The organism is Streptosporangium sp. NPDC020145 (genome assembly GCF_040631275.1).
In the GTDB taxonomy this organism is placed as follows: Bacteria; Actinomycetota; Actinomycetes; order Streptosporangiales; family Streptosporangiaceae; genus Streptosporangium.
This window is the reverse complement of record NZ_JBEXZT010000023.1, coordinates 1-55,409: the sequence shown is the minus strand read 5'-3', so window position 1 is coordinate 55,409 and position 55,409 is coordinate 1. Positions and strand designations below refer to the sequence as shown.

Here is a 55,409-nt window from a genome sequence, read left to right as displayed (position 1 = left end):
GCGCAGGTCGACTTGTCAGGACGATCCGCACACCCCAACTCCGTGAAGCGGGATGAGAAGCCTCACTGAAACCAGTTTCCTCGACCGGTTCGAAAAGCCGGATAAAAAAGACACCCGACGACGCCATCCATCGCGCAAAGAGGGTATTGTCTTGGTTTTCCCATGATTACGGCCGGTGTCACAGCGGGATAAAAGCCTGGGAACACTGTGGAGGAGGCGGCCGTGGCGCGACACGAATTTCGTGTGGTGCTCGATTTCGAGCTCGACGAGAGCGTGATCGGCAGGATCGACCAAGCCGTGCAGAAAGCGGTGGCCATCGAACTCGCGAGCGTCGACCTCAGCGACAGGGCATGGATCAACAACCCCATCCTGGCCGCGCGGGCAGGGGGCGACGGCGGGAGGACACGGGGAATCTGGGCGGTCGAGATCTCCGGCGAGCAGATCGCGGCCACCGGGCTCAGGAAGCCGGACTTCGGGAGCTGACGTGGTGGGCGTCCACGGGGAGAAGGCGGCGGAGATCCTCTGCCCGAGCGCCCGGTGCGAGAGGGACGCGATCCTGCTGGGGGTCTTCGACGCCACCGGTCGACTCGGATACATACGTCCGGCTCTCAGGATCGATGACGAATTCGTGGCCGACGCCACCAAAGGGCGGGTTCCCGAGGAGCGTTTCCGATTCGCCCAGCCCTGCGTCGAGGACGGCTGCAGGAACTGGACCGGCGAGCGGTGCTCCGTGATCGACGACGCCCTGGAACTCGGGACCGCCACCGAATCCCTGCCGGCCTGTTCGATCCGGAGAGCATGCCGCTGGTTCACGCAGGCCGGGCCAAGCGCCTGTGCGGTGTGCCCCCTGATCGCAAGAAACGTGAGAACGGCCGATCCGGTCACTGATTGACACGAAAGGAGATCGCGTCATGCCGGATGCGAATGAAGAAAAAGTATCGGAGGGTCGGTCGACGATTTCCGTCGAGGGCCGCAAAATCCTCGGAGAAAGCATCCTGAACGGAATCATCGCACCGGGTGAGGTAATCGCGGGCTCCCTCGACTACAACCAGCACGGCGGTAATTACTCGCAGCGTGGCGGAGGCAACTACACCCAGGGCGGCGGCGGGAATTACGACCAGGCCCCGCTGCAGAAGTAGGTCCGCGCGGTGGTGGACAGGGTGGTCCGGCCGGCATGGAGCCCGGCGGAGCCGGGCTCCATTGAGGCGCTCCAGGTCGTCTACAAGGTGGCCGAACGGTGCAACATCAACTGCACGTACTGCTACTACTTCAACATGGGCGAGGAGACGGCGTTCGACAGGCCTTCACTCGCCTCCGCCGACGTCACGGAGGCGCTGGCCCACTGGATCGCCCAAGGCTGTGAAGAGCTGCGCATTCCGTGCGCGAAGATCGCCTTCCACGGCGGCGAACCGACCCTCATCGGGGTCAGAAGGTTCGCTGAGGCGTGCCGGCTCCTCCGGGAGGTCATCGAACCGGTCGCGACCGTCCTGCTGAGCATCCAGACGAACGGCACGCTGCTCGATGACCAGTGGATCGCGGCCTTCGCCGAGCACGGCGTCGCCGTGGGCGTCAGCATCGACGGGCCGCGGACGGTCAACGACCGCTTCCGCCTTGACCGGCATGGTCGTTCGAGCTTCAGCCGGACGGAGGACGCGATCCGGCGACTCGTCGAGGCCCATGGGCCCGGGAGTCCGCTGCCGTCGACCGTCAGCGTCATGCACAGCGGGAACGACTACCGCGAGGTCTACCGCTACCTGCGGGCACTGGGCGTGCGGAACATGACCTTCCTGCTTCCCGACAGGAACGCCGATGACGTCGAGTTCGTCTCCTCGGGTGCGGCGAAGCAGTACGGTTCGTGCCTCTCGGATCTCTTCCACGAATGGTTCAGCGAAGACAACACGGACGTGCACATCCGCTTCGTCGACCAGTTGCTCGACCACTTCCGGCCGGACGTGGCCCCCGGCCAGGCGTTCTGTCGGCCGCGCAAGGAGAACCAGGTCGTCATCGCACGCAGCGACGGCACCGTCGCGATCGACGACACGTTCATCCCGGCACTGGGCTGGTACACCGGGACGCCGGTGTACTCCACCGCAGAAACCAGCCTGCGCGAATTTCTCGCCGAACCGGTATTCCTGGAGGTCGAGGAGACCTTCAACACCTTGCCCGAAGGATGTGCCGGGTGCCGGTGGCGTCATGTCTGCCGCGGTGGCGACCTGGAGAACCGCTTCTCGAAGCGGAACGGGTTCGACAATCCGTCGGTGTACTGCGACGCCTACAAGGTGATGTACCAGTACGTGTGCGACGAGCTGGTGCGCAACGGCTATCCCGGTGAACTGATCACGGCGAAGTTTGGGAACGCATGACCGTCGAATTCACGCTGGCCCGGTTGCTCCAGCCGCTCACGGTGGAGACCTTCCTGCAGAAGGTGTGGGGCATCACGCACTACCACGTCGAACGCGACCGCGAAGACTACTTCGGCAGCCTGTTCGGCCCGGCAGCCGTCGAGGACGTCCTGGAGATCGTCCGGCCGGAACCGTCGACTGTGACGGTCGTGCGGGAGAACGACCGCAGGAGCCCCGACTCCTACAGGTTCGCCGACGGCACCATTGACCTCGTCCGGATCCGCAACGACTTCGCAGACGGCCACACGATCGTCATCAACGGCGTCGAGCGTCACGTGCCCACCGTCGCCTCACTGGCCCACAGTCTTGAGGTCGAGCTGAACTTCGAGACACAGGTCAACGCCTACATCACGCCGCCCGGATCGCGAGGCTTCCTCCCTCATTACGACGACCACGACGTGCTGGTCCTCCAGGTCCAGGGATCCAAAACCTGGCACGTCCACGACGACGCCGACGTGCCGCCGCACAAGATGCGACGCCGGGAGAAGGTCGTCGTGTCCGACCTCCCGGCACCGGCCGTCCTGCGGCTGAACGCGGGGGACGCGCTGTACCTCCCGCGCGGCCGCGTCCACGCCGCCACAGCCAACGCCGAGCCGTCCATCCACCTGACCGTCGGGATCCACGCACCGACCGTGCTGAAGCTCGTCACCGAGGCACTTGAGGCGCTGAGTTACCGGGACGACCGCGTCCTCGCCCAGTTGCCACCGCGGCACGTTGACGACGTGGGCGTCCGTGCGAGCCTCGACGACCTCCTGCGCGACGTGGCCAGGGCCATCGAGGACCCGGCCGTCATGGCCGAAGGTTTCGGGGCTCTGGGGGACGCCCTGGTTCGGCGTGGCCGATGCCGGCCCGTCGGGCAGTTGGTCCCCAACGCCGTCGAGGCTCCCCGGATCGACGGACGGACCCGTGTGGTCAGGTATCAGCCGCTCTACTCACGTGTACTGATGATGACGGACGGCGTCGCGCTACAGTTCGCGCAGTCGCTGGTGAGCGCCGACGCGGACCATCGGGCCGCGATGCTGTTCCTGTCGAGGAGCACCGAGCCGTTCGAGGTGCGCGATCTGCCGGAGCTGTCCGAGGCGAAGCAGATCGAGTTGGCCCGCACGCTCGTCGTGGACGGGTTCCTCGTGCGGCTGTGACCGTCAGGTCTCGCGGGCGCGGCGGGTGTTCTCCCGGCACAGCCGGTGGACCTGCCACTGTTTGCGACGGCCTCCCCCGATCGTCTCCACCGCTGATTTCCGCACTCAGACCTCTCTCGGTCCGGCATACGCGGATTCGCGTACGGCGAAGCCTCCGGTGGGCGGATGCCCGGCCGACGGCCCCGGAGGAAGACTCGGCGCATGCCGACCCTCCTCATCCGAGCCTTCCGTGTGCCGGAACTCAGGAAGAAGATCCTGTTCACGCTGGCGATCATCGCGCTGTTCCGGTTCGGGCAGATCCTCCCGGCGCCGGGGGTGGACGTGGACGCGGTGCGCTCCTGCCTGAGCGGTGCCCGGGGCGGGATCCTGGACGCGGTGCAGCTGTTCAGCGGCGGGGCGATGCTGAAGCTGTCGGTCTTCGCGCTGGGAATCATGCCGTCGATCGTCGCCGCGATCGTGATCCAGCTGCTCACGGTGACGGTTCCCCGGCTGCAGGCGCTCAAGAAGGAGGGGCAGCAGGGGCAGACGAAGATCACCCAGTACACCCGGTACCTGACGATCGCGCTCGCCGTACTGGACGCCTCGACCGTCGTCTCACTGGCCCGTACGGGCCGGATCTTCCCCACCTGCGGGCGGCAGCTCCTGCGGGACCAGGGGATGCTGACGACGATGGTGATCGTGGTCACGCTGGTCGCGGGGGCGTCCATGATCATGTGGCTGGGCGAGCTGGTCACCGAACGGGGGATCGGGAACGGCATGTCCATCCTGATCTTCACGCAGGTGGTCGCCGTCTTCCCGTCCTACCTGTCGAACATCTTCGTGCTCAACCCGTTCGCGCTGGTCACGATGCTGGCCGCCGGGATCGTCCTGGTCGCCGCCGTGGTGTTCGTCGAGCAGGCGCAGCGGCGCGTCCCGGTCCAGTACGCCAAGCGGGCGGTCGGCCGCAGGATGTACGGCGGGACCTCGACCTACCTGCCGCTCAAGGTCAACCAGGCCGGGATCACCCCCGTCATCTTCACCTCGTCGCTGCTGTTCCTGCCACAGCTGGTGGCGCAGTTCACCGGCGGCACGGGGCCCGTCGCTGCCTGGATCGAGCGCTATCTCACCTCCGGCGACCACCCCGTCTACGTGACGGCCTACCTGCTGCTGACCGTGGCCTTCACCTACTTCTACGTCTCGGTCACCTTCGACCCGGTCGAGGTGGCCGACAACATGAAGCGTTACTCCGGGTTCGTGCCCGGCATCCGTCCCGGACGGCCGACCGCGGACTATCTGGCGTTCGTGCTGTCGCGGCTGACCGCGCCCGGCGCCGCCTACCTGGCCGTGCTGTCGCTGATCCCGATCGTCGCGTTCGTACTGCTGCGCGACCCGGGGACCCAGCAGAACTTCCCGTTCGGCGGGACGACCCTGCTCATCATGGTCGGTGTCGGCCTTGAGACGGTCAAACAGATCGAGGCGCAGCTCGAACAGCGCGCCTACCGGGGCTTCCTCAAGGACCTCAGGGGGACGCCAGTCCGGACCTGACCGCGAATACGACGAGCTGCGCGCGGTCCCTGGCGCGCAGCTTGACCATGGCGCGGCTGACGTGGGTGCGGACGGTCTCCGGGCTGATGACCAGTTCGGCGGCGATCTCGTCGTTCGACCGGCCGGTGGCGACCCAGGCGACCATCTCACGTTCCCTCGGGGTGAGGGTGTCGATCCCCTCGACCGGGGCGGCGTCGTGCCTGCCGAACAGGCCGATGACCTTCCTGGTGACCGAGGGGGACAGCAGGGCCTCCCCCGAGGCGACGACCCTGATGGCGCGGGTCAGCTCCTCGGGCGCGCTGTCCTTGAGGACGAACCCGCTGGCACCCGCCTGGAGCGCGGCGAAGACGTAGGTGTCGACCTCGAAGGTCGTGACGACGACCACCCTGGTCGCGGCCAGCCCGGGGTCGGCGGCGATGGCCCGCAGCGTTTCGAGGCCGTCCATGCCCGGCATCCGGATGTCCAGCAGGAGCACGTCGGGACGCGTCTCACCGAGCAGCCGCAGCGCCCCGGCGCCGTCGGCGGCCTCCCCGGCGAACTCCAGGTCGGGTTCGCGCTCGATGAGCGCCCGCAGCCCCATCCGTACGACGGCCTGGTCGTCGGCGAGCGCCACCCGGATCGGCGCCGTGCCCGCGCGCTCGTTCATACGACCCTGGGCGGGAGGCCGGTCACGGACGGGAGATCGCCCTCGGGCGAAAGGCCGACTCCAGATGGAAGACCGGCTTCGGACGAAAGACCGGTCGCGGACAGAAGATCGGCTTCGGACGGGAAGTCGGCTCTGGAGGTGTTCGCCTTCACCGGGAAGTCGGTCTTGGCGGAAGCCGTCCCCGGCGGGAAGTGGGCCGTGACGTGGAAGCCGCCGTCCTCCCGGGGGCCGGCCTCGAACGAGCCACCGGCCCGGACCACCCTGGCCCGCATCCCGGTCAGCCCGCGTCCCTCGACGGGCGTGCCCGCCGTACCGGCCGGTGTGCCCGCCGTACCGGAACCCCGGTCGAGGACCTCGACGCGCAGGCCGTCCCGGTCGTGCGCGATCCTGACGGCGGCCTGGGTGGGACCGGCGTGGCGCAGCACGTTGGTCAGCGACTCACGCACCACCCGGTAGACCACGTCCTCAAGCTGCGGCGGGACGTACGGCCTGGCGGGCTCGACCGTGACGGCGAGCCCCGCGGCCCGCACCCCGGCGAACAACTCCGACAGGTCGTGACCGGAGGGCCCCGACTCGACGAGGTCGAGTGCGGAGCGGAGCTGGCCGAGCGCCCGTGTGCTGGTCGCGCGGATCGCCTCAAGCGACTCGCGGACCTGGTCGGGGTGTTCGTCGAACATCAGCAGGGCGAGCCCGGCCTGCATGGCGATGGTCGCCAGGCCGTGCCCCGCCGCGTCGTGCACCTCTCCGGCGATGCGTGCCCGCTCCCCGGCGATCAGCCGGGCCAGGTCTCCCTCGGCCCCGGGCTTCCCGGCCCCCGGCTCCTCGGCCTCCCCGACGCAGGGTTCCTCGGCGCTGGGCGGGACCGGTGGCGGTGGTTTGACCAGCGTCGGCGGAGGCGCGGCGGGCGCGGCGGCGAGGGTCCACGCCGTCCCTGCGGCTGCGGGCCGTACGGCGGGGGCGGCGGGGGCGTCCATGTCCTGGACGCCAGTGGTCAGGCCCCTGGCCTGGGTCAGGCCGCTGGACGGCCACGGAATGGCCAGCCAGCCGACCCACGCCAGTGTGAGGATGACCGGCAGGTCACGCAGCCGCCCCAGCCGGGACAGCGCCGCCGCGGCGGCCACGAAAGAGCCACGTGGACGGTGTTCCTGAGGCGTGTGCTCGGTCACCGTCCCCCCTCGGGTCTCCCCCAGCACAGGGCATATCCCTCTGATCCTAACCATTACCGGCCCGGGGTGTGGGGTTCAAAGTGTGGCCGTGACGACGGTCAGGACGCCGCTCAGCACCGAGACGGCCAGGCACCACAGGGCGAGCTGGATCAACCGGTACTTCGTGGAGACGATATGGCTGATCGTGTGGATCTGGTCGGTGAGCCGTCCCAGCTCGTCGGGGGACGGCCCTTCGAGCGAGGCGCGCAGAGCCTCGGGACCGGGGTGCGCGACCACGTCCCCGAAGTAGGCGTTGACGAACGGGCGGCGCAACCCGATCCGTCTCGGATACAGGGCCATCAACAGCATCGTGACCGACAGGAAGGCCGCCCCCGCCGCGGTCCAGCGCAACCACGGCCAGGAGGCCCCCCACGACCCGTTCACGACGCCGTTCACCATGTCGCCGACCACACCGCTGACCGCGATACCGATGGCCCCAAGCAGAATCGACGCCTTGGTGTCGGCCCTGTTCACCTCCTCGCGGGTCTCGGCCAGGATCGCCGTCGCCCGCATCCGCGCGTCCGGTGCCTCGCTCCGTACCCGAGCCGACCGAACCGCCCGAGCCACCGGCCCGGTCCGCGGCCTGGCCTCCGCTCCCGTCCGCCGCGAACGCCTACCCCTCACGTTCCCCCTCCCCCATCCGGCCGGTCGAATCCGTCCGGTCCGCCGATGCCGTACGGCCCGCCGGTGTCCCGCTCCACTGGGCCGTCAACCGGCCGCGTACCTCGGCGAACTCCCGCTCCAGTTCCCCCGGCTCGTACCTGCGCAGGACCTCCTGCACCTCCCGCAACGCGCCGTACTCCGGGACGGGGCCGGCCACCCCGGAGAGCTCGTCCCCGATCCACTCCGGCAACGGTGGCTCCCCCTCGGTCCCGCCGGAACCCCGGTCGGCCCTCCTGGAACCGGGGACGAACACCGGGGGCAGTTCCCCGGCCTTGCCGTGGAACCCCCGGGCGTAGGTGATGAACCGGTAGGCCTCGCCGTACCGTTCGATGACCCCGGCCACGAGGTCGTCGCGCATGGCCCGCAGGTCGCTCCAGGCCGTGACGTGCAGGCGCAGCCTCCCGCCCGCGCGCCGTACCAGAGTCCGCTCCGACCTGCGGGCCCGCGCCAGGCGGCGCCGTACCTCGGACTCCCGGGTGACGTAGGGGTCATGGGCGGCGACCTTCACCGCGATCGCGCAGAGCGACAGCGTCACGACCAGGACTGCCACGAAGTCCGCCGGGAGGGGCAACCTGCCTCCCGCGTTCACGTCCACCACCCGGAACAGCGCCCACAGGGTGGCGACCACGAGCAGCAGCGCGGGCAGGACCAGGCGCAACACCCACAGACCGAGGTTCGCGAACAACCGTGCCGCCCCGCCCCTGCTCTCCCGGCGTTCCTCGTGGGCACGTCTGGCCTGGTAGACGGCCTTGCCGAGGGTGGTCCCCGCGATGACCATGCCGAGTGTCAGCACGACACCGGGAAGCAGGGTGATCACCTGCTCCAGGAGGGAGACCGCCCGGTTGCCGACGAGCCGCTGGAAGACCCCCTGGAAGTACCAGGTGTCGAAGGCTCCGGCCGCGACGATCGCCGGCCACGCGACCACCCGAAGCCACATCGGGGGCCGGACCTTCCTGTCCGCCATGACGTCGTCGAGCCGTTCCCGTTCCCTTACGGCCCGCGTCAGCGCGCCCTCGTCGGCGAACGCCCTCAGCTCGCCCAGGGCGACCGTGGCCTCCCCGTGGGTCTTGATGAGCCTGCGCCGCCCCAGCGCCATGGGGTCGAGGTGCCGGTGCAGATGCCGTACGGCACGGCCCTTGGCGGTCAGCAGCGCGTGCATCTCCACGCTGTCGAGCTGGTCGGGCTCCCGCTCGGGGGTGACGGCGAGGTAGCGGTCGAAGTTGCGCTGCCAGCAGTCGCAGCCGTGGTGGCACAGATGTACCTCACGGGTGTCCAGCGGGGGAGGCGCCGTCTTCTCCGACACGACACGGCCCTGGATGACCGTCTCGTCCCCGGAATGGGAGTGAGCGCCGTTCGTGTAAGCGTCGTCCATGTCAGCCACGCACCCTGTAGACGATCTCGACGCGCCGGTTGCACGCCTTGGTGTCCCCCGCGCTCGGAGAGGGGCAGTTCCCCGCGACCTCTCCCCGCCCCTCGGTGCGGACGCCGCGCAGTCCCGCCTGTCGCAGGACGTCGCCGACGGCCCGCGCCCTGCGCCGGGAGAGGTCCTCGTTGTAGGTGGTGCCGCCCCGGTCGTCGGCGTATCCCGCCACCCTGACCGACTCGGGCGCCTGCCCGGCCAGTTCGTCGGCGAACCGTGTGAGCAGTTCCCGCCCACTCGCGTGGAGCACCGCGGACCCGGTCGGGAAGAGCAGGTCCTCCGGGAGGACCTTCTTCACGAACGGGTCGGGGGCCCGTTCCGTGGAGGAGAAGGCGATGACCGGGTCGGCGACGCTCACGGGAACGCCCGGGGTCCCCTGGGCGGGGTCCGTGGGGCGACCGTCGGCGATCCGGCACGGGTGGGCGCCCGTCGCGGCGCACAGCCCGCTCCACAGGCTGGTCAGCCACTTCCTGTGGCTCTGCCGTGGCTGCGGCCTGTCCGCTCCCGGGTGGCCGAGCCATGGCATCTCCACCCGCCATCCCCGCAGGTCCGGCACGGCCCGCTGCCCCTGGCAGGCCCGGACGATCCTGCCGACGATGGTGAGGTCCCGCATGGCGGTCCGTTCCAGGGAGGCGCACCCCTGTGTCGACAGGCCGTCGGTGGCCACCACGAGCCGGTGTTCGGCGTCCGGCGCGGTCGCCGGGGCGCGGTCGACGTCGAGCGCCCCGAGGACGGCGCTGCCCGGTTCGCGGGGCGGGGACGCCGCGGCGCGGCCGACGGCGTCCCTGAGGCAGTCGCCCACGTTGAGCGCGTAGGAGGAGCGGTAGCCGTCCGCCGTGGCGGTGAGGTGGGGCAGCAGGAGGTCGCCGACGACCCATTCGACCGACCCCTCCCCGTCGAACGCGCCGATCCTGATCCTCGCCGGGGTGGGGAGGCGTGTGTTCGGGAACGTGACGGCGTCGCCGACGGCCGTGCCCTCGCCGCCGAAGACGGCCCGGTACCAGTCCCACGCCCTGCCCTGCCCGTCACGGGCCGAGGCGCTGCGGTCCACGAGGAGAACGAGGTCCAGCCGGGCCTGGGCGGCGTCGGCGGCCTGTTCGCCGAGCCACCGGCACGCCTGGCCTGACGTTCCCCCGCCCGGCGCCTGGGCCGTCTGGCCGAGCAGGCCGCCGACCGAGCATCCCGTGACGGCCGTCATCGCCGTGACCGCGAGCAGGTGACGCGCCTTCATCGCTCCTCCAGCCAGGGCAGGTCGGAGGCGGGGGGCGGGACGGGCACGCCGAGCCGTTCCAGGGCGATCCGCAGCACGCCGTCGCTGGCCGCGACGAGGTCGAACACGTCCACGCTCTGCTGGGCGGCGACGACCTGTTTGACGACGTCCAGGAAGCTCTGCGCGTCCTGCCTGCGCTCCTCGACCATCGTCGTCATGACCCCGGCGACCTCCCTCGGGCTCTCGGCGAGCCGTACGGCGAAGCGCGCGGTCCAGTCCTCCATGCCCTCCGTGAGGAAGCCCCGCCAGGCGTCGCGGGCCTGTGTCATGTTGGCCATGATCATCGCATCGATCTCCGCCTTCGCCTGGATCTCCAGGAGCACCCGGCCGAGCTGTTTGCGCAGTTCACGAACCTCCTCGGTGAGGCCGACCTTGGCCTTGACGGTCGCGGTGATCGTCACGTCGTCGCACTGGTGCGGCGGGCGGGCGAACTCGACCGTGAGGGCCTCGTTGACCGCCTCCTCCGCCTCACCGGGCAGGTACGGTTCGAACCGTCGGGCGACGCGCCGGATGACCTCCTCCGCGCGCTCGTGGATCTTCGGCCGTTCGGCGGCGATGTCGGCCTTGAGCCCCGTCGTGGTGCGGCCGTCACCCGAGGTCACACACCAGGCGACCGTGACGACGACCTGGAAGGAGAAGGCGTCCCCACGGGCGGGGACGGTGAGCTCCAGCGGGGCGTCCCGTTCGTGCAGGCCCTGCTCGTCGTAGATGGAGTGCGGCGCGGGCGGGGGCTGGAAGAACCGGCGCACCGAGCCGATCGGACCGTCCTCCCCGTCCTTCCAGGGGTGGGCGATGCCGGCGGCCGCGCGGCGGGGGAGCCTTCCGAGGAGCCGGTACACGAATCTCATGAGCCTTCCGTCCTTTTCATGTGGTGGTCCAGGCGGTGGTAGAGGGGGATGTCGACGATCCGCCGCAGGTACCAGTGGCGCAGGTGGAAGCGGAGCGGCCCGCGCAGGTGGTGGTGTCCGGCCGCCTCGAAGACGGCCTCGACGACCGGCCGCACTCCGGGCGTCGTGCCCCAGTTGGCGACCCAATCGGCGAAGACATCCCAGGCGGCGCGGATCGGACTACCCGTGACGCCCGTCGGCCTCCGGGCGAACAGCCCGCATCTGAGGGCGTTTCCCCACAGGGTGACGAGGTGTTCCCGCGCCCAGCCGTGTTCCTCGCCGGTGAACTCCGTGAGCAGCAGCCTGCAGGTGTCGTTCTCCACTCCTGAGGCCAGCCGGGTCAGGGCGAGCGCGGCCGTACGGCGCAGCCCTGGATGGCCGCCGACGGCCCACTCCGCCAGCTCGGAGAGGATCTTGGACGCTGTCCCGGGGCCGTAGATCTCCATGAGTGTCCGCGAGACGGCGTCCTGGGTCGTGGGGCGCGAGGAGCGCAGCGCGATCTGCCTGAGGGCGGGCAGCGCCCGGTCGATCTGTTCGACGCCGACGCCGAGGCCGTACGCCCTGGCGACGATGGCCTGCTTCGCCGCGCTTCCCGCGGCCCACTCGCGCAGCCGGTCGAGCAGCCGGGGCACGACGTGCGGGGACAGCAGTGCCGCCTCGATGGCCCAGGCCGCGAGCCAGTGGTCGCGGGTCCTGCCGGAGACGCTCCAGCGGCGCAGGAACTCACCGTCGATGACGTCGAAGTCGTAGGTGGCGAGCCTGCCGATGGCGTGGGCGGCCTTGATGCGGACCGCCTGGTCGGGATGTTCGCACAGCCGTCCCAGCCAGGCGAGCAGGGCCTCCCTGATCGTCGGGTGTTCCTGCCAGGCGACTTCGAGCACGACGGAGGCCATGGAGGAACGGCTCAGCCGGATCCGGCTGCCCTGGCCGTGCTCGTCCGGCACCTGGGACGCCTGGGCGTAGCTCACCCACTCCGACAGCGCGTCCCACGACTCGGGATCGACGAGCACGTGGTCGGGGTCGGCGAGGATCTCGGTGAGCCGGAGTGCCGCCCGCGTGATCGTCACCGAGGGCAGTTCGTTCAGCACGGCCACTCCGAGCAGGAAGCAACGCCGCCGTACGTCGTGCTCGGGGGAGAGCAGGGCGCAGACCTGGGCGCGCAGCCTGCGCGGTTGCCCCGCGAGCGCGTTGTCGAGCCCGCCGCCCCCGCGCAGGGCCTCCGCGACGTCCTTGGCGAGCTGTACGGCGTCGGCGAGGGCGCAGCCCTCCTTCAGGTGCTCCTGGACGCCGTCGTGAGCGGTGACGTCCACCGGGGCGGCGCCGTCCAGCTCCCAGGACAGCCACCGTTCGAAGACCTGGCCGGGGGGTGGGGCGTCGTGGTCCACGGCCGACACGACGCCGGGGAACCCCTGGTCGACGAGGACCACGATCCTGGCGTTCCGCACGGCGGCGACGGCGGCGAGGTGCTGGAAGAGACCGTCCGCCGACGCGCGTGTCCACGCCCTGCCCGTGACGTCGAGAACGTAGCCGCCCTTCTCGTCGAGTTCCTCCCCCGTCAGGTCCAGCGGGTTGACGGAGTCGCGCACCCATCCGACGGGCGTCCCCTCCGTACGGCGGAACCCGAGCAACGCCATCCAGCCGGTGTCCCTGCGACCGCTGCCCCGCCCGCCCCGCAGCGCGACGACCGGCTCGTCACGCAACAGTTCGGCGAGACGCCCGCACGAGACGGTCCTGACGTGTACCCGGTTGAGGAGTTCCCGCTGGCTCGGCGCGAGGTGGACGACGCCCCCGCGCCCCTCCTCCCCCTTGCCGCCGAAGAAGATCCGGTCGGCGTGGTAGATGTTTCCCGACCTGACCCGGTAGGCGCTCCCGGCGATCGCGTCGCGCCCGGCGCGCGGAGCCTCGCCGTAGAGGTCACGCAGGTTGGCCTCGCGCAGGTGCCGTTCCTCGTCCTCGGCGGCCATGCGCTCGCGCAGGGGAAGGTCGAGCTCGCCGTCCTCGTCCTCGATCTCTCTGGAGGTCTCAGCGCGTGCCTTCTCCGCCGGGGGTTCCTTGCCGGCCTTGGCGGGCTCGGGCTTCGCGGGCTCCTCCGGCGGCCTGTCGCCCGGCTCCTGGGGCGTGGGCTCGGCGCTCATCGTCCACCGTGTCCCGCGTCGAAGCGCATGTCGCCCTGGGACTGGTAGATGTTGCCGTTCTTGACGCGGTGCTGGTCGCCCATGATGACGTCACGCGCGGCGCCGAAGGGCTTCGTCGGGCGCGGGCCTTCCGCATCCCGCGCGGGGACCGGGTCGTCGTCGGCGGGTGGGTCGAAGGCGTCCAGTTCCCGCAGCTCGTGGACGTCGACGTTCGGCAGGTAGAGATAGGCCAGGAAACGCTGCCTCTTGACCTGGACCGTCACGGGACGGAACCGCACAGGGCGAGGGTGACCGTACCCCTGGGACAGGTAGTCGTCGAAGACCCGGTCGGAGACGATCAGGACGAGGTCGGCGGCCGGGCACACCCGCAGGGCCGCACAGGCCGCGGGCGCGTTGACCAGCCGGTTCACCTGTACGGCGTGCGGCCCCGGCACGCCCATCGGTCCGGCGGGGAGCACGGGCCCCACGTGCAGGGCGACGCGCAGCCGTACCCGGGTCCAGTTGTCGCCGTACTGCCTGCGGTTGTGCACGGCGAGGGCGACGTCGAGCTCACGCACGAAGGGGTCGGCCAGGTCGAGCACGGAGGCGGGCTCGGTCAGCACCGAGAACTCTCCGTCGCCGGACACCTGTCGCGACCAGCGCGGGCGTTCGAGCCTGGCCTCCCTGGCGGCGGTGTCGAGGAGATCCGCCAGGGTCGTCTGCAGGACGGCCTGTTCACCGGCGTTGCGTGAGCCGTAGTCCTCGATGTCGCCGGAAATCATCGCCCGATATTCAGGCATGACGGCTTCCGTCATCCGCTTCCCCTTTGTCAGATCGGCGTGTCCCTTTTCGGGAGCACGGCCAACGATGACGCCGGAAGCGCGAAAGGAAGCCCTATAAATATGGTTTCGGAGAAATATCCGGTGTCACCCGGAAACGATCATCAGTTCACCTCACTCAGCTCCGCATACGTCATGAGGGAGTGACGGTCGAGAATGACGACCCTGCGGTGGCCGACCCTGACGAGGCCCCGGTCCGCCAGGCCCCGCAGCGCCTTGTGGACGGAGATCTCCTTGGCTCCGATGAGCGCGCCGAGCTCGGACTGCGACAGCCGTACCCCGATGTCCACCCCCTCGGCGCTCTCTCGGCCGTGCAGGCGGGCGAGATCGACGAGCACCCGGGCCAGGCACACGCCGACGCCGTAACCGGTGAAGTCGAGTCTGCGCCTGTTCGCCCAGCGCAGCCGGTCGCTCAGCATCGAGTTGAGCACCAACCCGGCGGAGGGGTGTTCGGCGAGATAGCCCAGAAAGGGGCGCTTACCGATGCGGATGACCATCGAACGCGCGCACGTCGTCACCGTCGCCGAACGGCTCGCCCCGTCCAGGACGGCCATCTCCCCGACAAGGTCACCGCCGATCCTGATGCCGAGAAGGGCCACGATCCCGTTCTCGACCGTGGCGGTGACCGTCACCAGCGCGTCGATCAGGAGGACCACGTGGTCACCGGGAGCCCCCTGGGCGAGCAGAACCTCCCCGGGCGGGCAGACCCTGGGTCTTCCCAGGCTGAGTAGCGAACGGCGATCCGCCTCCGCCAGTCGTGCAAGAAATGTCCCTTTAGGCCATGAACGGTCGGGACGACCGGACGGCTCGGAAACCATTGGCTCTCCGTGGGCGCCGACAAAGTACGGTCAACGCCAACCTAACACTCTCTTTCCGATGGCTCTTCGCACATGGTCAACATCGGGAAAATCCGCTTCCCGGATCTTGGACTCCATCTTGGCCTCGGATCCGGGGCGGAACATCTGCCTGGTTATCCTCGGAAAAGAACACCGGCCGCGATACGGAGGTGCCTTGTGACAGAGCGCAAACCCCTCGGCGTCAGCTTCGAGACGTGGATCGACCGGCAGATCCGCGAGGCCACCGAACGCGGCGAGTTCGACAACCTGCCCGGTGCCGGCAAGCCCATCCCCGGCGGGGGCAAGCAGGACGACGAGATGTGGTGGATCAAGCGGAAGATGCAGGAGGAGAACCTCTCCTTCCCGCTGCCGGGGACGCTCGCGCTGCGCAAGGACGCCGAGGACTCCAGGGCGGCGGCGGTGGACGCGCGCACCGAGGCCGAGGCCCGGAAGATCATCGACGAGCTCAACGCCCGCATCCGCGTCGCCCACGGCAAACCCCTGTCGGGGCCGCCGGTCTTCCAGCCGACCCTCGACGTCGAGGAGGTCCTCGCCGAGTGGCGCGAACGCCATCCCGTCGAGGACCCCCCGGCCTCCTCCGAACCCCCGACCCGGAGGAGACGCTCCTTCTTCCGCCGCGGGAAGGGCTGACCCCCCCGCCACCGGAGACCCCCACCGCGGGAACGGCCGAACCCCCGCCGCGGAAGACTCCCTCCGCGGGAACGGCCGAACCTCGCCGCGGAAAACTTCCGTCGCGGGAGCAGCCGAACCCCCGCCACGGAACAGATCAGGACAGGACGGATCAGACCGCGGCGCGGTCGTCCGTCGTACGGCGGCGCAGCGCCACGTCGGTCAGCGCGGGCGGCTGCCAGGCCCCGTCCGGGTGGTAGACGTCGGTGCCGGGCGGCACGATCTCGTCGATCCGGTCGAGGGTCGCGTCGTCGAGGACGAGCGAGGCCCCCTTCAGCGTCGCGTCGAGCTGGGCGGGGGTCCGCGGCCCGATGATCACGGAGGTGACGGCCGGGTGCGCGGCCGGGAAGGCGACGGCCAGCTCGGGCAGCGTGCAGCCGAGTCCGTCGGCGACCTCGACGAGCTGCTCGACGACGTCGAGCTTGGTCGCGGTCAACGGCAGTGCGGGGTCGAAACGCGCGGGCGCCAGGGCGGCGCGGCCCGTGGTGAGGTCGATGTCCTGCCCCTTGCGGTACTTGCCGCTCAGGAAGCCCCAGGCCAGCGGGCTCCAGGTGAGCGCCCCCATGCCCAGCCGCCGGCAGGTCGGCAGCACCGAGCGCTCCGCGCCCCTGGCCAGCAGCGAGTACGGCGGCTGCTCGGTCCTGAAGCGCATCAGTCCCCGGCGTTCGGCGACGTGGTAGGCCTCGACGACCTCCTCGGCGGGGAAGGACGAGCAGCCGAAGGCGCGGATCTTGCCCTGCCGTACGAGATCGCTCAGGACGGAGAGGGTCTCCTCGATGTCGGTCCTGTGGTCGGGGCGGTGGACCTGGTAGAGGTCGATCCAGTCGGTCCTCAGCCGCCTGAGGCTCTCCTCGACCTCCTTGACGATCCAGCGCCGGGAGTTGCCGCTCCGGTTGGGGCCCTCGCCCATCGGGAAGTGGACCTTGGTCGCGAGGACGACCTCGTCGCGGCGGCCGAGCAGCGCCTTGCCGACGATCTCCTCCGACTCGCCCGCCGAGTACATGTCGGCGGTGTCGACGAAGTTGACGCCCTGGTCGAGCGCGGTGTGGATCATCCGGACGCACTCGTCATGGTCGGGGTTTCCCACCGCGCCGAACATCATGGTGCCCAGACAGTGGACGCTCACCTCGATGCCGGTGCCGCCGAGAACGCGGTAGCGCACGGTCGTGCTCCTTCGATGGTCGTTTTCGGTGACCGGCACTCTAGGTGCTGGAGTCCACTCCAGGGCAAGCCGTGCCTCCTGGACCAAGCGGGTCACAGCAGCCCGGCGTCACGGACCTTCATCGCGACCTGGACGCGGTTCTCCACCCCGAGCTTGGCGAAGATCCGGGTGACGTTCGCCTTGACGGTCGCCACGCTCATGTGGAGGCGTTCGGCGATCTCGGTGTTCGAACCGCCCCGCGCCACCTCGACCGCCACCTCGCGCTCACGCTCGGTGAGCCTGTCCAGCTCCCGCCGCGCCCCCGCGTCATACGGGCCGTGCGGCCCCTGCGCGCCGTACGGCCCGCCGGTCGCGGCGGCGATCACCTGGTGGGTGACGCTCGGCGAGAGCACCGCCTCGCCCCTGGCGACGGCGCGGACCGCCTCGACCATCCGGGGCGGCGGCGTGTCCTTCAGCAGGAAGCCCGCGGCGCCGAGCCGCAACGCCCGCAACACCATGTCGTCGGCGTCGAAGGTGGTGAGCACGACGATCCTGGGGGCGTCCGGTTCGGACAGCAGCAGCTCGGTCGTGGTCAGCCCGTCCTGCTCGGGCATCCGGATGTCCATCAGCACGACGTCGGGTTCGAGGTCGCGGATCACGGCCATGGCCCGCAGGCCGTCCCCGGCCTCCCCGACGATCTCCAGGTCGGACTCGCCGCCGAGGATGAGCCGCAGCCCGGTGCGCACCATCGGGTCGTCGTCCACGATCACCAGCCGGATCACGGGTCAAGCCTCCCACGGAAGATGGACATCAAGAACAAAGCGCCCCTTCCGTACGGCGTGGTCGAGCGTGCCCCCGGCCATCCTGGTCCGTTCCGCCAGGCCGACCAGCCCGTGCCCCCCGTGCTCCCCGCCGGGGCTCGGGGGCGTCCCCCACGACACCGGGTTGCTCACCCGGATGCGCAGCCCCTTGCCCGGCCTGCCGTCCAGCTCGGCCGCCACCTCACTGCCCGGCGCGTGCTTGCGCGCGTTGGTCAGGGCCTCCTGGACGATGCGGTAGGCGTGGCGGCCGGTCTGCGTCGGCAGCGACTCCCGGTCCTCGACGGTGTCGGCGACCTCGACCCGTTGCCCGGCCGCGCGCACCTCCTCGAACAGCGCCCCCATGTGCTCAAGGCCCGGCTGCGGCGCCTCAAGCGCACCGTCCCTCCTGAGCGTGCCGAGTACGGCCCGCAGCTCGTTGAGCGACCGGTGGGCGTTCTCCTGGATCGCCAGCGCGATCTCCCGGGTCTCCTCGGGACCCAGGTCCTTGCGGTAGGCCAGGCCCCCGGCGAGCATCGACAGCAGCGACATCCGGTGGGCCAGGACGTCGTGCATCTCCTGGGCGATCTTCGCCCGCTCGGCCAGCTTGGTCTGCTCGATCTGGTTCAGTCGTTCGCGTTCGGCGGCCAGCCCGGCCTCCCGCCGGGAGGCCTCCAGGTCGCGCAGCCCCCGGAGATACAGCCCGAAGAGGGTCAGGCCGGCCAGGATCACGGTCCCGGTGATCTGGCTGATGACGGCCGCCTGGGTGAGGCCGTACCGGGTGGTGTTGACCAGCAGGAACAGCCACGACGCGACCGCGACCGGCAGCGTCCAGCGCCACCTGCGGTGCGTGACCAGGGAGACGTAGGCGACCTGGGCCGGGCCGGTCGCGGTGACGGAGAAGCCGGTCAGCAGGGCCGTGGCCAGCGCGGTCTGCCACGGCAGGCGGCGGCGCCAGCGCATCAGGACCAGCCCCGCCACCCCGAGCGGGATGTCGACCAGCATGGGGACGAGCCGGTCCGGCGAACGCGACGCCGCCATGGCCAGGATGACGCCGTAGAACAGCATGGGCAGCGCCGCGCACAGATAGCGCAGGGCCTCGCCCCGCCGGTCCAGTGGTGTGTTCTCCCGCACGCCACCAGCCTAGGAAACGCCGCCCTGTGCCCCCAGCGACCTGGGTCCACACCCTGACCTCCGAAGGCGATACCTGGGTCGGTATCCCCCTCGCCCCAGGGCCGATGACCGGCGGCGCCGGATCCGGTGGACTTGACGCATGATCGAGTTCAGTCACGTAAGCAAGGTCTACCGAGGGGTCCGGGCACTCGACGACGTGTCCTTCACGGTCGAGCCCGGCGGCGTCACCGGGTTCCTCGGGCCGAACGGCGCGGGCAAGTCCACGGCCCTGCGCGTCCTGGTCGGTCTCTCCCGCCCCACCTCCGGCTCCGCCACCGTGTACGGCCTGCCGTACGGCGGGCTGGGCAACCCCGGGACCCGGGTCGGGGTGCTGCTCGACGCGGGCGCCCTGCATCCGGGCCGCAGCGGGCGGGAGGTGCTGAGGCTCGGCGCGACGACGCTCGGCCTGCCCAAGGCGCGGGTCGGGGAGATCCTCGACCTGGTCGGGCTCACCGGCCAGGAGGCGCGGCGCCCGGTCGGCGGCTACTCGCTGGGGATGCGGCAGCGGCTCGGCATCGGCCACGCGCTCCTCGGCCGCCCCGGGACGCTCGTCCTGGACGAACCCGCCAACGGTCTCGACCCGCAGGGCATCCGGTGGCTGCGCGAACTGCTGCGCCACCTGGCCGACTCCGGCTGCGCGGTGTTGCTCAGCTCGCATCTGATCCACGAGGTGGAGCAGATCGCCGACCACGTCGTGATGATCGGCCGGGGCCGGGTCCTCGCCCAGGGGTCGGTCGACGGGCTCGGCGGCGGCCGTTCGCTCGAAGAGGTCTTCCTGAACCTCACCTCCGACACGGACCGGAGCGCGGCGTGACCTCGATCCCCTTCCACAGGCTGCTGCTCGTCGAGACCCGCAAGATCTTCGACACCCGGAGCGGGAAGGTCCTGACGGCGGTCCTGGTCGCGCTGACGGTCGCCTCCGTCGTGGGACGCGGCCTCGTCGCCGGTCCCCGGCTGTTCACCCTGACCGGCACGGCCGGGATCGGGTTCGGCATCCTGCTGCCCGTGCTCGCCGTACTGTCGGTGACCGGCGAGTGGAGCCACAGGACCGCCCTGACCACGTTCACGCTCGAACCCCGCAGGACGCGGGTGCTGGCCGCCAAGTTCCTGCCGCCGCTGGCCGTCGCCGTGGTGGCCACGGTGTTCGCGCTGCTCGTGGCGGTGCCGGCCACGGCCGTCGTCGCCGCCGTCCGGCACGTCCCGGCCGACTGGACCGTCCCTCCCCTGGCCCTGCCCGGCATGGCCGCGACGTTCGTCCTGCTGACCGCGATGGGTTCCGCCTTCGGCCTGCTGTCCCTGAACGCCCCCGTCGCGATCGTGGTCTGCCTGACCAACACGATGCTGTGGAGCGTCGTCAGCAGGCTCGGCGAGACCGGCCGCGTCCTCGCGGAGTGGTTCGACCTGGGCAACGCGACCGGCCCCCTGGCGACCGGCACCATGACGGGCGGCGACGCCGTACGGCTGGCCACGTCGGTCCTGTTGTGGATCGCCCTCCCGGCGGCCCTGGGCGCGCTCCGCGTGTCCCGCGCCGAGATCCGCTGACGGGGTCGGTTGAAGTCGAGGCCGAGTTGGCGGGGGTCAGGGACCGGGTGGCCCGTGCCATGCTGACCGGCGAGCTCTGAACCGGGTGGGTCAGAGGTCGGGGTCATTCTGCTGGGCCTCGGCGAGGGCGACGAGGAGGCCGTCGGCGGCGCCGCGGAACATGCGGTGCAGGTCGCGGACGTTGTCGACGATGACGACGCTGTCGAGCAGGTCGGCGCGGAGCCTGGCGGCCCTGACGTCACCGGCGCCGTCCGGGTCGAAGGCGGTCGCGGCGAGGAACAGGCCGCCGACCCCGGAGGCCACGGCGGCGTCGCGGGCGGCCGTGCCGTCGATGGCGGAGATGTCGTCGGGGACCCCGGGCAGGATGGGGCGGCCGTCGCGGAGCATGAGGGTGAGCGGGCGGATCGGGAAGTCCTCTCCGGCGATGCCCTCGGGAACGAAGGGCTCACCGGTGAGACAGCGGGTGCGGTTGTCGGGGTAACCCCAGGGCTTGCCTCTGGCCTGGTCGGCGAGGCCCGCGCGGGTGAACAGGCCGCCCTCGGCGTCCAGCACGAGGTCGCCGGGCTGCCAGCGCTCGCCCTCGTAGGGATGGTGCTCGTCGCTCACACCCGGCACGTTACCCCCCACCACCGACAAACAGCCCGAACGAGGGGTTCCGGCGACCGTACGGCCCGCCTGACGGCTCCGGACGTACGGCCCGGCCGGCGGTTCCGGGTCGTGGTCCCCGATGGTGGTCCCCGATGGTGGTCCCGGATGGTGGTCTCCGTGGGAAAAGGGGAGAGCCCGCGTCCCCGGTGAAGGGGGCGCGGGCTCTCAGTGACGTACTGGCGTCACCGGATCACTGGCGCTGCCAGAGGGCCGGGACGTTCGGCGGCTCCCAGCCGGGGAGGGCGGTGTGCTGCTGGAGGCAGCGGTAGGTGGTGCCGTTGTAGATCGCCAGGGCGCCCGACGTGTAGACGGTGCCGGCGGCCCACGGGGAGGCCGGGCCCTGGGTGGGCGTGACGGTCGGGGTCACGGTCGGCGTGACCGTGGGGGTCACGGTGGGGGTCGCGGTCGGCGTGACCGTGGGGGTCACGGTGGGGGTCGGCGACGGGTCGGGACCGCCACCGACGTTGACGTCGACGCAGTTGTAGAAGGCCATCGCGGTGTCGGCGATGTTCCAGATGGCGTAGATCTTCTGACGGCCGCTGTAGTTGCCGAGGTTCACCACGTGCGAGACCGTGGAGCCGGGAATCTTGCCACGGTCGTTGAACTCCGCGACGCGGGTGTTGCCAACGTAGTACTGCCACGTGCTGGTGGAGTGGCGGGCCTCGATCCGCCAGTTGAACGTGACGCTGCTGCCGACGTTGGTGACCGGCCACGCCTTGCTGTCGTCGTCCAGCGGGGACCAGCGGGCGTCACCTCCGCTGCAGTTGTGCTGGCCCTTCGGGCCCTCGACGCTCGCGGGCTCCCAGATGATCTGGCCGCAGTTGGAGACCTTGCCCTGAGCGCACAGGGCCTGCCTGCTGGGAGGAGAGGTGATGTAACCGTGCGCCGACGCGGGCGTGGCGGTGAGCAACACCGTGGCGAACGCGATGACCGTCGCTGATGCGACTGAGATCGTTCTGCGCATGTTGATTCCTTCGCTGGGGGGAAATCCAAATATAAAGGAAACTTTACTAACAGTAAATATCCCTCGAACTGGGATTCCACCCAAACGGTCAACGCGCCCCAAGGCCTCAGGAAAGGGTCACTCGCCCTCTTCGGGGAGAGCCGGAGGCAGTCGCGTGGCGCCCGTCCCCTCCTCCGCCAGGCTGTCCTGCGGATTGAGGACGCGGCAGCGCCGCAGGGACAGACAGCCACAGCCGATGCATCCGGTGAGCTCCCGTTCGAGCCGTTCGATCTCCCGGCGGCGGGCCTCAAGGAGGGCGGCCCAGCGGCGCGAGATGCGCTCCCAGTCCCGCTTGGAGGGCATCCGGTCGCCGGGCAGGCCCTCGAAGACCTGGGCGACCTCCGCCAGCGGGATGCCCATGCGTTTGGCGACCAGGATCAACGAGATGCGCCGCAGGACGTGCCTGCGGTAGCGGCGCTGGTTGCCCGCCGTACGTTCGGAGACGATGAGGCCCTGCTGCTCGTAGAAGTGCAGCGCGGAGACGGCGACACCCGCGCGGCGGGCCACCTCTCCCACGCTGAGAAGGTCCGTCGGCGTGAGCTTGTCCATACCCTCTTTACCTCAAGTGGACTTGAGGTCATAGCTTACCGGCCATGGCAGCGTCATCCACGGAAGATATCGGGAAAACACCTCCGCGCTCCCCGGAAAAAGGTCCTCGCCCAGGCAGTTGGGGAGACCTGTTCCGCCGTGATCACCTGGCCGCGGCGCTCGTTCTCGCCGGAGGCGTCGCGCTCTACGCGATGAACCTTTACCTCACCGCGGCCCTGATGCCCTCGATCGTCCAGGAGGTCGGCGGAGAGCGGTACTACGCCTGGGTCGCGACCGGCTTCCTCATGGCCGCGGTCATCGCCTCGATGCTCGTCAGCCGCCTCCTCGTGTCCCTCGGGGCGAGCGGCGCCTACGTCCTGGGCTTCCTCGTCTTCGCCGCCGGGGCCGCCCTGAACGCGCTGAGCCCCACGATGGAACTCCTGCTCGTCGGCCGGGTCGTGCAGGGCTTCGGCGGCGGCCTGCTGGCCGGGCTCGGATACGCGGTGATCCGGGGCGCGCTGCCCGACCGGCTCTGGGCCCGGGCGGCGGGACTCGTCTCGGCCATGTGGGGTGTGGGCACCCTCGTCGGCCCCACCCTTGGCGGCCTGTTCGCCCAGCTCGGCGCGTGGCGGTGGGCCTTCGGCCTGCTCGCCGCCGTCGCGCTCGTCCTGGCGGCCCTGGCCCGCCGCGCGCTTCCCGGCCACACCCGGTCCGAGGCGGACCGCGAAGCCGTACCCGTGCTCTCGCTGGCCGTGCTGACCCTCGCGGCCGCGGCGTTCAGCGTCGCCTCGACCCTGCCCCAGGGCTGGGGAACCCTCGGCGGAGTGGCCGTCGGCGCCGTGCTCGTCGTCGCGTTCGTCGTCGTCGACAGGCGTGGCGCCGCGACCGTGCTCCCCCGGCTGACCTATCTCGGGGGCAACGGCCTGAAGTGGATCTACCTGACCGTCGCGGTGCTGTGCGCGGGGGTCATGACGGAGAACTTCATCCCGCTGTTCGGCCAGCGGCTCGGCGGCCTCAACCCGCTCGTCGCGGGCTTCCTCGGCGCCGCCGTCTCCGCGGGCTGGGTCGTCTCCCAGCTGTTCAGCGTGGGCATCACCGCCGAACGGTCCAAGACCCTGGCCGTCCGTTGCGGATCGTTCCTGCTGCCCGCCGGTCTGCTCGCGTACGGCTTCCTCCAGAGCGCGGACGCCTCCGGGCCGCTCGTCGCGCTCTGGGCGGCCGTCCTGGTCCTGGCCGGGGTCGGGATCGGCGTCGCCTACCCGCACCTGAGCGTCGCCGCGATGCGCAGCACCGACGACGAACGGGAGGGCGCCAAGGCCGCCGCGGCGCTCAGCACCACCCAGCTCATCGCCTACACCGTCGCCTCGGCCCTGGCGGGCATCCTGCTCAGTCTCGGCGGCTCGTCCCTGGTCGCCTCCGCCCGCTCCATGATCCTCGGTCTCGCCGTCGTCACCGTCCTCGGTACGGTCACCACGGCCCTCGCCCTGCGGGGGTCGCACGGACAACGGTGAGGCGTCGCCGTACGGCCGCCGCGTCCCCGCTGAGCTGGAGGGGCGCGGCAGCTTTCTGCTGTGCGGGATGGGTTTCTGCCCTACGGGAAGATGATCTGGCTTTGCGGCGAAGAGATGGTGAGAGCACCCACCGACCGAAAGGCAGGCTCATGTCGGAGACAAGAGCTTGATCACCGAAGCGGATGAGCTGACCGACGCCGAACTCGTCGCCCGCTACCGGCGGGACCCCGACCTGTTCACCGTCGTTCACGACCGCTACCACCGTGACGTCCACCTGTACGTCGCCGGGCGGCTGGACACGCAGATCGCCGAGGACATCGCGGCCGAGACGTTCCTGGTGGCCTTCGACCGACGTGACCGTTTCGACCCGGAACTCGGGGAGTTGCGGCCCTGGCTCTTCGGCATCGCCACCAATCTGATCGCCAGGCACAGGCGCAAGGAGACACGGCACTACAGGGCGCTGGCCCGCCTCGGACCGGACCCCGACGTCGAGGGGCACGAGAACCGGGTCGTCACCTCCGTCACGGCCCAGCGCATGCAGCCGTATCTGGCCAGGGCACTCGCCGCGCTCTCCGGGGGCGAGCGCGACGTCCTGCTCCTGGTGGCGCTCGGCCAGCTCGGCTACGAGGAGGTGGCCCAGGCGCTCGGCATCGCCGTCGGCACTGTGGGGTCCCGGCTCAGCCGGGCACGCGCGAAGATCCTCACCCTCATCGACAAGGAGAAGGTCCGTGGATGACCTGGACGACATCGCCGCCCTGCTCACCAAGCCCGAACCGTCCCGCGAGGTCCTCCTGCGCAGCCGGGGACGACTCCAGGATCGGATCGACGGCCGCATCCGGCACCGTCGCCGCGTCAACTGGCTCGTGCCCTCGGTCGCCCTGGCGGCCGCGGTCACCGCGGCCGTCGCCGTGGTCACGGTGGACCCGGCCCCGTCCGCCGTACCCGCCGCGCCCACCACGACCACCTCGGCCGCCGTCTCGGTCGGCGACCTCTCCGGCAAGGAGATCCTGCTCATGGCGGCCGTCAGCGCGGAACGCACGCCCCAGACGACCGGGACCTACTGGCACGTCACGTCCACCTCCCTGAACTCGGACATGCCTCCGATAGAGAGCTGGACCAGACGTGACGGCCGACGCTGGACCAGAGCCATGCCGGGAGACCCCGCCGACACCGTCCTGCAGAGCAGGAACCCGCTCTCCCTCAAGGGCGCGGACATCAGCCTCGACGACCTCGCAGGGCTGCCGACCGATCCCGAGGCGTTGAAGACCTGGATCGTCCAGCGTCAGGGAAACCCCGACGACATGAGCCTGTCCGAGCAGCGAGACGAACCGCTCTTCCCCCTGATCACGCTCATCTCCGAACTGCCGACGCCCCCCGAGGTCCGCGCCGCGGCGTTCAAGGCGCTCGCCACGACACCGGAGGTCAGGAGCACGGGCGCGGTCGAGGGCGGCCAGGCACTGGCCATCCCCGATCCCGACTACCACGGCTGGGAGATCAAGATGGTCGTCGACCCCGAGACCGCCCAGGTGAAGCGCACCAACTTCCTTCTCGGCGGAGACGGAAGCGTGACCTTGTCCAGGGATGCCATCGCGTTGGCCACCGAGTGGACGGACGAACTTCCCAAGCAAAGATATTCCGCGTTCGCCCACGGTGACCTGGAAGGGCTCGCGAAGGCGTGACCCTGGGCGAACACATCCCCCTCAACCCCTAGGAAGGCCATGATCTTCGGCAAACCGTTCCTCGCCGTCGCTCTCGCGGCGACGGCCCTGGGCGTCACCCCGACGACTCCCTCCCAACCACCTCAACCGGCCGACGGGGTCACCCTGATCACCGGGGACCGCGTCGTCATCGTCGGCCGTGGACACCGGATCATCCCCGGCCCCGGCCGTACGGAGGTCGTCTTCGCGAGCCGGACGCGGGACGGGCACCTGCACGTGACCCCCTCCGACGCCCAGCCCCTGATCGCCAAGGGCGTGCTCGACCCCCGGCTGTTCGACGTCACCCAACTGCTCCAGTGGCGGTACGGCGACGCCGACACCCCCGACATCCCACTGATCACCCGGTCGGAGAACGGCCCGGCCCCCGCCCTCGGGAGCGCGCGGGGTCTGCGGCGGCTCGACGGCCTCGGCATGGCCGCCTTCCACCTGCCCAAGAACGGCGCGGCCCAGGCATGGAAGGACCTGGCGGGCGGCCGTACCCTGGCTCCGGCTACCGCCAAGATCTGGCTGGACGGCCGCCGGTCCTTCAGCCTCGACCGGAGCACCGCGCAGATCGGCGCCCCCGAGGCGTGGAAGCAGGGGCTGACCGGCAAGGACGTCACGGTCGCCGTGCTCGACTCCGGCTACGACCCCGACCATCCTGACCTCAAGGGCGTGGTGACCCAGGAGCGCAACTTCAGCGAAGACCCTGACATCCGCGACACCCTTGGCCACGGCACCCACGTCGCCTCGATCGTCGCGGGCAACGGGGAGAAGTACCGGGGAGTGGCCCCCGGTGCCCGGCTGGCCATCGGGAAGGTCGGCGGCGAGCTGGGTCCCTCGGACTCCGCCGTCCTGGCGGGCATGGAATGGGCCGCCCGCGAGGTCAAGGCCAAGATCGTCAACATGAGCCTGGGCTACGACGACCAGCCGGGGATCGACCCCGTGGAGGAGGCGGTGAACACGCTGTCCGCGGAGACCGGCACCCTGTTCGTCGTCGCCGCGGGCAACGACGGCGGCAGCCTTCCGGTGAGCAGCCCCGCCGGCGCCGACGCCGCCCTCGCGGTCGGTGCCGTCGACAGGCGGGACCAGGTGGCCTACTTCTCCAGCCTCGGTCCCCGGATCGGCGACCACGCCGTCAAGCCGGACCTCACCGCACCGGGTACGGACATCGTCGCGGCGGCGGCCCAGGGCACCGCCGACGGTCCCCACGTCGCCGCGAGCGGCACCTCCATGGCCTCACCACACGTGGCCGGGGCCGCGGCCATCCTCGCCCAGCGGCACCCCGACTGGACCGGGCAGCGGCTCAAGGCCGCCCTGGTCGGCAGCGCCCGTCCCACGTCCGGCGCCACGCCGTACCAGCAGGGCACCGGGCGGGTGGACGTGGTCCGCGCGCTGAGGCAGCAGGTCACGGCCCAGTCCGAGGGCACCTGGGCCGCCTTCCCCTGGAAGGGGCCCGACGGGCGGGAGAAGACCGGGACCATCACCTACGCCAACGCGGGCGAAACCCCGGTCAGCCTCGACCTGACCGTGGAGGGGGACGTGCTCCGGCTCGGCACCCAGCGCCTCGACGTGCCCGCCGGAGGGCAGGCCTCGGTCACGGTCACCGTCGACGCGGCCGGCAAGGCCCCGGGGGAGCACGTGGGGACGGTCACCGCCACCTCCGGTGACACCGTGGTCCGCACCTTCGCCGGCGCGTACGTCGAACCCGAGTCCTACGACGTCACCGTCAACGCCCTCGACAGGCAGGGGCAGCCGGTCGATCCCTGGATGGCCGAGATCTACGACGCGAAGTCGGGCAAGACCATGGGCCTGACGTTCCAGAACGGCACGGCCACCGTACGGCTCGCCAAGGGCGACTGGAACCTCTTCACCGAGACAGCGGAACGGGTGGACGGCAGGAGCTCCTTCACCACCGCCGTCTCCCCGTTCAAGGTCGACGGTGCGGACCTCCGCCTGACGACGGACGCGCGTCAGGGCAGAGCGGCCGGGGCCACCCTCGACGACCCGACCGCCGAACGCCAACGTGGCTTCGACCTCGGACTGGTCCACGGCGCGTGGAGCTTGACGGCTTTCGCGACTGCTGACGTCGGTTCCCAGCGCTTCGTCCCGGTTCGTCTGGCGGGCCTGACCTACGACCTGCACACCACATGGCTGAGCAAGGACGTCACGCCCAGCCCCTACGTCTACGACCTGGTGGACCACCACACCGACGGCCTCCCCGACAACCCCGTCTACGACGCCAGGAAGCGGGACCTCGCGAAGATCACCACGACCTACCGCGCCTCGGGAACCGCGGCCACCGGGGCGCCGATGTCCGGGCGTTCCTCCGACAAGTTCCCCGGCACACTCATGGGCATTCCCGTCGGGGACATCCCCCTGCCGGGAACGCTCGTGCACTACCGGACCCCCGGGGTGGCCTACGAGGACGGCCTGCAGGTCGGTGGCTCCATCGTCTTCGGCGCGGGCGGGCTCGCCAGGCGCGGACAGACCGGCGAGACCGTGAACGCCGCCGTCACAGGTCCGTCGTTCCTGCTGCCGAACGGCGGCCGCACCGGCGACGAACTGCTCTTCACCGGGGCGGGGATGTTCGCCGACGGCGGCCGGGAGAGAACCGGCTCCGACAGCGCCGCGACCGGCACCGCCACCCTCACCGGGGACGGAAAGACGCTGGCCACGGCCGACCTCGTCGGCTGTGGCGCCTTCGACACGCGGACCTGCGAACTCCGCACCGCCCTTCCCGCCGGGCCGGGGACCTACACGCTGACCGCGTCGATGCGCAGGCAGGTGCCGTACTCGACACTGTCCACCGCCGTCGAGTCCGCCTGGACGTTCCGCTCGGCGACCACGGCCAAGGAACAGCCGCTCCCCCTGACCGCCGTCCGGTACGGCCCGGCGGGCCTGGACCCCTTCAACCGCGCCAAGCCCGGCAGCCTGACCCGGCTCCCCCTCTGGCTCGACCACAACCCCGGCTCCTCACCGTCGGCCGCGCCTTCCTCGGACTCCTCGACTGCGCCTTCCTCTGTTTCTTCGGCCGCGTCTTCCTCTGGTTCCTCGGCCGGCTCTTCGGCTGGGACTTCCTCTGGTTCCTCGGCCAGGTCTTCGGCCGGGACTTCGGGGTGGTCGTCGAGCCGGACCTCGATCCGGTTGGAGATGTCGGCCGACGACGGGGCGCACTGGCGTCGGATCCCGGTCGTCCGTACCGGCTCCGGGTGGACCAGCATGGTGCCGAACCCGCGTACGCCCGGTTTCGTCTCCCTCCGCGCGACCGTGACCGACCCTTCGGGCACCGGCCTGACCCAGACGATCACCCGCGCCTACGCCATCGGCTGATCCAACACCCCGAACCCCTCAGGCCCGGTCACCCCGAACCCGGGCCTGAGGCCTTTTCATCCGTACGGCCCCGCGTTGATTCCACAGGCTGTGGACACCCACCCCACGAAGCCACCCAGAGCCCGGCCGATCACTACCCTGGCTACCAGCGTTCGCCTCTCCCCAAGAGACACCATGCCCGAGATGTCCAACTCAACAGAAGTAATGAATTTCAGCCCTCCCCGCCGATAAACCCCCAGGTCAACAAGGGTGTTCCCCGCGCACGCGGGGATGGTCCCGGCGCCAGCAAAGGCAAGATGTCCCGGGATGTGTGTTCCCCCCGCACGCGGGGATGGTCCCAGCATCGCCGGGGCGGCGGCGCTGTGCGGCATGTGTTCCCCGCGCATGCGGGGATGGTCCCTCACGTCCGTCTCCGACGGGACCTCCTAAGGGGACGGCGCGACGAGCCGATGAGAGCCCTCAGGTGACGGCACTCCGTCGGCAAGACCGGTGGGACCCCCCTCTCAGGAGCCTGTCCGGTCCGGCGGATCCCTCCTGAGAGGGGGGTGGGAGTTCGCTCGTTGCGGCGATGTCCACAAAGTCGTGAAAAACCAGGATTAAGGAGGTCAGCCTCACCAAGGAGTCAACGAGATGAACCCCCGTATCGCCTTCGTCGCCGCCCCCGTCCTCACCTTCGCCTACGGCGTGCTCCGCATCCTCGACGGCCTGGACGGTGTCCGCGGCCCCGGCGTCGCCTGGACGACCGGGCACCTGGCCTTCGTCGGTGCCCTGGTGTTCTTCGCCATGGCGTTCCACGAGATGCGAAGACTGGCCGGTCGTGGGCCCCTGGCCACCGGGCTGGCTTCCGCCGGATATGTCGGCATCACCACACTGATCGCCCAGTTCTCCATCGACATCGTCCTGGGGTTCCGGGCAGCCGACCACGCCGAGATGGGCGTGCTGTTCGACCAGGTCCAGGCGGTTCCCGGCGTTCAGCAGGTGGTCTACGACTTCGGTCCGCTGCTGTTCTTCGTCGCCCAGATCGGCCTGGTCGTACAGCTGGCGGCCCAGCGCCGTGTCAAGGCGTGGACGCCCGTCCTGGTGATCGCCGACGTGCTGGTGCCGTTCGTGGACAAGGACCTGATGCCGCTGGGCGGCGCCTGCCTGCTGGTCTCCTTCCTGGCGCTGGCCCGGGTGTCCCGCGCGTCCCGCCTGGCCGACGGCCGGCACCGCGTGGTCGAGCCCGCCGTACCGGCTTCTGTGTGACGAGTAGAGAATGCGCCTTATGCCCCTTTTTGATCGGCTGCGCGCCATCCCGGCACTCCAGCTGGACGTGGCACTCACCGCGCTGGTCCTGGTGGTCCAGCTCTGGCCGCTCCTCTCCTCCGCCCGGGAGTCGTTGAGCTGGTGGGGGTACGCCGTCGTGCTCGCGGCGACCGTACCCCTGATGTGGCGGCGGCGGGCACCGGTGGTCACGCTCATCGTCACCCTCGGCGCCGTCGCCCTCTACGACCTGTCCGACCGGGTCGCCGCCCAGCCCGTCTGGTACGGCGCGCTGGTGGCGATGTACTCCGCCGCCGCCTACGCCTCCTGGTGGCCGCGTGTCATCGCGCTGGCCGTGGCCACCGTCGGCGGGCTCGCGTTCACCGGGTCGTCCGACACGGCGGTGCGCGGCGTCGTGCTGTTCGTCGCCGCCTACGCCGTCGGCCGGGCCGCGGCCGTCTCCCGGAGCCACGCCGCCGCCCTTGAGGAGCGGGCCGCCCAGCTCCAGCGCGAACGCCGGATCGAGGCCGAACGGGCCGTGGAGCGCGAGCGGGCCCGCATCGCCAGGGACATGCACGACATCCTGGCCCACGCGGTCAGCCTCATGGTCGTCCAGGCCGAGGCCGGGCCGGTCGTGGTGCGCAGCGATCCCGACCGGGCCGAGGCCACGTTCGACGCGATCGCCGCCTCGGGGCGCGACGCGATGACCCAGCTCCGCAGGCTGCTCGGCGTGCTCAAGGAGGATGAGGGGCAGCGCGCGCCGCAGCCCACGATCGCCGACCTGCCCGGCCTGACCGACCAGGTCGCGAACCCCGGGCTGGCCGTGAACTACGTCGTCACCGGCACCCCCGTCCCGCTCCCCGGTGACGTCGACGTCGCGGCCTACCGGGTGACCCAGGAGGCGCTCACCAATATCGTCAAGCACTCCGGCGCCACCCGCGCCGACATCCGACTCGACTGGCGGGACGACGAACTCATGATCCACATCACCGACGACGGCAAGGGAGCCTCGCGCGCGCTCCCCCGTGGCGGTAACGGCCTGATCGGCATCCGTGAGCGCGCCGCCGCCTGCCACGGCACCGCCTCGGCGGGACCGCGCTCCGACGGCCCCGGCTTCGAGGTCGTCGTCCGTCTTCCCCTCGGGGTGGCGGCGTGAGCGGCCTGCGTGTCGTCATCGCCGACGACCAGGAGCTCGTCCGGACCGGGTTCGGCATGATCCTCGACGCCCAGCCCGACATCGAGGTCGTCGCCGAGGTGGGGGACGGGGTCGAGGCCGTCGAGGCGGCCCGCGCGCACAGGCCGGACGTGCTGCTGCTCGACATCCGGATGCCCAGGATGGACGGCATCGAGGCGGCCGGGATCGTCTCGGCCGAGACGCCGTGCCGGGTGCTCATGCTGACCACGTTCGACCTCGACGACTACGTGTTCGAGGCGCTGCGGGCGGGCGCGAGCGGGTTCCTGCTCAAGGACGTACGGCGGGACGACCTGGTGCACGCCGTACGCGTGGTGGCGGCCGGTGAGTCGCTGCTGGCCCCCTCGGTCACCCGCAAGCTGATCGCCGAGTTCACCTCCCGGGTCCAGGCCGTGAGGCCACCGGCCGGAGAACTCGACGTGCTGACCGCCAGGGAACAGGAGACCCTGCGGATGATCGCCCTGGGACAGTCCAACGCCGAGATCGCCGCCACGATGGTCCTCAGCGAGCACACCGTGAAGTCCCACGTCAGCAACATCCTCACCAAGCTCGGCCTGCGTGACCGGGTGCAGGCCGTGATCGCGGCCTACGAGGGCGGCCTGGTCGTGCCGGGTCACGGTCACACCTGATCCCGCCGTGGTCGCCGGTCGTGCCCGGTGAGCGGCTCGACCGGACGGCGCCGCGCCGTGACCCTCAGACGTCGAACCAGGCCCTCCCCGCGACCCAGTGCTCGACCCATCCGGCGAACCCCGAACTCCCCGTGGTGGTGCCGAACTCCGCGCCGAAGGGGACGGCGCCCTCGCCGCTGATCTGCCAGACGTGCCCCCGGTGTGGGCCGCTGACGACGAGGTGCCAGTACATGCCGCACCCGTCGGTGCCCAGCACGATCGAGCCGTGGTAGAAGACCCGTTCGAGCAGAGGGTCGATCTCCTCCGACGGGCGTGGGTCGTCCTCCCACGCCCACACCGCCGTCAGCGGGAAGGGAAGGGCCAGGTCCCGCCGCGGCCGACCGGTTCCCCAGTCCTTCGGCAGCTCGGCCAACGGCACCAGCCCGAAGTCCGGCGGCCCCGAGCGGGACCCGTCACAGACCTCGGCGACGAACGTCCGGTACGGCTCCGGCAGGACGATCCCGTGTTCCGCCTCGAAGGCACGCACGGCTTCCCAGCCCAGGGGCGGCGCGCACGTCCCGACGTCGAACGCGGCACGGAGCGCGGCAAGGTCGCTGTCCATGCGACCAATGACTACCACGCGGCCCTGTCCCGCTCGGATTCGGTGAACGTCCAGGGGGCTTGAACGACGGAACCCGGGCCGCGTACGGCCCGGGTTCCTTGTCTGACGGGATGTCGCCGGATCAGCAGGAAGGCGCCACCGCGTCGATCTTGCCGCCGAAGTCGTTGTCGTAGACCCTGCGGTAGTCGCCGCTACGCACGACGCGGGTCTCCTTGCGGTCGGGGACGTGGATCCAGTTGATGAAGCAGCCGTTGGCCTGGGCCCTGAAGGAGCCGACGTTGTCGTGCAGGGCCGGGGGGACGTCGACGTAGCCGTTGCCGGGGTTCCAGCACCACGAGGCGCCGGTGTAGTTGCGCCCGCTCCACAGGCAGATGTCGCCGGCCGTCGCGGTGGTCGTCGAGGTGGGGACGGCGGCCGAGGCCGGGGTCGCGCAGGCCAGGGCGATGAGCCCGAGAGCGCCGACGGCGACGGCGATCCGGGCGGTGGAGATCGTTACCTTCATGGTGGTTTCTCCTTTTCTGGGTGGTTAAGGAAGATCCCTCAAGGCACTTCCAGCACAGTATGTAATGGATCGAGTTCGAAGGGTAATGGTTTTTGCATCCGTGTTCTTCGCCGCCCCTCGGAGCGCCCGCACTCTCCGCCGCTCCTGGAGAACGCGACGACGGGGGTGGATCGTGCCGCAGCGCGCCGACCATGATCATCATCGTCCGGCTCATGACCGGCCGAACCGGTCCTGCCGCCCGCCGGGCACATCGCGGGTGCCGCAACCAGGTGTGTCACCCATCCGGTACGCGGATGGCTCCGAAGCTTTTGTGGCCGGTGCTGTGCCGGTCGGGGCAGGAGGATCCGCATGGGAGCGCGTGACCGGTCGCCGGTGGGCGAGGACCGTCCGGATGGCGGCCCGCCGGGGCTGGAGGAGTTGCTGCAGGAGGTCGGCAGGGGCGGCCGGGCGGCGTTCGAGCGGCTGTATGAGGTGCTGGCGCCACAGGTGTTCGGGCTGGTGCTGCGGGTGCTGCGGGATCGGGCGCACAGCGAGGAGGTGGCCCAAGAGGTGCTGGTGGAGGTGTGGCGCAGCGCCGCCCGCTACGATCCGGGCAAAGGATCGGTGATGGCGTGGGCGCTGACCATCGCACACCGGCGGGCGATCGACCGGGTGCGTGCGGCGCAGGCGGGCGCCGACCGGGAGGAACGGGCCGCACGGCTGGAGCCGCATCGCTGCTTCGATGAGGTGTCGGAGCTGGTGGTGGGCCGGTTGGAAGGTGAGCGGCTGCGCCGCTGCCTGGGCAATCTCACCGAGTTGCAGCGTGAGTCGGTCACCTTCGCCTACTACGGCGGCTACTCCTACCGGGAGGTCGCCGAACTGGTCAAGGCCCCGTTGGGGACGGTCAAGACACGGATGCGCGATGGGCTGATCCGGCTGCGCGACTGCCTGGGAGTGGACCGATGAGGGAACGAGAGGACGGGTTCGACCCGCACACCCTGGCAGGTGCCTACGCGCTGGACGCCATCGACGATGAGGGCGAGCGGCGCCGCTTCGAGCGGCATCTGGCCGGATGCGCCGAGTGCGCTCAGGAGGTCGCCGGGTTCACCGAGGCAGCCGCGCGCCTCGGCCTGGCGGTGGCGGCCGAGCCGCCGCCCGGCCTGCGGACGCGGGTGCTGGCCGAGATCCACCAGGTGCGTCAGCTGCCGCCGGTGCTGCCACCCGCAGCGCCCTCCAGGCGGCTACGGGGAATCAGGTGGCGGCCGTGGTCGGCGGCGGTGAGTGTGGCGGCGACGTTGGCCGTGGTGGCCGGGCTCGGCGTGAGCACGGTGCAGGCGCGTCAGGAACTGGCGCAGGCCCGGCGCGCGGAGCAGCGAATCGCCGCGGTGCTGGGCGCGGATGACGCCCGGGCGGTAACCGTCCCGGCCGCCGCGCCGTCCGCCGGGGGCGGGCGTGGGCGCGGCACGGTGGTGCTGTCACGCTCACAGGGCGCGCTGGTGTTCTGGGCGGCCGGGCTGGGCGATCCGCCCGCAGGCCGGGTCTACCAGCTGTGGCAGCTCGCGCCGGGGCGGATCACCTCGGCCGGCCTGCTTGCCTCCAGCGGGTCCGGAGGCACCGTGCCGGTGCTGAGCGCTCTCGGGGCCGATGTGGGTCAGGTGGGGGTGACGGTGGAGCCTGCCGGTGGTTCGCGGCAGCCGACCAGCACGCCGTTGCTGCTGGTCGACGTGTCCGCTGCCTGATCTTCCCTCCGCCGGGAAAGTGGCGCCCATCCGTTTCCGCGGTGACTCCGAAGCCCTGGTGTGACTGATGAGACACCGGCCCGCAACGTAACGGCCCCCGTTACGGGGGCCCGGACGTCGGGGGCCCGGGTGTCGGAGGTCTTCGGCGTGCTGGCCGCGGCTCTGGCGCTGGGGGTGGCGGAGCTGACCGCCGCGCTGGCAGGTCGGCCCGAGGCCGGTCCGCTGCTCGCGGTGGGGTCGGCGTTCATCGACCTGAGCCCGGCGTGGCTGAAGGACTTCGCCGTCCGCGCCTTCGGCACCGCCGACAAACCGGTCCTGCTTCTGGGGTTGGTGACCGTGCTCGCGGTCGCGTCGGCGGCCGTCGGAACGGCCGCGCCCCGGCGTCCGCGCCTGGCCATCGCGGCCCTGGCAGGGCTCGCGGCGCTCGCCGGGGCCGCGGCGCTGTCTCGGCCGGGAGCCGGCCCGGTGGACGTGCTGCCCGCCACGGTGGGGGCGGCGGGTGGGACGTTAGCCCTGCTGTACACCCACCGCCGCCCCCGTCCGGGGCCTGAGAGCCGTATCACGCTCGGCGTCCCGCGCCACGACCGTCCCATCCAGCCACCGGCACCCGCGCCGGGAGCCGACCGGCGGGCGCTGCTCACCCGCGGTGCCGCCCTGCTAGGAGTGGCCGTGCTGAGCGGCGGCGCCGGCAGGGTGATCACCTCGGCCCGCCAGGCCACCGCCGACGGCCGCTCCCTGGTGCTGCCGCCTCCCGCCGACCCGGCCCGGCCGCTTCCGCCGGAGGTCGGGCTGAACGTGCCGGGGCTCGGCCCGTTCACCACTCCCGACAACTCCTTCTACCGGGTCGACACCGCGCTGATCGTCCCGCGCGTTCCGCACCAGGAGTGGACGCTGCGCGTGCACGGCCTGGTCGACCGCCCGATCGAGCTCACCTTCGCCGACCTGCTGGCCCGCCCGCTCACCGAGCGCGATATCACCCTGACCTGCGTGTCCAACGAGGTCGGCGGTCCATATGCCGGAAACGCCCGCTGGCTCGGCGTCGACCTGGCGGCACTGCTGCGCGAGGCCGGAGTACAGGCCGGAGCCGATCAGATCCTGTCCCGCTCCGTAGACGGGTGGAGCGCCTCCACCGCGCTGGAGTCGGTGCTGGACGGACGCGACGCGCTGCTGGCCGTCGCGATGAACGGCCGCCCACTGCCGCCCGCCCATGGATTCCCCGCGCGGATGATCGTGCCCGGCCTGTACGGGTACGTCTCGGCCACCAAATGGGTCACCGACCTCAAACTCACCCGCTTCGCCGACGAGCAGGCGTATTGGACCCGGCGAGGCTGGGCCGAACGAGCGCCGATCAAGACCGCCTCCCGCATCGAGGTGCCCAAACCCTTCGCGGAAGTACCCGCCGGAGACGTCACCGTCGCAGGGACCGCGTGGGCGCAGCACCGCGGCGTCGCCGCCGTCGAAGTCCGCGTCGACGGCGGTCCTTGGCGGCAAGCCGACCTGGCCGCCTCCGCGGGGCCCGACACCTGGCGGCAGTGGCGTACGACCTGGCAGGCCTCCCCCGGACAGCACCGCCTTGAGGTCCGTGCCACCGACGCCACCGGCCACACCCAGCCCGCCGAACGGGTGCCGCCGATCCCGGACGGCGCCACCGGCTGGCACACGGTCCTGGTGACCGTCACCTGAACCCCCTCAGCAAACCCATCCACCAGACACAGGAGATGCCAGAACATGAACGTCCGTCACGTCCTCGCCGCACTGCCGATCACGGCCGTCGCCGTCTCGATGACCGGCTCGGTCGCGCTCGCCTCCGCCCCGCACGCCACCGCCGCAGGAGGAGGAGCAGTCGCCCCGGCCGCGGCCCGGCAGCCCTTCGGCCCGGCCTGCTCGGCCGTGCCCAGCACGGGCAAGGGCAGCTTCGCCGGCATGGCCGCCGACCCGGTCGCCACCGCCGCCTCCCACAACCCGGCCCTGTCCACCCTCGTCGCCGCGGTGAAGAGGGCGGGCCTGGTCGACACCCTCAACGGGGCAGACGGCATCACCGTCTTCGCGCCCACCAACCAGGCGTTCGCCAAGATCGACAAGAGAACCCTCGCCAAGGTGCTGGCCGACAAGAAGACCCTGACCGCCATCCTCACCTACCACGTCGTCCCCGGGCGTAAGACCCCCACCGACCTGCGGCGCGGCAGCTTCACCACCCTGCAGGGCGGCAAGGTCACCACCACCGGCTCCGGCACCACCTACAAGGTCAACAACGCCCGCGTGGTGTGCGGCAACGTCCCCACCCGCAACGCCACCGTCTACATCGTCGACACCGTCCTCATGCCCACCAGGTAGCCGCAACGGCGGGCCCGCCGCACCGGCGGGCCCGATCGCGACGACGGCCTCAGACACCTCCGCACCACACCGATCGTGATCGCGGTCATCTACCGGCCGTCCGCGGCCCCGCTCACCCCTTTTCCACCCGCCCCCGCCTCACCCCGGTAAGGAACCTCACTCATGATCACGAACAAGCGCCTGGCCGCCGCCCTGCCCCTGCTGGCCCTGGCCGCGTCCCTGACCGCCTGTGGCGGCACCAGCGGCCAGACCAACGCGGACACGGGCGCCGCCCCCTCCGGCAGCGGCGCCGCCCCGACCTCCACCGGCAGCGCTCCGATGGCCACCGGCTCCGCCGCCGAGCCCGTCGCCGACACACCGTTCGGCATGGCCTGCTCCGCGGTTCCCGCCTCCGGAGAAGGCAGCTTCACCGGCATGGCCGACGACCCCGTCGCCACCGCCGCCTCCAACAACCCCGCCCTGTCCACCCTCGTCGCCGCGGTGAAGAAGGCCGGCCTCGTCGACACCCTCAACTCCGCCGACGGCATCACCGTCTTCGCCCCGACCAACGACGCCTTCGCCAAGATCGACAAAAAGACGCTGACCAAGGTGCTGGCCGACAAGAAGACCCTGACCGCCATCCTCACCTACCACGTCGTCCCCGGCCGCAAGACCCCCACCGACCTGCGGCACGGCAGCTTCACCACCCTGCAGGGCGGCACGGTCACCACCACCGGCTCCGGCCGGGACTACATGGTCGGCGACGCCCGGGTGGTGTGCGGCAACGTCCCCACCCGTAACGCCACCGTCTACATCGTCGACACCGTCCTCATGCCCGGGAAATGACCCCAGAGCCGGACTCGCCGAACCTCTTCGGCGATGGTGCGAACGGATTGGATGAACGCCCCCGGTCCGCTCCGGGGTGTCTTTCCGCCGTATTCGTGCGACACCCCGTGGAGACACGGCCCGGAGTCACACCGGCCCGGCATGCGAGCGCCCGGGGTGATACGACGCGGGAGGACCGAAGCGCGTGGCCCGGCGGACGCTCCCGGTCACGGTGCCGGACGTCAGACGCGCCAGAGGGCGGCGAGCTGCCGGGTGGCCAGCCGGGACGGTACCGCGCGCAGCAGGGCGTCACGCAGCGACGCGGCGAGGCCGGTCCGGGAGGTCAACCATGACTGCCGGGACGCCGCCCGCATCATGCGGTTGGCGCCGGGCCTGCGCTCGGCGTCGTAACGCAGGAGCCGCCGGGCGGCGTCCGCCGGTTCCGCGCCGGTCAGGTGGCGGGTCAGCGCGGCGGCGTCCTCGAAGGCCTGGCTGGCCCCCTGGCCGAGGTCGGGCGGCATGGCGTGCGCGGCGTCGCCGAGGAGCGCGACCCTGCCGACCGCGAACGAGGGCAGGGGCGCGGCCAGGCGGGCGATCCGACGTAGATGTCGGCGGGCGGGGTGGCCTCGATCAGCGTCGCGACGAGGGGATGCCAGTCGGCCGTCAGGGACAGCATCCACCGGCGCGCCTCCTCCGCGTCCGGCGGCGTGCCGTACAGGACGGAGTCGGTGAACCAGTACAGGAGGTCCTCGCCGACGGGGTACAGGCCGAACATCGCCCCGGTGCGGCGGTCGACCAGCTGGCTGGTGAGCAGGTCCGTCACCAGACCGGGCGGGCGGGGCAGCATGCCGCGCAGATCCATCCGGCCGGTCCGCCGCAGCCCGGGGTGGCCGGGGAAGAGCTGTGCCCGCAGCCTGCTGCCGATGCCGTCGGCGGCGATCACGACGTCCGCCCTGGCGACGGGCTCACCGTCGGCGATCACGGTCACCCCGGTGGAGTCGGGTTCCAGACGCTCGACCGGGGTGGAGGTTCGCACCCGCTCGGCGGGGAGCGGGGCGCGTAGCGCCCGGTGCAGACGCGCCCGGTCGATGATGACGGGAATCCCGATCCGCTCCCGTACCTGGGCCACGTCGGTGATCAGCAGGGGCCGTCCGTGCCGGTCGCGCAGCCCTCCACGGCCTTCACGCATGACGTGCTCACGGACGTCCTCGGCCAGCCCCAGCGTGTCCAGTGCCCGGAGCCCGTTGGGCATGACCACGATCCCGGTCCCCGCCTCCCTGAGCTCGGCGCCGCGTTCGAAGAGCGTCACCTCATGGCCCAGGCGATGCAGCCCGACCGCGGCCGCCACTCCTCCAAGCCCGGCGCCAACCACCACGATCCTCATGGAACCTCCTCGATTCACTACGATCGTACTAGTACGCCTACTGGTATAGCGTGACTGTATGCCGCCCACCAATCCGGCCCGTCGCCGCGCCCTGACCGATGCCGCCATCGCGCTGCTGGCGTCGTCGGGCGTGCACGGGCTGACCCACCGCGCGGTGGAGAAGGAGGCGGACCTTCCGCCGGGAACCGCCTCCAACTACTTCCGTGACCGGGAGACGCTGCTGGTGGCCGCCGCGGAGCGCGTCATCGAGCTGCACCACGCCGACACCGACCAGGCCACCGACCAGGTCACCGACCAGCCCGCGACGCTGGACGACCTGCTGACCGAGTCGCTGTTCACGGCGGCGACCACACTGCGCGACCGCTATCTGGCGATCTTCGAGCTCCAGCTGGAGTCCGTACGCCGCCCGGCGCTCGCCTCGGCCCTCGCGGGCCTGGGGGACGCGGCGGTACGGATCACCGCAGGGCAGCACGACAAACTCGGTCTCACCCTCCCCCGCGAGACGATTCCCGCCCTGATCGCGCTCTACGGGGGCGCGCTGTTCACCCTGGTCACCGCACCACCGGAGACCGTCGACCGGGACACCGTCCAGGCCCTGGTCCGGACCATCCTGGATGGCTGCGCCTCCCCGGAGGAGAAGATCTGAGGCCTGCCATCGGCGCTCCGGCGGCAACGACGCCGCAGGTCGGCGGCCTGACCTCCAGACCGTTCACGGGGCACCGCCACCCCTGTCCCGGCCCGCCGACCTACGATCCGGGTCGGACCAGGCCCGCCTCGTAGGCCGCGATGACCGCCTGGACACGGTCCCGTAGCCCCAGCTTGGTCAGCACATTGCTGACGTGCGTCTTGACCGTGTGCCCGCTGACCACCAGGTGCGCCGCGATCTCCGGGTTCGACAGGCCTCGGCCGAGCAGGGTCAGGATCTCGCGCTCCCGCTCGGTCAGCACGCTCAGGTCCGCGGTCGGGGCGCCGGGCCGGGTTCGGCGGCGTACGACGTCGTCGATCAGCCGGCGGGTGACCGCGGGCGCCAGCAGGGCCTGCCCGTCCGCGGCCACACGGACGGCGTGCACCAGGTCGTCGGCGCGCACGTCCTTGAGCAGGAAACCACTGGCCCCGGCCTCAAGCGCGTCGTAGACGTAGTCGTCCTGGTCGAACGTCGTCAGCATGACGACCTTGGCGGCCGTCTCGGCGCACACGATCCTGGCGGCGGCGATGCCGTCGAGCCCGGGCATCCGGATGTCCATGAGGATCACGTCCGGGGCCAGGTCGCGAGCCGCCTCCACGGCCGTGCGGCCGTCGCCCGCCTCGGCGACGACACGCATGTCGGGCTGGCCGTCCACGATGAGCACGAAGCCGCTGCGCACCAGCTCCTGGTCGTCGGCCACGACCACGTTGATCGTCACCGCGACGCCCCGGCGGGGAGCCTCGCCACGATCTCGAACCCGGCCGCGACCGCGCCCCAGGTGAGCGTTCCGCCGCAGGCCACGGCACGCTCTCGCATCCCGATCAGGCCGTGGCCTCCCGCGCCCACGGAGGCCGGGCCGCCGCCGTTCGTGACGGTGATCATGAGTTCGTCGTCCTTCCAGTCGAGCCGGACCTCACCGGTCGCGGCCCCGGCGTGCTTGACCAGGTTGGTGAGCGCCTCCTGCACGATCCGGTACGCCGCCACCTCGGTGTCCGCCGGCAGTGTCACCGGCTCGCCGACGACGGTCAGCCGCACCTCGGGGCCCGTCGCCGAGACCCGCTCCACCAGCTCCCCGACACCGTCGAGCGTGGGCTGCGGCGCCAGTGCGGGCTCGCCGTCCTTGAGCAGGTCGAGCATGCGGCGCAACTGCGCCTGCGCGTCCCGCCCGACGTCGGCGATCGTCCGGAACGCCTGAGCCGCCCGTTCCGGCGAGGTCCGTGCGGCGTACGGCCCCGCCTCCGCCTGCACGATCATGATGCTGATGCCGTGCGCGAGGATGTCGTGCGTGTCGCGGGCGATTCTGGCACGTTCACGTTCGGCGGCCCGCTCGGCCACGAGCGCCGCGTACTCCCGGTGCTGTACGACGGCCCGGCCCATCACGTACGCGGCCAGTGCCGTCAGCGTGCTGCGCACGAAGGTTGTGGGTGACACCGTGACCGCCGGGGCCAGGCTGAGCAGGATCGCCGCCACCCGCTGCCACCGCGGTGACCGCTCGGCCACCGTGTAGAGGGCGACCAACCATCCGTACGGCACCGGCTGAGACGGGACGTCGGGGCCCAGGGCCGCGTAGACCTCCGAGGCCGCCGCCACCACGACGAACACCGCCATGGGGAACCGGCGGCGCAGCAGCAGTGGCAGCGAGGAGAACAGGATCGGCCAGTACTCGGCGAACGTCCACGGCTCCAGGCCGGCCATTCGCTCGGTGAACAGGAACGGGACGGTCTGTCCGACGAGCACCGCGAACACGACGGCGGCGTCGGCGGCCCCCGGCGGGAGCGCGCGGAGCCGGGCGCGCACGGTGCGCAGGGTGTTCGTCACCGCCCGGTGGAACCTGTCGTACATCACCGCCAAGTATCGCCCGCGTGGGTGAGTCCTCAGATCGCCTGCGTCGGCGATGTGATCAAAGGCTGATTTATCAAGACTTGTCGGTGCAATTGATCCGTTGACCTGGAGAGATACCGATGAAGCTCGTGGCAGCCGCGCTCCTGGCGCTGTCCCTGCACCGCCCGGCCGCCGCCCCGGACGTCCCGTTGAAGAGCGTCGATGTCACCTTCACCACCCCGGACGGGCAGCGACTGGGCGGCAGGATCTTCCAGCCCGCCCAGGCCGAGGGCAAGCTCCCCGGCCTGGTGCTGGTGCACGGCTCGGGAGACGGCAACGGCTGGGAGGACCTGCGAGCCGAGGCCGAGGCGTTCGCCGCGCAGGGCATGGTGGTACTGGCCCCCGACAAACGTTCGGCCGGCTACTCCAAGACCGAGCGCGACTACGGGCAACTGGCCGACGACGCGCTGGCCGCCCTCACCGTACTGAGGAAGCAGCCGTCGGTCGGGCGGGCCGGGCTGTGGGGCGTCAGCGAGGGCGGCTGGGTGGCGCCGATCGCGGCCACCAGGTCCAAGGACGTGGAGTTCCTGGTCACGGTGGGCGGCCCCGGCTACTCGCCGCTGCGCACCCAGTCGTGGAACGCGGCCAACAAGGTGCACCGGGCGGGCGTGCGCGGGTCGCTGAACAGGGCGTACGCCGGCACGTTCCACCGGCTCCTGGGCGACGTGGGCCTCTTCCCCGAGGCCGACCACGACCCCGCGCCCACGCTCGCCCGGCTCACCCGGCCGGTGCTGGCCCTGTGGGGGGCCGAGGACAACCAGGTGATGCCCGCGGAGAGCGCCGAACGGTTCCGGGCGAACGTCCACGGCAGCCTGACCGTCAGGTTCTTCCCGAACGCCGGGCACTCGCTGCGCGCCGACGACCGGACCCTCGTCTCCGGCTACGCCGACACGGTCGGATCCTGGGTGCGACGGGTGGCCGCGGGCGAGACGCCGACTCCCAGCGCCGACCCTTACCCGGCTCAGGAAACACGGAGCGTGGAGCCTCCGGCACCGGCCTGGTGGTCCTCCTGGCAGCTCCAGCTCGGCGGGCTCGTCCTGATGCTGCTGGTGTTCCTGGGCGGAGTGGTGCGCTGGCGGCGTCTGGCGTGGTCCGCCCGCGTCGTGGCGGCCTCGGGCGTCCTGTCGCTGGCCGGGTTCGCGTTCACGATGGTCACGTTGGTCGCGACCTCGAACAGCAAGGGCGTCTCGCCCGGCCCCCTGCTGCTCGACCGGCCCGTAGCCTGGCTCGCGGCGCAGTTCCTGGCCGTCGGCACCACCGTCGCGACGCTGACCTGCCTGGCCCGATGGCGTACGGCCTCCCTGGGGGCGCGGGTGGTCACGGCGACGGGACTCGGGTTCGTCCCGTGGGCGCTCTACTGGGGTCTCCTGCTTCCCTGACCCACCTGACACGAAGCCGGGGTGTCACGACGGTGCCGTGACACCCGATGGGATTCTGTGGTGTGTTCGAAGAGAAGGTCACCGCCCTTTCCCAGATGACGGCCGAGCACATGGCCATGCCGTTCCCACCCGGCCTCCGTGGCCTGGACATCGCGGGCCACGACCTGGTGATGCTCGACGCGGACGCCTACGGCTACGCCGTACGCGTTCTCAACGGCTCGCTCGACGAACAGCGACATGCGAGCCTGACCCGGATGACGACGGTTCTTGAGAAGGTCCTCGCGGCGATCGAGGACGAGTATGCGACCACGTACTACACGCACGTCCGCGACCTGGCCGCGCTGGCCGTGGAGGTCGAGACGCTTCGCGGGAGATGACCCCCGCCGCACCGCGACAGGTCACCGAACGTGGTCGGAGAAGGTTTCGAGAACGTCCACGACCCGAAAAGCCGTCAATCCTTCTGGACGTGGGCCCGTTCATCCGCCGGATGTTCCGCCCTTGATCAGGAATCCCGGAAGGGTGATGCTGACATCGGTTCCCATGCACGGCCGGTTAGGCGGAGGAGTTTCATCCGGTTAGTGAGGTGTCATGACCGAGCGGACAGTCCTGATCTCCGGAGCCGGGGTCGGCGGGCCGACGGCGGCCTACTGGCTGGCCAGGTACGGCTTCCAGGTCACCGTCGTCGAACGCGCCGGGACGCCGCGCTCCAGCGGGAACCCGGTGGACGTCAGGGGCCCCGCCGTACAGGTCGTGGAGCAGATGGGGGTCATGCCCCGGCTGCGCGAGGCCGCGACCGGCACGACGGGCCTCACCTTCGTCGACGCGGCGGGCAGGCGGGTCGGCCGGATGGACATGCGCGCCTTCCAGCAGCCGGACGAGGTCGAGGTACCGCGCGGCGACCTCGCGGCGATCCTGTACGAGGCGAGCCGCGACCACGCCGAGTTCGTCTTCGACGACTCCATCGCGACCCTCGACCATGACGAATACGGGGTCGAGGCCACCTCGTCGTAGCCGTTGGTCAGGCGCCGCAGTACCCGGCCGTCGAGGGCCTCGGCTGGGCCCGATAGCGCCCGGCGGTGGGGTCGGTGATCGGGCGGCAGCTCGCCGTCAGTCCTTCGTGAGGACCGGACGGCACCCCGTCGGCAAGTGAGCATGGGACGACACGGGCGTGTTCATTGCCCTCAGGTCGGCTTGATCGCGATCAAGCCCTGCACACCTTACAGGTCGTGACAATTGTTAACTCTAAGTGGTTCCCGCGTGCCGCGGGAGCCGCCATGACCGCGGCGCTGGCATTCGTACCGACCGTCGCGCAGGCGGAACCGGGTAGCCGAACGTTCGGCTACACCGGGGCTCCGCAGACCTTCACGGTCCCGGAAGGGGTGTGCGAGCTGATCGTGGACGCCTTCGGAGCCGCAGGCGGCACCGCCGTCTACGGATCTCCCGGCGGGCGAGGCGGCGAGGTCAACGGAACCGTCCAGGTCAACCCAGGGGACGAACTGACGATCTACGTCGGTGGCGCGGGCACAGGCGGGAACCTCGAAACCGGCGAGCCCGCCGCAGGCGGCTTCGGCGGCGGCGGCCGGCCCGGCGGCTACCGGGAGGACCTCAGGCCCGGCAACGGCACCAACGGCGGTGGCGGCGGCGGCACGACGACGATCGCCCTTGGCGACCAGCCGCTCATCATCGCCGGTGGCGGCGGTGGAGGCGCCGGCAGTTTCGCGGGTGGAACGGAAGGCCAAGGTGGCGACGGCGGCCAGAACGGCACCGACGGTGCCACCCCGAACCAGCCCGGCGCCGGTGCCGGCGGCTCCTCGGGCGGTAACGGTGGCACAGGCGGCGCCGGTGGGCAGCCCCTGACCGAATCCGAGCTTCCCGGCCTTCCCGGCGGGGCCGCCCAAGGACGCGCCGGAGGAAACGGCGCCGTCAACCTCGCCGACCCACACATGGGCGCGGGCGGGGGCGGTGGCGGTGGTGCGCAAGGCGGCGGCGCCGGCGGCTCCTCCTCCACCGACACCCTGTACGGCGGCGGCGGGGGCGGAGGGTCGAGTCTCGGCCCTGCCGGATCCACCTTCACCGTCGGTGTCCGCCAGGGCGACGGCGAGCTGACCCTCACCTACGACACCGAGTCGTGCGGCGTCCCGCCCACGCCGAAGCCGTGCCCCGACAAGAAGCCCAAGTCCTCTGGCGATAACGGCGACGTAAGCGGCGGCGCAGGCGGCGCCGGTGGACGGTCCGGGACGGACTCCGATCGTCCCGGCCTTCTCGGCGGGGACACTCAAGGACGCACCGGCGGAAACGGTGGCGGTGGCGGCTCCGCCGGTACCACGTAGGGGTGCCCCTCGACGGTCAGACACGGAACCTCACCACCCGTCTGCGGCGCGCTCTCACGAGGCGTTGAGGAGGGCCTTGATGTCGGTTTCGCGGATGACGGCCGAGCAGACTGGGGCACGAAGGGCTTTGTCGGCGGGGTTGCGTTTGACGATGTCCACGGCGCTTCCCAGGCCGGCGCCATGGGCGACAACCGTGTTCTTGAACCCTTGGTCGACCAGCACTTTGGTCACGCTGCCCTCGGTGACGACGGTGACCCGGTCCAGCAGGGCGACCCCGGCCGTGTTCTCGTGGGCTGAGGCCGTGAGGACCGGTCCGATCAACGCCCACTGAGCGTCGGTTAAGTCGCTCGGGTACGGCTTGCGCTCAGCCATCGCGCCATCCCAGCACAACTGGCCCCGCAGACGGGCGGTAGCACTACAAAGCCACACGATCATCTGACGACATCACGGATGGGGGCTCGCGGAAGGCACTCTCAGGGGCTCAAGGGCGGCCAGGACGAGGTCGAGGCCGAAGACGAACTCCTTCGCCGGGTCGAAGCCGGCGGCGACGAGCGCCGCGGCGGACTCGTTGAGGTAGGGGAACTCGTCAGGAGGAAGCTGGGGTAGGTAGGCGTCCTCGATCACGTCCGCGAGCTCGTCGGCGGTGCCGAACGGCAGGCTGGCCGCCTGCAGGGCGAAGCCGTAGACATAGCTGTCGAGCAACCAGTTGGCATGCGTCGCCATCAAGGCCGAGAAGCCGGCCCTCCGCAGGCAGGCGGTGACCGCCTCGTGGTGGCGGAGGGTCGCGGGCCCTGGCGACGTCCGCGACTCCATCAGGCCGTTCGCCCACGGGTGGCGCGCGAGAACCTGTTGGGCGGACACCGCCCGCCGTCGTATCGCCGACTGCCAGTCGGTCCCTTCGGGCGGGAGCTCGATCTCCTCGAACACGACGTCGATCATGGCGTCCAGCAGCTCTTCCTTGCTCGCCACGTAGTGATACAGCGACATCGCGCCCGCGCCGAGCGTGCCGGCCAGCCGGCGCATGCTCAGCCCGTCGACCCCCTCGCGGTCGGCGAGCCGGATCGCCTCCTCCACCACCCGCTGCTTGCTCAGCCCCGCGTCGGACGCGACCCGCCTTTGTTCCCTCGCAGCCAACGGGTCTCCTCGCCTGCTCGTACGGCTTGACAGTCGTACAGCGTACGTCCATAGTACGGTGTACGTGTTCGTACGGTGTACGACGTACGGCGTACGAACCAGTGGGCGTCGCGGCTCGGAGGAGGCTTCTGTGGGAACCGAACGAACGCCGGAGGCGAGTCCGGCCGGGGCGGCGACGATGCGGGCCGCCGTCCAGCACCGCTACGGCCCGCCCTCCGTGCTCGTGATGGCCGAGGTCGGGCTACCGCTACCTGGTCGAGGCGATGTGCTCGTCCGGGTGGGCGCGACCGCAGTACATCCCGGCGACTACTTCGTCATGACCGGTGAGCCGTACGTGGTGCGTCTGGTGTTCGGGCTCCGCAGGCCGCGTCACGGCATCCCTGGCAGGGACCTCGCCGGCGTGGTGGCGGCGGTCGGGAAGGACGTCACCGCCCTCCGACCCGGCGACAAGGTGTTCGGCTGGAGCACCACGGGAACGCTCGCGGAGTACGCCCGCGTCCCGGCGGACCACCTCGTGTCCGTGCCCGCCAACCTGTCGGACGTGGACGCGGCGGCGGTGCCCACGTCCGGCATGACGGCATTGCAGGCGTTGCGCGACATCGCGAACGTTCGACCGGGTCAGACGGTGCTGATCACGGGCGCGTCGGGCGGCGTGGGCTCCTTCGCCGTCCAGATCGCCAAGGCGTTCGGCGCCGAGGTGACGGGTGTGTGCGGCACCCGCAACGTCGACCTGGTCCGGTCACTCGGCGCCGACCACGTCGTCGACTACACCGAGACCGACTTCACCCGCACCGGGAAGCGCTACGACGTCATCCTCGACAACGTGGAAGCCCAGCCCCTGGCGGCTGTCCGCCGAGCGCTGACGCCCACCGGCACCCTCATCCCCAACAGCGGACGCGGCGGCCGCCGGATCGGCCCCCTCGGCCGGATCGTCAAAGCGCGCGTGCTGTCCGGGTTCACCCGTCAGCGGCTGAGGCCCTTCACGTCGGTCGGGAAGCGCCAGGACCTGCTCACCCTGGCCGACCTGCTCGCGACCGGGCAGGTCACGCCCGTCATCGACCGTACCCACCCCCTCGACGAAGCAGCTGACGCCCTCCGCCACGTCGCGGCCGGCCACACCCGAGGGAAGGTCGTCGTCACCGTCTGACGACCGGACCGGCGAGAACGACCCGACCCGTGCGTGTGCACGCCCGAACCTGCCGCCGCTCCGGCGCAGGGGACCGCTCCTCCCGAAAGAAGAACCGGTGACCATCCGAACGAAAACCCCGGACCTGCTCGACGACCCGCCGGTCCCCGTTCAGGCCAAGCTCGCCGCCGCATGGGCCGGCTTCATGTTCCTCTACATCTACGTCGACTACTTCCACCTCTACAAGCCCGGCGTCATCGACGGCGTCCGCGCCGGTGTCGTCTTCGAGTTCGGCGTCAGCCCGACGTTGTTGACCGTGATGCTCGCGTCCGTAGCGATCCCGGCCCTGATGGTGATGCTCTCCATGACGCTGCCCGCCCGGGTGAACCGCGCCACGAACCTCGTCGTCGCGTCGCTCTACATCCCCTACTCGGTGTTCAACGCGGTAGGGGAGTCCTGGGACTGGGCCTTCTTCTATGGCCTCTCCATCGGAATCGAGGTACTGCTCCTGGCCTTCGTCCTGCGCTCCGCCTGGACATGGCCTCGAACCCCCGCCGTTCCGGCCGGTCCCGCGACGACCGGCCTTCGGCAGGACGTTCGACGGTAGGTATCCGTGTAAGGCCCTACGGCGTGAAGCCCGTAGGCCGAACGGTGGCCGACCGGCCGCGACGACGACGAAGGGGGCATCAGCTCGCTTGACGCGCTCTCAGGCGTTCATGCCCCTGACGTCGTGGTCAGGGAGTCGAGCATCGTTGATGTCGGTTTCCCGGTAGCGGCGTCGGTCGCCGGGTCCGCGCCGAAGGGGGTCCCGGACTGCTTCGCCCACGCCGGCGGCTACGCGTCGCGCATCCGTAGGAGCAGCCCGCCGCCCAGGAGCGCCGCGGTGGCCCACGCGGCGAGTACGCCCAGGCCGGCCCATGGGCTGAGGGGAAGGCTGGACAGGTGGGTGGTGGCCTGGATGGCGAGCCCGGCATTCATCGGGGAGATCTGCCACAGAAGCCGCTGCCAGTCATCGTCGGCGACCATGAGGATGAGGGCGGGGAAGAGGTAGAGCAGGCCGAGCACGACCCCGATGGCGGTGGCGGAGTCCCGTACGGCGGTGGCGACGCCCAGGCTGAACAGGGCGACCAGCGCCAGATAGAGGACCGAACCCACGGCGGCGCGCACCATGGGACCGCTGGTGAGAAGGAGCATGTCGGCGGGGAAGCCGTTGGCGAGCAGGATGCGCCGCGTGGCCAGCGCGGAGGCGAGCACGGCGACACTTCCGGCGATCAGGGTCAAGCCGACCAGAATGAGCGCCTTCGCGGCCAGGACGCCGACCCGGCGCGGCATGGCGGTCAGGGTGAGGTGGATCATGCCGGTGCCGTACTCGCCGGTGATCGCCGACACGGCCAGGATGGCGACGACCGCCTGGCTCACCTGGACCCCGAAAAGACCGATCTTGGCGGGGTCGTAGCCGCAGCCTTCCGAGGCGCAGGACACGACGGCGGAGGCCGCGACGCTGACGGCGACGGTCAGCACCACGATGGCGAGCAGCAGCCAGCCGGTGCCGGCCAGGGTACGGAGTTTCGTCCACTCCGCATGCAGGTGCTCTCTCATGCGCTCCTCCCGCGACGCGGGAAGAGGTCCCGACGGGGACGTCTCATGCGTCCCTCCGGCGGAGTCGAAGGACGGCCAAGCCGAGGGCGAGCGCCGTATAACCGGCCAGCACGGCCAGACCGGCCCACGGCGGCAGCGGGTAGAACCCGGCGATGGGCGCGTAGTGGCCGAGCACGTGCGCGTACTGCGGGACGCTCTGCTGCGTGGCGAAGCCGGCCGCCGGGGTGAGGCGCAGCAGCCATTGCGCCGCGCTGTCGGGCAGGACCGAGGTGGTGGCGAGGACGTGCGGGACCACGATCACCGTGATCGCGGTGACGACCGCCGCGACGCTGCGCCGCAGCAGCGCGCCGAGGGCGAGGGCGAGCACGGCGGCCAGCGCGAACAGCACCGCCATGCCGACCACGATGCGCACCTGGGTGAGCAGGGGCACCGGGAGGACGGCGTTGCCGTTGCCGCGCAGGATCCGCCCGCCGACCGTGAACGTGATCGCACCGGCGGGCAGCGCGGCGGCGAAGGTGACCAGGCCGAGCGCCAGCGCCTTGGCCGCCAGCGTCCGGCCGCGGCGCGGGCCGGCCAGCAGGGTGACGCGGATCAGGCCGTGCCGGTACTCGGCGGTGACGAACATGACCGCCACCACGATCACCAGGATCAGCCCGGTCAGCGCACCGCTGAGGGGACGTTCCGCGGTCGGGCCCTCGATGGTCGGCGCGATGTCGCCGACGCCGGTGACGGAGAAGGTGCCACCGGACTGGCCGGCGCGGCCCGGGTGGTGCTCGACCCCGTCGGGACCGACGGTGACGCCGATGTCGTCGTCGCGCCACGCGCCGGACGTGCTGCCCTCCAGCTTGACCTGGTCGAACTCACCGGTGGCTTCGGTGAAGCGGGCCGCCGCGACGGACCCGCCGAGATCCCCCTGCGTGACCGTCAGATCCCCGGGGGAGGTCGCGAACAACCCGATCTGTACGGTCTGCGGTAGTCCGGCCAGGGTCGCGGTGCCGATCCGCGTCCAGTCCGTGCCGTCGACTGACTCGTATCCGGTGAGGGTGTCGCCGGAGCGGGTCAGCCGGAGCCAGCGCGGCGACTGCCGGGAGACGCCGCCCGCCCGGCCGGCCACGTCGTGGGTGAAGTCGTGCTGCATCCGCACCCCGTGCTCGCCGGTCATCATCACCGCCGCGTAGGCGGAGCCCTGCCTGGTGCTCTCCTTGATCATGACTCCGGCCTTCGCCCACGGCACGAGGCCGGGAACCACGTTGCGCCGCCCCGGGGTGACATCGGGCTTGCGGATCTGGCCGGTCATGGAGGTGAGGCGGACGGTGATGCCGCCGTCCCCCACCAGCGGCCGGTGCACGAAATAGAACTTGTCGTCCACCGCCTCGCCGCCCGGACCCACCAGGGGCGGAGGACAGGCGACCTCGACCGGACCGGCGCCGCACGAGGCGTGGCCGCTGGACGCGGACAGCAACCCGAGCAGCACGGTGACCAGCGCCGCTGCCGTCAGGGCGACCACCCAGCCGCGCACCGTCCTGAACTTGGTCCACTCGGCGCGCAGCGACCGCCCGAACCCTCCGCGTCCGGTCCCCGGCTCCGCGTGGTGTGAGGAACGGCGCGGAATGGCGCTCATCGTGCCGCTCCCCGGTATTCGACCGCGTCGGCGGTGAGGTCCATATAGGCCTGCTCCAGCGTCACCCGGTACGTCGCCACCTCGGAGAACGGCACCGCGCCGGCGTTGAGTACGGCCACGACGTGCTCCGACGACAGCCCTGAGACGACGATCGTGTCGTGGTCGGTGACGGCCGTGGTGGCGCCGGCGTGACCCAGCGCGGACATCGCCGCCGAGCGCGCCGCCGTCCGCAGTGTGACCCGGCCGCGGGAGGCGGTCGTGATGAGATCGGCCACGCTGGTGTCGGCGATGACGCGGCCCTTGCCCACCACCACGAGATGGTCGGCGGTGTCCTCCAGTTCGCTCATCAGATGGCTGGACACCAGCACGGTCCGCCCTTCGCCGGCCAGTGACCGCAGGAGGCCGCGCATCCACACGACGCCCTCGGGATCAAGGCCGTTGACCGGCTCGTCCAGCATGAGCACCGGCGGGTCCCCGAGCAGCGCGGCGGCGATACCGAGCCGTTGGCGCATGCCCAGCGAGAAGCCGCCCGCCCTGCGCCGGGCGGCGGACCGCATCCCCACCTGTTGGAGCACCTCATCGACCCGCCTGCCGTCCAGGCCCTGGGAGTGGGCCAGCCACAGCAGATGGTTGCGCGCGGTACGGCTCGGCTGCAGCGCCCCGGCATCCAGCAGCGCGCCGACGTGGGTGAGCGGGTCGCGCAGGCCGACGTACGGCCGTCCGCCGATCAGCGCCTGACCCTCCTCGGCCGCGTCCAGGCCGAGGATCACCCGCATCGTGGTGGACTTGCCCGCCCCGTTGGGGCCGACGAACCCGGTGACCCGGCCGGGCAGCACGGTGAACGACATGCCGTCCAGCGCAAGGGTCGGGCCGAACCGTTTGCGCAGCCCGCTGACTTCGATGGTTGCCTGCATGCGACCGGTTGTACGGACCCGGCCCTAACACGGGCCGAACAGAGGCTGTCACATCGCTGTTAGGTCCGGTACGGCATCCTGGAACCCATGCGAATCTGGCGACGGCCGGCGCGCACCGTACGACTGCGCTTCACCGTCTTGTACGGTGCCATGTTCCTGCTGTCCGCCGTCGGACTGCTGGTCATCACCAACCTCGTGGGCCTCGGAGGGACGCGGGTCAGCCGATCCGCACCCCCTGGGACCCCGCCGGTCGAGCCGACCACGCTCGCCGCCGCCACCGAGCGCATCGCGTGGCTCCAGACCCAGCTGTCGGACACCCACGCGGCCCAGTCACGCCAGTTCCTGATCGGCTCGGCGCTGGCGCTCGCGGTCATGGCCGTGGTGTCGCTCGTCCTGGGCCGCCTCATCGCCGGCAGGGTGCTGCGCCCGCTACGGATGATCACCGCGGCCACCCGCCGCATCTCCGCCGACAACCTGCACGAGCGGCTGGCCGCCCAGGGCCCGGCCGACGAAGTCAAAGACCTTGCCGACACCATCGACGACCTGCTGGAACGGCTGGAGAACTCATTCGCCGCCCAACGCCGGTTCGTCGCCAACGCCTCCCACGAACTCCGCACCCCGCTGGCCACCATGCGCGCGTCCCTGGACGTGGCCCTGGCCAAGCCGGAGCCCGTACCGGCGCAGACCGCCGCGCTGGCCGACCGGCTCCGCACCGAGCTCGACCAGGTCGACCGGCTGCTCGAAGGTTTCCTCATGCTCGCCCGCGCCCAGCACGGCGCCCTGACCGACCGCACCACGCTCTCACTCCACCAGCTGGCGACCGCCGCCCTGCACGCCCGGACCGCCGACATCGCCACCAACAACCTCACCGTCCACTCCCCCGCCGCCGCCGACACCCCGGGCACCGCGCACGACAGCGCGTGGACACAGGGAAACAGGACGCTCATCACCCGCATGATCGACAACGTCATCGACAACGCCATCACCCACAGCCACGAAGGCGGCTCGATCCTCCTCGCCACCACCACCGACGGCGCAACGGCTCGGCTCGTCGTCGAGACCGGCGGACGCGTCCTCGACCAGCGACAGGTCGACCGACTGGCTCAGCCCTTCCAGCGACTCGGCGCCGACCGCACCCACTCCGGCGACGGCTCCGGGCTCGGCCTTTCGATCGTCGCAGCCGTCGCCGCCGCGCACGGCGGCACCCTCGACCTGCGGGCCCGGCCGGAAGGCGGTCTCCGCGTCGTCATCTCGCTGCCGGCGGCGGCCGTACCGGCGGAGGTCGCGGCGTGAGGGTGCTCGTGGTGGAGGACGCGCGCTCCCTCGCCGCCGTACTCGTCGAAGGTCTGAGCGATCAGGGCATGGCCGTGGACGTCGCCCACGACGGCCTGGAGGCCGCAGCCAAGCTCGACCTCAACGCCTACGACGTGGTCGTCCTCGACCGCGACCTGCCGGGTATCCACGGCGACACCCTCTGCCGGATGATCACCGAACACGACGACCGTGTCATGGTCCTGATGCTGACCGCGGCCGACGAGCCCGGAGACCGGGTCACCGGCCTGACCCTGGGAGCCGACGACTACCTGACCAAGCCCTTCCACTTCCCCGAGCTGGTGCTGCGCATCCGCTCCCTGGCCCGCCGCCGTCCCACCGCCCAGCCCCGTACGCTGCGCGCGGCCGGCATCGAGCTCGACCCGCTGCGCCGCACCGCCACCCGCGACGGCCGCCACCTGGATCTGTCGGTCAAAGAGTTCGCCCTGCTCGAAGCCCTCCTCCGCGCCGCTCCCGCGTTCCTCAGTGCCGAGGACCTGCTCGAACAGGTGTGGGACGAGCACGCCAACCCCCTGACCAACACCGTCACGGTCACCGTCGGCCGCCTGCGCCGCAAACTCGGCGACCCCCCGGCCATCACCACCACGCCCAGGGTGGGATACCGGATCACGGCCCACGATCTCCGGGAAGACCCCGTCATCTGACCACCCGGCCGACGCGGGAGAACCGGAGACAGGTGGCTCCTCCTCCACCGACACCCTGTACGGCGGCGGCGGGGGCGGCGGGTCGAGCCTCGGCCCTGCCGGATCCACCTTCACCGTCGGTGTCCGCCAGGGCGACGGCGAACTGACCCTCACCTACGACACCGAGTCGTGTGGCGTCCCGCCCGCGCCGGAGCCGTGCCCCGACAAGAAGCCCGGGCCCTCGAACGACAACGGCGACGTAAGCGGCGGCGCGGGCGGCGCCGGTGGACGGTCCAGGACCGACTCCGACCGTCCCGACCGTCCCGGCCTTCCCGGCAGGGACACTCAGGGACGCACCGGCGGAAACAGTGGTGGTGGCGGCTCCGCCCATACCGCGTAGGGGTGACGCTCGACGGTCAGACGCGGAACCTCGCCACTCGCCTGTGGCCCGCCGTGGCCGCCACCGTCCGGCTGCGGCGCGCTTTCACGAGGCGTCGAGGAGTGCCCTGATGTCGCTTTGTCGGTAGCGGCGTTGCCTGCTGGGTGTCCTGACCGAGGGAATCTTCCCGGTGAGCGCCCACCGGTTCACGGTCTTGGGGTCCACGCCGAAGATCCGAGCCACTTCTCCGGGGGTGAGAAGTCGTTCGGTGGTGTCGGGCCCGGTGACGAAGGTGCCGTCGGGGGCGACGGCCTTGAGGGGGGACATAAGGCTCTCCTTCAGTGGCGGAGGGTGTGCAGGATCTGGTTGTGGTGGGTCAGCGCATGGACCAGGCGGTGCGGGGTCGTACGGCCCAGCACGTCCCGGGCCCCGGCCCCATGCTGGTCAGGGCGTAGCGGATGGCCCACCATCGGGGCAGGCCGGGCAGGTCGTGTCGCTCGTACCGCCAACCGGGGTGGGTGCTGATGAGCAGGCTGATCAGACGTCGCTCGTCGTCGGTCATGGCCACCCTGGTTCGGAGGGTGGACGGGAACACATGTCGTTCAGGCCGGGGCTTTCGCTCGGGGAGGGGTCCCGCTCGCTCGAACCATGAAGTCCAGGCGTCTTCGTTCGGCGCGGGCTTTCGAGGGCCTTCGCCCGGGCCACGGGGTCCGGGTTCGGGCCGTGAGTTCAGGGGTCCTCGTCCAGGCCGGGAGCCCGGGTCGTGAGACCCAGGATCCGACCGCTCAAGCCATGGGTCCGGGGTCTTCGTTCGGTTTGCGAGGTCCGGAATGCAGGGCCTTTCGTGGGACGGGTGCTTTCAGAGGCGGGTGCCCGGCCCCGAGCCGGGGAGCACTTGGCCGGGCACCCTGGAGGAGGACCGGCCCCAGGACACAGGGCCGGTGCGCCAGACGGCTCCCCTTCCCCAGCACGCCCGGAACGTGCACGGAAAC

At 71.0% G+C, this 55,409-nt stretch carries 58 protein-coding genes; 30 read left to right on the top strand and 28 right to left on the bottom strand.

From position 1 onward, the window contains the following. Positions 1–222: 222 nt before the first annotated feature. The 6 genes from ABZ463_RS31430 to secY all read left to right on the top strand — a co-directional run bounded on the left by ABZ463_RS31430 (position 223) and on the right by secY (position 5,065). Entirely contained in the window at positions 223–483 is a 261-nt protein-coding gene (locus ABZ463_RS31430; RefSeq protein WP_352011214.1) for a hypothetical protein, read from the top strand. Between the two features lies 1 nt (position 484). Next, complete coding sequence (locus tag ABZ463_RS31425; RefSeq protein ID WP_362781592.1) at positions 485–892, top strand: hypothetical protein; 408 nt, start codon at positions 485–487, stop codon at positions 890–892. Positions 893–911: 19 nt separating this feature from the next. Then, entirely contained in the window at positions 912–1,139 is a 228-nt protein-coding gene (locus ABZ463_RS31420; protein WP_352011216.1) for a hypothetical protein, read from the top strand. Positions 1,140–1,160: 21 nt separating this feature from the next. Further along, a complete protein-coding gene (locus tag ABZ463_RS31415) occupies positions 1,161–2,363 on the top strand; it encodes a radical SAM protein (protein WP_362781589.1) in 1,203 nt (400 codons plus the stop codon). Beyond that, on the top strand, positions 2,360–3,541 hold the full coding sequence (locus ABZ463_RS31410) for a cupin domain-containing protein (protein ID WP_362781587.1): 1,182 nt from the start codon (positions 2,360–2,362) through the stop codon (positions 3,539–3,541). Before ABZ463_RS31415 ends, ABZ463_RS31410 begins: the two co-directional genes overlap by 4 nt. 201 nt (positions 3,542–3,742) lie before the next feature. After that, entirely contained in the window at positions 3,743–5,065 is a 1,323-nt protein-coding gene (secY, locus tag ABZ463_RS31405) for a preprotein translocase subunit SecY (RefSeq protein ID WP_352011219.1), read from the top strand. Here secY and ABZ463_RS31400 read toward each other — a convergent pair. From ABZ463_RS31400 to ABZ463_RS31360, 9 genes are all read right to left on the bottom strand, one after another. Continuing rightward, on the bottom strand, positions 5,040–5,711 hold the full coding sequence (locus ABZ463_RS31400; protein WP_362781585.1) for a response regulator transcription factor: 672 nt from the start codon (positions 5,709–5,711) through the stop codon (positions 5,040–5,042). The genes secY and ABZ463_RS31400 overlap by 26 nt on opposite strands. Further along, the gene (locus ABZ463_RS31395; protein ID WP_362781583.1) at positions 5,708–6,877 is read right to left on the bottom strand and encodes a histidine kinase; all 1,170 of its coding nucleotides are present in this window, start codon (positions 6,875–6,877) and stop codon (positions 5,708–5,710) included. The genes ABZ463_RS31400 and ABZ463_RS31395 overlap by 4 nt, the downstream gene beginning before the upstream one ends. Positions 6,878–6,952: 75 nt before the next feature. Next, positions 6,953–7,429 (bottom strand): Pycsar system effector family protein, encoded by a 477-nt coding sequence (locus tag ABZ463_RS31390; protein ID WP_362781581.1) that lies wholly within the window; start codon positions 7,427–7,429, stop codon positions 6,953–6,955. Positions 7,430–7,529: 100 nt separating this feature from the next. Continuing rightward, positions 7,530–8,951, bottom strand: a complete 1,422-nt coding sequence (locus tag ABZ463_RS31385) for a hypothetical protein (RefSeq protein WP_362781579.1) — start codon at positions 8,949–8,951, stop codon at positions 7,530–7,532. 1 nt (position 8,952) lies between these two features. Next, entirely contained in the window at positions 8,953–10,230 is a 1,278-nt protein-coding gene (locus ABZ463_RS31380; protein WP_352011224.1) for an OmpA family protein, read from the bottom strand. Then, positions 10,227–11,117, bottom strand: coding sequence for a hypothetical protein (locus tag ABZ463_RS31375; RefSeq protein WP_352011225.1), 891 nt, complete (start codon positions 11,115–11,117; stop codon positions 10,227–10,229). Before ABZ463_RS31375 ends, ABZ463_RS31380 begins: the two co-directional genes overlap by 4 nt. Then, the gene (locus ABZ463_RS31370) at positions 11,114–13,291 is read right to left on the bottom strand and encodes a hypothetical protein (protein WP_362781577.1); all 2,178 of its coding nucleotides are present in this window, start codon (positions 13,289–13,291) and stop codon (positions 11,114–11,116) included. Before ABZ463_RS31370 ends, ABZ463_RS31375 begins: the two co-directional genes overlap by 4 nt. Continuing rightward, on the bottom strand, positions 13,288–14,070 hold the full coding sequence (locus ABZ463_RS31365; RefSeq protein WP_362781575.1) for a hypothetical protein: 783 nt from the start codon (positions 14,068–14,070) through the stop codon (positions 13,288–13,290). Before ABZ463_RS31365 ends, ABZ463_RS31370 begins: the two co-directional genes overlap by 4 nt. 143 nt (positions 14,071–14,213) lie before the next feature. Further along, positions 14,214–14,927 (bottom strand): Crp/Fnr family transcriptional regulator, encoded by a 714-nt coding sequence (locus tag ABZ463_RS31360; RefSeq protein WP_352011228.1) that lies wholly within the window; start codon positions 14,925–14,927, stop codon positions 14,214–14,216. 195 nt (positions 14,928–15,122) lie between these two features. Here ABZ463_RS31360 and ABZ463_RS31355 point away from each other — a divergent pair, with 195 nt between their 5' ends. Continuing rightward, the gene (locus tag ABZ463_RS31355; RefSeq protein WP_362781573.1) at positions 15,123–15,596 is read left to right on the top strand and encodes a DUF1992 domain-containing protein; all 474 of its coding nucleotides are present in this window, start codon (positions 15,123–15,125) and stop codon (positions 15,594–15,596) included. A 151-nt stretch (positions 15,597–15,747) separates the two neighbouring features. Here ABZ463_RS31355 and ABZ463_RS31350 read toward each other — a convergent pair whose 3' ends face one another. From ABZ463_RS31350 to ABZ463_RS31340, 3 genes are all read right to left on the bottom strand, one after another. Further along, positions 15,748–16,797, bottom strand: coding sequence for an aldo/keto reductase (locus ABZ463_RS31350; protein WP_352011230.1), 1,050 nt, complete (start codon positions 16,795–16,797; stop codon positions 15,748–15,750). 92 nt (positions 16,798–16,889) lie between these two features. Next, positions 16,890–17,558 carry a response regulator transcription factor gene (locus tag ABZ463_RS31345; protein ID WP_352011231.1) on the bottom strand — a complete coding sequence of 223 codons (669 nt, stop codon included), beginning with the start codon at positions 17,556–17,558 and terminating at the stop codon, positions 16,890–16,892. Between the two features lie 3 nt (positions 17,559–17,561). After that, entirely contained in the window at positions 17,562–18,707 is a 1,146-nt protein-coding gene (locus ABZ463_RS31340; protein ID WP_362781570.1) for a histidine kinase, read from the bottom strand. 139 nt (positions 18,708–18,846) lie between these two features. Between ABZ463_RS31340 and ABZ463_RS31335 the strand changes: the two genes are divergently transcribed. Continuing rightward, positions 18,847–19,560 (top strand): ATP-binding cassette domain-containing protein, encoded by a 714-nt coding sequence (locus tag ABZ463_RS31335; RefSeq protein WP_362781568.1) that lies wholly within the window; start codon positions 18,847–18,849, stop codon positions 19,558–19,560. Then, positions 19,557–20,288, top strand: coding sequence for an ABC transporter permease (locus tag ABZ463_RS31330; RefSeq protein ID WP_362781566.1), 732 nt, complete (start codon positions 19,557–19,559; stop codon positions 20,286–20,288). The genes ABZ463_RS31335 and ABZ463_RS31330 overlap by 4 nt, the downstream gene beginning before the upstream one ends. A 90-nt stretch (positions 20,289–20,378) precedes the next feature. Here the strand turns inward: ABZ463_RS31330 and ABZ463_RS31325 are convergent, their stop codons facing one another. From ABZ463_RS31325 to soxR, 3 genes are all read right to left on the bottom strand, one after another. Then, complete coding sequence (locus ABZ463_RS31325; protein ID WP_352011235.1) at positions 20,379–20,894, bottom strand: hypothetical protein; 516 nt, start codon at positions 20,892–20,894, stop codon at positions 20,379–20,381. A 232-nt stretch (positions 20,895–21,126) separates the two neighbouring features. Next, positions 21,127–21,900: a lytic polysaccharide monooxygenase gene (locus ABZ463_RS31320; RefSeq protein WP_352011236.1), complete on the bottom strand. Its 774-nt coding sequence runs from the start codon at positions 21,898–21,900 to the stop codon at positions 21,127–21,129. A gap of 117 nt (positions 21,901–22,017) precedes the next feature. Further along, positions 22,018–22,488 carry a redox-sensitive transcriptional activator SoxR gene (gene soxR, locus ABZ463_RS31315; protein ID WP_362781563.1) on the bottom strand — a complete coding sequence of 157 codons (471 nt, stop codon included), beginning with the start codon at positions 22,486–22,488 and terminating at the stop codon, positions 22,018–22,020. Between the two features lie 44 nt (positions 22,489–22,532). Between soxR and ABZ463_RS31310 the strand changes: the two genes are divergently transcribed. The 7 genes from ABZ463_RS31310 to ABZ463_RS31280 all read left to right on the top strand — a co-directional run bounded on the left by ABZ463_RS31310 (position 22,533) and on the right by ABZ463_RS31280 (position 32,071). Next, a complete protein-coding gene (locus ABZ463_RS31310; protein WP_352011238.1) occupies positions 22,533–23,978 on the top strand; it encodes an MFS transporter in 1,446 nt (481 codons plus the stop codon). A 166-nt stretch (positions 23,979–24,144) separates the two neighbouring features. Further along, on the top strand, positions 24,145–24,714 hold the full coding sequence (locus ABZ463_RS31305) for an RNA polymerase sigma factor (protein WP_352011239.1): 570 nt from the start codon (positions 24,145–24,147) through the stop codon (positions 24,712–24,714). After that, positions 24,707–25,657: a CU044_5270 family protein gene (locus ABZ463_RS31300; RefSeq protein ID WP_362781560.1), complete on the top strand. Its 951-nt coding sequence runs from the start codon at positions 24,707–24,709 to the stop codon at positions 25,655–25,657. The genes ABZ463_RS31305 and ABZ463_RS31300 overlap by 8 nt, the downstream gene beginning before the upstream one ends. 39 nt (positions 25,658–25,696) lie before the next feature. Further along, positions 25,697–29,008 carry a S8 family serine peptidase gene (locus ABZ463_RS31295; RefSeq protein WP_362781558.1) on the top strand — a complete coding sequence of 1,104 codons (3,312 nt, stop codon included), beginning with the start codon at positions 25,697–25,699 and terminating at the stop codon, positions 29,006–29,008. 630 nt (positions 29,009–29,638) lie between these two features. Next, positions 29,639–30,253: a hypothetical protein gene (locus ABZ463_RS31290; RefSeq protein ID WP_362781556.1), complete on the top strand. Its 615-nt coding sequence runs from the start codon at positions 29,639–29,641 to the stop codon at positions 30,251–30,253. Between the two features lie 19 nt (positions 30,254–30,272). Then, positions 30,273–31,406, top strand: a complete 1,134-nt coding sequence (locus ABZ463_RS31285) for a sensor histidine kinase (protein ID WP_362781554.1) — start codon at positions 30,273–30,275, stop codon at positions 31,404–31,406. Beyond that, complete coding sequence (locus tag ABZ463_RS31280; RefSeq protein ID WP_362781552.1) at positions 31,403–32,071, top strand: response regulator transcription factor; 669 nt, start codon at positions 31,403–31,405, stop codon at positions 32,069–32,071. The genes ABZ463_RS31285 and ABZ463_RS31280 overlap by 4 nt, the downstream gene beginning before the upstream one ends. 64 nt (positions 32,072–32,135) lie before the next feature. Here the strand turns inward: ABZ463_RS31280 and ABZ463_RS31275 are convergent, their stop codons facing one another. After that, complete coding sequence (locus tag ABZ463_RS31275) at positions 32,136–32,672, bottom strand: SMI1/KNR4 family protein (protein WP_362781550.1); 537 nt, start codon at positions 32,670–32,672, stop codon at positions 32,136–32,138. A 121-nt stretch (positions 32,673–32,793) separates the two neighbouring features. After that, the gene (locus ABZ463_RS31270) at positions 32,794–33,174 is read right to left on the bottom strand and encodes a peptidase inhibitor family I36 protein (RefSeq protein ID WP_362781548.1); all 381 of its coding nucleotides are present in this window, start codon (positions 33,172–33,174) and stop codon (positions 32,794–32,796) included. A gap of 348 nt (positions 33,175–33,522) precedes the next feature. Here ABZ463_RS31270 and sigK point away from each other — a divergent pair, with 348 nt between their 5' ends. From sigK to ABZ463_RS31245, 5 genes are all read left to right on the top strand, one after another. Further along, on the top strand, positions 33,523–34,119 hold the full coding sequence (sigK, locus tag ABZ463_RS31265) for an ECF RNA polymerase sigma factor SigK (protein WP_352011247.1): 597 nt from the start codon (positions 33,523–33,525) through the stop codon (positions 34,117–34,119). After that, complete coding sequence (locus tag ABZ463_RS31260; RefSeq protein WP_352011248.1) at positions 34,116–34,892, top strand: anti-sigma factor; 777 nt, start codon at positions 34,116–34,118, stop codon at positions 34,890–34,892. Before sigK ends, ABZ463_RS31260 begins: the two co-directional genes overlap by 4 nt. Positions 34,893–35,021: 129 nt before the next feature. After that, positions 35,022–36,575 (top strand): molybdopterin-dependent oxidoreductase, encoded by a 1,554-nt coding sequence (locus ABZ463_RS31255; protein ID WP_362781545.1) that lies wholly within the window; start codon positions 35,022–35,024, stop codon positions 36,573–36,575. Positions 36,576–36,620: 45 nt separating this feature from the next. Then, on the top strand, positions 36,621–37,226 hold the full coding sequence (locus tag ABZ463_RS31250) for a fasciclin domain-containing protein (RefSeq protein WP_362781543.1): 606 nt from the start codon (positions 36,621–36,623) through the stop codon (positions 37,224–37,226). A gap of 162 nt (positions 37,227–37,388) precedes the next feature. Continuing rightward, positions 37,389–38,051, top strand: a complete 663-nt coding sequence (locus ABZ463_RS31245) for a fasciclin domain-containing protein (protein ID WP_362781541.1) — start codon at positions 37,389–37,391, stop codon at positions 38,049–38,051. A 221-nt stretch (positions 38,052–38,272) separates the two neighbouring features. Here the strand turns inward: ABZ463_RS31245 and ABZ463_RS31240 are convergent, their stop codons facing one another. After that, positions 38,273–38,551: a hypothetical protein gene (locus ABZ463_RS31240; protein WP_362781539.1), complete on the bottom strand. Its 279-nt coding sequence runs from the start codon at positions 38,549–38,551 to the stop codon at positions 38,273–38,275. After that, on the bottom strand, positions 38,494–39,414 hold the full coding sequence (locus ABZ463_RS31235; RefSeq protein ID WP_362781537.1) for an FAD-dependent monooxygenase: 921 nt from the start codon (positions 39,412–39,414) through the stop codon (positions 38,494–38,496). The genes ABZ463_RS31240 and ABZ463_RS31235 overlap by 58 nt, the downstream gene beginning before the upstream one ends. 58 nt (positions 39,415–39,472) lie before the next feature. On the opposite strand from ABZ463_RS31235, the gene ABZ463_RS31230 reads away from it, so the two are divergent. After that, on the top strand, positions 39,473–40,060 hold the full coding sequence (locus ABZ463_RS31230; RefSeq protein WP_362781535.1) for a TetR family transcriptional regulator: 588 nt from the start codon (positions 39,473–39,475) through the stop codon (positions 40,058–40,060). 100 nt (positions 40,061–40,160) lie between these two features. Here the strand turns inward: ABZ463_RS31230 and ABZ463_RS31225 are convergent, their stop codons facing one another. Both ABZ463_RS31225 and ABZ463_RS31220 read right to left on the bottom strand, forming a co-directional pair. Beyond that, complete coding sequence (locus ABZ463_RS31225) at positions 40,161–40,817, bottom strand: response regulator transcription factor (RefSeq protein ID WP_352011254.1); 657 nt, start codon at positions 40,815–40,817, stop codon at positions 40,161–40,163. After that, a complete protein-coding gene (locus tag ABZ463_RS31220) occupies positions 40,814–41,941 on the bottom strand; it encodes a histidine kinase (protein WP_352011255.1) in 1,128 nt (375 codons plus the stop codon). Before ABZ463_RS31220 ends, ABZ463_RS31225 begins: the two co-directional genes overlap by 4 nt. 119 nt (positions 41,942–42,060) lie before the next feature. On the opposite strand from ABZ463_RS31220, the gene ABZ463_RS31215 reads away from it, so the two are divergent. The 4 genes from ABZ463_RS31215 (at position 42,061) to ABZ463_RS31200 (ending at position 45,689) form a co-directional block, all read left to right on the top strand. After that, positions 42,061–43,359, top strand: a complete 1,299-nt coding sequence (locus ABZ463_RS31215; RefSeq protein ID WP_362781532.1) for a prolyl oligopeptidase family serine peptidase — start codon at positions 42,061–42,063, stop codon at positions 43,357–43,359. Between the two features lie 62 nt (positions 43,360–43,421). Beyond that, on the top strand, positions 43,422–43,736 hold the full coding sequence (locus ABZ463_RS31210; RefSeq protein WP_352011257.1) for a hypothetical protein: 315 nt from the start codon (positions 43,422–43,424) through the stop codon (positions 43,734–43,736). A gap of 211 nt (positions 43,737–43,947) precedes the next feature. Then, positions 43,948–44,370 carry an FAD-dependent monooxygenase gene (locus ABZ463_RS31205; RefSeq protein ID WP_362781530.1) on the top strand — a complete coding sequence of 141 codons (423 nt, stop codon included), beginning with the start codon at positions 43,948–43,950 and terminating at the stop codon, positions 44,368–44,370. Between the two features lie 263 nt (positions 44,371–44,633). Next, the gene (locus ABZ463_RS31200; protein ID WP_362781528.1) at positions 44,634–45,689 is read left to right on the top strand and encodes a hypothetical protein; all 1,056 of its coding nucleotides are present in this window, start codon (positions 44,634–44,636) and stop codon (positions 45,687–45,689) included. Between the two features lie 54 nt (positions 45,690–45,743). On the opposite strand, the gene ABZ463_RS31195 is transcribed toward ABZ463_RS31200, so the two are convergent. Next, positions 45,744–46,061, bottom strand: coding sequence for a hypothetical protein (locus ABZ463_RS31195; protein ID WP_352011284.1), 318 nt, complete (start codon positions 46,059–46,061; stop codon positions 45,744–45,746). A 72-nt stretch (positions 46,062–46,133) separates the two neighbouring features. After that, a complete protein-coding gene (locus ABZ463_RS31190) occupies positions 46,134–46,823 on the bottom strand; it encodes a TetR/AcrR family transcriptional regulator (RefSeq protein ID WP_352011260.1) in 690 nt (229 codons plus the stop codon). A 130-nt stretch (positions 46,824–46,953) separates the two neighbouring features. Between ABZ463_RS31190 and ABZ463_RS31185 the strand changes: the two genes are divergently transcribed. Together ABZ463_RS31185 and ABZ463_RS31180 are read left to right on the top strand one after the other, a co-directional pair. Next, the gene (locus ABZ463_RS31185; RefSeq protein WP_362781526.1) at positions 46,954–47,970 is read left to right on the top strand and encodes an NAD(P)-dependent alcohol dehydrogenase; all 1,017 of its coding nucleotides are present in this window, start codon (positions 46,954–46,956) and stop codon (positions 47,968–47,970) included. Positions 47,971–48,067: 97 nt separating this feature from the next. Then, complete coding sequence (locus tag ABZ463_RS31180; RefSeq protein ID WP_362781524.1) at positions 48,068–48,556, top strand: DUF6326 family protein; 489 nt, start codon at positions 48,068–48,070, stop codon at positions 48,554–48,556. A gap of 227 nt (positions 48,557–48,783) precedes the next feature. On the opposite strand, the gene ABZ463_RS31175 is transcribed toward ABZ463_RS31180, so the two are convergent. From ABZ463_RS31175 to ABZ463_RS31165, 3 genes are read right to left on the bottom strand one after another with little or no spacing between them, the layout of a single operon-like run. After that, on the bottom strand, positions 48,784–49,548 hold the full coding sequence (locus tag ABZ463_RS31175; protein ID WP_362781522.1) for an ABC transporter permease: 765 nt from the start codon (positions 49,546–49,548) through the stop codon (positions 48,784–48,786). 43 nt (positions 49,549–49,591) lie between these two features. Continuing rightward, entirely contained in the window at positions 49,592–51,169 is a 1,578-nt protein-coding gene (locus ABZ463_RS31170; protein ID WP_362781520.1) for an ABC transporter permease subunit, read from the bottom strand. Then, entirely contained in the window at positions 51,166–52,083 is a 918-nt protein-coding gene (locus ABZ463_RS31165; protein WP_352011265.1) for an ATP-binding cassette domain-containing protein, read from the bottom strand. Before ABZ463_RS31165 ends, ABZ463_RS31170 begins: the two co-directional genes overlap by 4 nt. A gap of 87 nt (positions 52,084–52,170) precedes the next feature. Between ABZ463_RS31165 and ABZ463_RS31160 the strand changes: the two genes are divergently transcribed. Further along, positions 52,171–53,376 (top strand): HAMP domain-containing sensor histidine kinase, encoded by a 1,206-nt coding sequence (locus ABZ463_RS31160; RefSeq protein ID WP_362781517.1) that lies wholly within the window; start codon positions 52,171–52,173, stop codon positions 53,374–53,376. After that, a complete protein-coding gene (locus ABZ463_RS31155) occupies positions 53,373–54,059 on the top strand; it encodes a response regulator transcription factor (protein WP_362781515.1) in 687 nt (228 codons plus the stop codon). Before ABZ463_RS31160 ends, ABZ463_RS31155 begins: the two co-directional genes overlap by 4 nt. 463 nt (positions 54,060–54,522) lie before the next feature. On the opposite strand, the gene ABZ463_RS31150 is transcribed toward ABZ463_RS31155, so the two are convergent. Beyond that, positions 54,523–54,744 carry a BldC family transcriptional regulator gene (locus ABZ463_RS31150; protein WP_362781513.1) on the bottom strand — a complete coding sequence of 74 codons (222 nt, stop codon included), beginning with the start codon at positions 54,742–54,744 and terminating at the stop codon, positions 54,523–54,525. Between the two features lie 49 nt (positions 54,745–54,793). Beyond that, positions 54,794–54,979, bottom strand: a complete 186-nt coding sequence (locus tag ABZ463_RS31145; protein WP_352011269.1) for a hypothetical protein — start codon at positions 54,977–54,979, stop codon at positions 54,794–54,796. Positions 54,980–55,409 lie beyond the last annotated feature (430 nt).

Bases quoted from the DNA above. Each gene is read 5' to 3' on its own strand.
- ABZ463_RS31165 (WP_352011265.1), bottom strand. From the start codon at position 52,083: ATGCAGGCAACCATCGAAGTCAGCGGGCTGCGCAAACGGTTCGGCCCG.
- ABZ463_RS31290 (WP_362781556.1), top strand. From the start codon at position 29,639: ATGAACCCCCGTATCGCCTTCGTCGCCGCCCCCGTCCTCACCTTCGCC.
- ABZ463_RS31310 (WP_352011238.1), top strand. From the start codon at position 22,533: ATGGCAGCGTCATCCACGGAAGATATCGGGAAAACACCTCCGCGCTCC.
- ABZ463_RS31320 (WP_352011236.1), bottom strand. From the start codon at position 21,900: ATGCGCAGAACGATCTCAGTCGCATCAGCGACGGTCATCGCGTTCGCC.
- ABZ463_RS31380 (WP_352011224.1), bottom strand. From the start codon at position 10,230: ATGAAGGCGCGTCACCTGCTCGCGGTCACGGCGATGACGGCCGTCACG.
- ABZ463_RS31270 (WP_362781548.1), bottom strand. From the start codon at position 33,174: ATGAAGGTAACGATCTCCACCGCCCGGATCGCCGTCGCCGTCGGCGCT.
- ABZ463_RS31295 (WP_362781558.1), top strand. From the start codon at position 25,697: ATGATCTTCGGCAAACCGTTCCTCGCCGTCGCTCTCGCGGCGACGGCC.
- ABZ463_RS31205 (WP_362781530.1), top strand. From the start codon at position 43,948: ATGACCGAGCGGACAGTCCTGATCTCCGGAGCCGGGGTCGGCGGGCCG.
- ABZ463_RS31195 (WP_352011284.1), bottom strand. From the start codon at position 46,061: ATGGCTGAGCGCAAGCCGTACCCGAGCGACTTAACCGACGCTCAGTGG.
- ABZ463_RS31250 (WP_362781543.1), top strand. From the start codon at position 36,621: ATGAACGTCCGTCACGTCCTCGCCGCACTGCCGATCACGGCCGTCGCC.
- ABZ463_RS31145 (WP_352011269.1), bottom strand. From the start codon at position 54,979: ATGACCGACGACGAGCGACGTCTGATCAGCCTGCTCATCAGCACCCAC.
- ABZ463_RS31390 (WP_362781581.1), bottom strand. From the start codon at position 7,429: ATGCGGGCGACGGCGATCCTGGCCGAGACCCGCGAGGAGGTGAACAGG.
- ABZ463_RS31275 (WP_362781550.1), bottom strand. From the start codon at position 32,672: ATGGACAGCGACCTTGCCGCGCTCCGTGCCGCGTTCGACGTCGGGACG.
- ABZ463_RS31260 (WP_352011248.1), top strand. From the start codon at position 34,116: ATGAGGGAACGAGAGGACGGGTTCGACCCGCACACCCTGGCAGGTGCC.
- secY (WP_352011219.1), top strand. From the start codon at position 3,743: ATGCCGACCCTCCTCATCCGAGCCTTCCGTGTGCCGGAACTCAGGAAG.
- ABZ463_RS31235 (WP_362781537.1), bottom strand. From the start codon at position 39,414: ATGAGGATCGTGGTGGTTGGCGCCGGGCTTGGAGGAGTGGCGGCCGCG.
- ABZ463_RS31365 (WP_362781575.1), bottom strand. From the start codon at position 14,070: ATGCCTGAATATCGGGCGATGATTTCCGGCGACATCGAGGACTACGGC.
- ABZ463_RS31375 (WP_352011225.1), bottom strand. From the start codon at position 11,117: ATGAGATTCGTGTACCGGCTCCTCGGAAGGCTCCCCCGCCGCGCGGCC.
- ABZ463_RS31360 (WP_352011228.1), bottom strand. From the start codon at position 14,927: ATGGTTTCCGAGCCGTCCGGTCGTCCCGACCGTTCATGGCCTAAAGGG.
- ABZ463_RS31150 (WP_362781513.1), bottom strand. From the start codon at position 54,744: ATGTCCCCCCTCAAGGCCGTCGCCCCCGACGGCACCTTCGTCACCGGG.
- ABZ463_RS31385 (WP_362781579.1), bottom strand. From the start codon at position 8,951: ATGGACGACGCTTACACGAACGGCGCTCACTCCCATTCCGGGGACGAG.
- ABZ463_RS31170 (WP_362781520.1), bottom strand. From the start codon at position 51,169: ATGAGCGCCATTCCGCGCCGTTCCTCACACCACGCGGAGCCGGGGACC.
- ABZ463_RS31335 (WP_362781568.1), top strand. From the start codon at position 18,847: ATGATCGAGTTCAGTCACGTAAGCAAGGTCTACCGAGGGGTCCGGGCA.
- ABZ463_RS31400 (WP_362781585.1), bottom strand. From the start codon at position 5,711: ATGAACGAGCGCGCGGGCACGGCGCCGATCCGGGTGGCGCTCGCCGAC.
- ABZ463_RS31160 (WP_362781517.1), top strand. From the start codon at position 52,171: ATGCGAATCTGGCGACGGCCGGCGCGCACCGTACGACTGCGCTTCACC.
- ABZ463_RS31240 (WP_362781539.1), bottom strand. From the start codon at position 38,551: ATGCCGCCCGACCTCGGCCAGGGGGCCAGCCAGGCCTTCGAGGACGCC.
- ABZ463_RS31410 (WP_362781587.1), top strand. From the start codon at position 2,360: ATGACCGTCGAATTCACGCTGGCCCGGTTGCTCCAGCCGCTCACGGTG.
- ABZ463_RS31220 (WP_352011255.1), bottom strand. From the start codon at position 41,941: ATGTACGACAGGTTCCACCGGGCGGTGACGAACACCCTGCGCACCGTG.
- ABZ463_RS31285 (WP_362781554.1), top strand. From the start codon at position 30,273: ATGCCCCTTTTTGATCGGCTGCGCGCCATCCCGGCACTCCAGCTGGAC.
- soxR (WP_362781563.1), bottom strand. From the start codon at position 22,488: ATGGACAAGCTCACGCCGACGGACCTTCTCAGCGTGGGAGAGGTGGCC.
- ABZ463_RS31420 (WP_352011216.1), top strand. From the start codon at position 912: ATGCCGGATGCGAATGAAGAAAAAGTATCGGAGGGTCGGTCGACGATT.
- ABZ463_RS31370 (WP_362781577.1), bottom strand. From the start codon at position 13,291: ATGAGCGCCGAGCCCACGCCCCAGGAGCCGGGCGACAGGCCGCCGGAG.
- sigK (WP_352011247.1), top strand. From the start codon at position 33,523: ATGGGAGCGCGTGACCGGTCGCCGGTGGGCGAGGACCGTCCGGATGGC.
- ABZ463_RS31200 (WP_362781528.1), top strand. From the start codon at position 44,634: ATGACCGCGGCGCTGGCATTCGTACCGACCGTCGCGCAGGCGGAACCG.
- ABZ463_RS31175 (WP_362781522.1), bottom strand. From the start codon at position 49,548: ATGAGAGAGCACCTGCATGCGGAGTGGACGAAACTCCGTACCCTGGCC.
- ABZ463_RS31245 (WP_362781541.1), top strand. From the start codon at position 37,389: ATGATCACGAACAAGCGCCTGGCCGCCGCCCTGCCCCTGCTGGCCCTG.
- ABZ463_RS31215 (WP_362781532.1), top strand. From the start codon at position 42,061: ATGAAGCTCGTGGCAGCCGCGCTCCTGGCGCTGTCCCTGCACCGCCCG.
- ABZ463_RS31230 (WP_362781535.1), top strand. From the start codon at position 39,473: ATGCCGCCCACCAATCCGGCCCGTCGCCGCGCCCTGACCGATGCCGCC.